We start from the raw sequence: 43,702 nt of genomic DNA, 5'->3' as shown, positions 1-43,702 counted from the left end.
GCCCGTAATTTACGGAAAAACAGCACCGATGCTGAAAGACATCTTTGGTATCATCTTCGAGCGGGTAGACTTGGATTTAAATTCAAGAGACAAGTGCCAATAGGCTCATATATCGTTGACTTTGTCTGCATTGAAAAACGACTGGTTGTCGAACTTGATGGTAGTCAACACATGGACAATAAAATGTACGATACCAAGCGCACGGATTGGCTAATGACAAATGGGTATCAGGTCTTGCGCTTTTGGAATTGTGACGTTTTTCAGCAAACGCCTTCAGTCCTCGAAGTGATCATGTCTGCATTACTTTAATGCTAATAATATACTCAGCATCTTGATGCACTTTTATAATCGACCCATCAAGCATGTGCCATTCGTGATCGCCATCTTTTTTTTAATTCCGACAATATTGCGGTAATATAACCTTTTTTCGACCCGTTGTTATAACGATTATAACCACTTTTCCAGTTGTCGTAGTCCGCTGGCAAGTCACGCCATGCAGCGCCAGTACGAAGCATCCAACATATTGCCTCCATAAATAACCGATCATCTTTACCATGCCGACCTTTAGGTTTTGGGAGTAATTCTTCTAAACGAGACCACATTTCGTCATCAATAACCATCCGTGACATCCCCTCTCCCCAACCCTCTCCCGCGAAAGGCATCATCATACTATCAAAGTTCCTATCGCGGGAGAGGGAGCAGTTCGAAGTGAAATTGAAAAATCTGTGCCCATTTCTAGATTAAGTCTTGTCTAAACAAACTTCAGGGACGTTGCCTAGTAAGTTGAGGTAACTCGTTGACATACACCAAAAATCGTATCATCTCAAACGCCTCAACGAGGTGATATGGAGTGTATCAGCGAGTTGAAAGAGAGTTTAAACGTGGGGAAAAATATTCTCCACTGACTCTTTGCCATCGGCATATTTTGATGAATGGTTACCCGCCTGTGCGGGCAAGACAGATTTTTTATCATGCATAGAGTTCATCAGGTGCACCGTACCGTTTATTACATATGTATTTGCTATAATAAAAAAAGGGATTATTTAAAAATGATCTCGGACGGTGTTCAGAGATGTTCTGTTTTCTGGTTATCTCCGCTCAAACATCTAGTGATGTGGGCTGTCATTTTGTCCGTTATCAGCAGGAGTTGATGCTGTGAACCTCAAACAATTCAACTGCAGATATTTATTAAACGATGATCGCCTTATCCTTCGGATTAACACCGTTGATCAGAGTGAGTATCTATTCTGGATCACACGTAGAATCACTCATTTTATTTTAATGTCGACCAGCCAATACATTCAAAAAGCATACGAACAAAGGGCACCCTCAGTTGAGCACTTGATATTGGAGATAAAGCAAAGCAATAAACAGGTGGGAAATTTTACAAAAGCATTTGTTCCTGGCTTTAATTATCCTCTAGGCGGTACCCCTGTGCTGGTGATGGATGCTAAGTTACAGATGATGAAAATCGGAGATCAAGATGTTTTTGCACTTGATTTTGTTCTACCCGGCGGCGCGAATTTAAATCTCAAACTACCCATGCCAATTATGAAATCGATGATTTTATTATTAGAAGAATTGAATGCCCAAGCCAAGTGGGGAAACCCTGCTAGTAAATGATAAGAGAGGCTCTCTGAACGAAGAACACCTTGACTGAGAATAAAGTAGTTCAAATACCAGGTTTAAAAACACGGAGGTCAGAGATGCTGGATTCTGACCTCCGAGATGACTGTTTAGATTAATTTGTAGACGTCGTCATCCTCTTCACTTAATGTAGGATCGGGATCTGTGCTGGATGCTGCTTGGCCAAAAAAGCTTAAAAAACGAGGTACTTTCGGAAGCTCTGGTAAGGCGCTGGATATCAAGCTTAGTAAAGATTCTTGCTGTGATACCAAGGGTTGTGGCAAATGGTCTACAGAAAGTACTTGTGGATGATTTCTTATGTATTCATTACTGTCTTGAATATAGGGGGATATCAGAGCCTCATAGACACCTTGCCCATTGGGATACTGCATGTAACATAAATCTGCGATGTGAGTATTAACCTGACCTTTGTCGTCTCTGCCGTATTTTGCTGCAAGATACGATTCTCCTTCTGGAGATATTACTGCCCAATGCAGGGCGCTGTATGAGTCTCTTTGACTGCGAAAGTCTTCAGGGCAGGTATCAACAAAGCTCGGCATATAGCGGGCACTTTCAACGTATGCTGCCAAAGTGGCGCTGCCAGGCTCAAGTAGTCCATCACCTATATGATTTACATGAATTTGGTAGGGGGTTACTTGATTATAGCTGTCTTGTGTACGAATATCCCAACCGGTATAGCTTAGTAATGATGGAATAACAGAACTCAAGTGAATGGCCAGGCAATTTTCGTCTAACAGGCCTTGAATTGCTTGCTGAAATGAAGAGAAGGTGTTGTTTAAAATACAGCGGATCTCTACCTGGCATTGTTTTTTGAATTCGTCACTTATCTTTTTGGCAACCGCTGCCCCGAATGAATCTCCCTGAAAAATAATGTCGTCTATAGGGACGCCTTTGCGAAGTAAATCATTCGCTACGGCCATACCAGTATTTATCAAATCATTAACTTCTGAAACTTGTCCACCCAGTCGAGCCATTCCTGGATATTCAAAACCATAATAGCTTGCCCCGGTAGTATGTACCGCTTTTGCAATATCTTTTAAACTATCCTGATATAAAGTACAGATACCCGTAAAATAGATGACATGCTTTCCGTGTCCACTTAGGGTAGGAGATGAGCTAGAGCTACTAGCGCTACTGGAACTGCTAACAGATGAATTGGGACGAAATGCCACAACCTCTATCTCACATTGTGACCGGTTCGCAAGAGTCACACCTACTTGATAACGCTCCAGGTCGATATTTTGGAAGTCATTGTAAAATTTTCCTTCAGGTTGACGCTGAGCTTGTTCAAAATGAGCAAATCGCTCATCTAAAGACATCTCTGCAGTGCCGAAGTTATTTTTGACATACCAATCTGTACGATTAGATGAAAATGTTGCTGAACCTATCTGCTTTTGTATCAAACGTTGAAAATATGAATTAGGCATTTGTCTTCCTTAGTATGGACTTGTTCAAGTATTTTACATTAAGTTTATTCTTGAGTCAATAGTTGGGTTGTTTTACTCGTTTCTCCAGTGTTAGCAAAGACGACAAATGAAATGGGGTTATTTAATGGGGGAGGTTACCAGTGGAGTTTTATTGAATAGTTAGATAATTCCAATGAATCAGGTGTAATTTATCTTGAATTATAGAAATAGTACGGTATCTTACAGTCCATATTTTATGGCAAGTTATGATTAGGGAGAGTTCTAATCTAATCATCCAGCCACCAGATCAGGCTTTAGGAAATAAGCCCTTGGACATTATTCTTATCAAGAAATAATGAACCAACTTCGATTGATATTATGGAATCAACAATGAAAAAATCTGCTTTCCTTATTTATTTATTATTTGCTTTTAATACTTATGCTTATAACGTCCGTTTGTTTTTTACTAATAACACTCCGGACACATTCAGACCTTTAGCGGTAATCAATTATAACCAAAAGGGCATCTCTTACGAACAATACATCGAACCGGAGGTTTCTGTTATTGAGCCTTATGCCCAAAGTGTAAAAATTGATAAAGATCGCCCTGGACTAGACAATTATATTCTGGTCTGGTTTGAACTCAATGATGAACAAAACCATTATAAAGACGCGTGTCTTGCCAGTTACATAGCGCTTACCAGAAGCAGTGATGTCTATTTCACTTTGTCCCGCAATACTGAAGAACCGTATCAATACCTTTGTGATCATAAGATCATCTCGAGAAATTAGGGCTGAACTATTGCATTTTCGCTGAATATCGTTGTTTTTTAACTTTTGGGGTCAAGCTTTACACTCGTCAGGTTAAGGGATAATTTTCCCCCACACTGAGCGTGAAGGGGGGATCTGATTTCCTTTTGTGCGACTTAGGCTCGTCCTTTTATGATTCCGTGCCAATATAATTTAGGAAATACAAATCGCTTTAAGAGCCACATGCTTCTGCGCTGTTGGGTCATATCGAATGGGAATGTTGGCATTAATGTTCCATCGTACCCAAACTCAGCAAGAATTACTTTGCCTTTATCAGTAATTATGGGGCAAGCGGAATAACCGTTATAGTGAGCTTTAAGGGGCTCTCCTTTGGCAACGGCGAGAAGATTTGCTACAACTACAGGGGCTTGTTGGCGAATAGCTGCTGCTGTTTTTGAATTAGGAATACCGGTGACATCGCCAATACCAAAAATATTCTTATAATCAAGATGCTGTAATGTGTGCATGTCCACTTTCAGCCAATCTTTATGAGCGCCTGATTCAACAGCCAGTCCTGATTCCTGAATTAATTTGGGTGCGGCCATTGGGGGAACAACATGTAATAGATCATAAGGCATTGATATTTGATGGGTCTCCGATTGGGTAACTCCATCATGTTCGAATTCACGAGTTTGTTCAAACCAGGCGATGCGTTGGTGCGGATTAATTTGAGTCAAACGATGTGAAAATAATGGGGTAATCCCTTTTTCAGCAACTAATTTTGTCAGGCTGTTGGCAAATGAAGGTACACTAAACATCGTTTTTCCTGCCGTTGCAAAGGTTATTTGCGTGTTTTGGCGTACTTTGTTTTTGCGAAAAATATAGTCTGCTAAATACATGATTTTCTGAGGTGCACCTGCGCATTTAATCGGAACAGGGGGCATGGTGAATAGTGCATTTCCACCTTTAAATTGATGTATCATTTGTGCTGTTTTACTTACTGATTCCTTATGATAAATACTGCAAATTCCATGAGTTCCAATAAACTCGGATCCTGGAATCAGGTCAAAACGTGTTTCCAATCCTGTAGCCAGCACTAAAAAATCATAGTGAATTACCGTTCCATTGGCACAATGTACTTGTTGATTTGACGGATTAATTTTTACTGCTCGATCAACAATCCACTCCACTCCTGAAGGAATTAAATTTTTTTGTTGTTTTTGAGAAGAAGTAAAATGACATATTCCAGCCCCTGCCAAAGTCCAAAGGGGTTGGTAGTAGTGTGTCGTTGACGGTTCAATTAGTGCGATGGTTTGATTTTTTAGTGTTTTGTTTAAACGCGAAGCAATGGCTAAGCCACCGCATCCCCCACCAATAATCAGATAAGTATAGCGTTTGTCCAATTCATTCTCCTGATAATAATCAGTTCCACATTTAAAGTGTACTGATTTGGCAAAATCCATTTTAGCTGGTAATGCTATTTCGCTAACGAGCAAATTTTATATTAATAAACAATTTGATACACTAAAAAATTCTTGATTTTTGTTTTAATGTCGAATCAGGGAGCTTGCAACTAAATCTTCTACACATCTTCGAAAAACCAGTTCAGTTTTATTTTTTTGATTCCGCGGCCACAACCGCGGAAATTCGAAATGCAGCATGTATTCACCTAAGCAAGGTACTAACGGTGAATGAATAACGCTCATCTAGAGTCAAATAAACTTATCCTCTTCGATATTCAGCAGCAGAAGGCTCTATGGTTGATTTTTCACCGCCGGGAGAAACTTGAGCCCATAAACGGTGTCATATCAACCCTATCTATAATGATGCTCGTCGAATTGAAGAACGTTGAACCTCCACTCATGTAAGAAGATCTACCATAAGCCGACATTGGTTTTGGTTGTATGGTGCCATTAATATATACATTGCCATTGTCGGTGTGGAGTTTTGTTGTGGCTTGCGAAGATGCTACTCTGACATCACCGTTATTTGTACTAACTTCTGCTTGCTCTGCCACCCCTTCAGCTCGAATAGTACCATTACTTGTTTTTAAACAGGTGTGTTTGCCGACATCATGGCATGTGATGTTTCCATTGCTAGAAATCAACGATGAACTTTCGCCAACCTTGGTAACTTTAATATTTCCATTTTCAGTTTTGAGATAGCAGCTGCGTCCTATTTCCCCAGCTACAATATAATCGGCGTTGCAAGATGTGATCGTTACGTTTTCACCAACATTACCTAGGACAGATAAAGTTCTTGGTTCACCTCCGCCTGTTATACACCTGATAGAAACATAACCTAATGTCAAACCACCTATTTGAGTACCTGAACGATATGACCGGGGTGTTTCTCTTAGCTCAATATGTGCACCATCATGAATAGAGCCATCAACAATAAGGCTTCCATCAGTAACAATAACCTTAGCACCAGCTCCTATACTTTCGGCCACATGAAGAGTTCCTTTGTGCTCAAAAGATTCAGAGTCTTTAATTAGTTGTATCATCGTTTCTTTACTGGCTGCCATTACAATCTCCTATATATAAATTGGTTGGAATCTAAATCATTGCGCTCAATTTAGCTGAGCGACTGATTGTATCCAAACAATGAGACATCAATTACCGTATTTTCTACGGTGTATTAAGTGATTGTTTGATGCTTTTTATGCGCTGGAATTCGGTTGGGATTTGAGTGGGTGTCAAGCTTCGAATTTCCGCGGCAGTGACCGCGGAATCCATAACTTTGAGCTGGAATGTATTTTGAAGATATGCTGAAGATTCAGCGCTCTTCGGGAGAGCGATACAGGGATTGTATAGACAAATTACTATTAAATAGCGTTGATTTAATGACTCAGGTTAGTTGTCGGTTTAACCGCGTGATCTTCATTAGCTTTTGCCACAAATTCCCTGAAAAAGGTTTGTGCGGACTTGCCTTCTCTATTTTTCAGTAAATACAACTGAGTATTATGGCCATCCGACCTGCTGTAACTGGCTTCCATTTTTCTATCGCTGCCTGCTTTTTTTCTGGCTGTAGTTAATTCATCGATTGCGCCTGGATCATTTTTATCAGCAGCTGAAATCAAACGGTCAATTTTGGCTTTTTCAGCATGTCGTTCACTCGAAAGCCCTTCATGTATCGACGCATAATGAGGTATTACAGGATCATCTATACGATTTTGCCTGATGTCTTTTCGTGATCGGACCACAATATACTCTTTATAATGGTTGGGAATGCTTTTGAAAGCACTGATGGCGTCAATTTCCCAATTCGCTAAAATAAGCGCTAACTTTACGATGGGTTTAATCAACCATCCTAAAACCTTTCCTCCAAAGGTTTCTTTTTGGCCTATTGCTTCCCCGAATACATTTTTTTCCAGACGTGCATGTCCTACCAGAAAATTGGTGAGATTTGAAAAAGAACGGCTATTAAAAATATTGATAGGTTGACCTAGCTGATGAAAATGCTGTGCAACCAAAGATCCAATACCAGCACCCAGAGAATGGGCCTTCAATGTGATGTTTTGTGCAGGTACTCCTTGATCCAGTAATCGTTGTACCTGAGCAATGCCATCGGTTACTAAATCATCTTTTGACAGGGCGCGCTTCGAACTTTGGCCAACGCCTCGAAGATTAAAACCAACAATCTTCGCATCCAGTGCCAGGGCATCCTCACGCATTTCCTCCAGAATATCTTCGTAGCACATGCCGTTTCCAACTAAATTGATGATGTATTTTTGGAATTGAGGCTCAATCTGCTTTTGTGATTCAGGGGTTATTTCCAGGGTATCCAGTACTGCGCCATCATGAGTTATTACTTGATGTTGTTCATATGAAATTTGATCGGTATTTAAGTCAGAAGCATCTTCAATCTCATAACCTGAAAGATCCATATCTTGAGCAGGTAAAACGAGGCTGCCAATTGCTTTTCCTGCTAATTTATTTACACCGATTTTTAATAGATCCCAAAGTAGAACAGGAGGAAAAACAGTACGAAGACCAATAAATTTAAACCATTGCCAATTAGTGTATTGTGGTTTTGGTGCTTGATAGACGGTCATGGGGGTGATCCTGATGAATTCATATTGTTTGTATTATACACATAAAATATTAAGGATCTATTATGCTGATTTTTAGCATGGGCCAGGCGAATATATTGACCTGGTTGATAAAAATAAATTGATATAACAGTAATCACTAATATCATTATAGATTCAAAAAGACTCAAAAAAATACCCGTTGATCTCATAGAGTTCAGTGTGTAAAATACATTCATTTTTTATTGGGAATGTACACATGCCAAGTTTATTGAATCTCAAAATATTTAACCCCGCCTTGATTTATAGTTTTGAACCGGAGTCTTCACCCACTGCGCTTATGTACGGTGAAACGATGAGTGAAGCGCCTTTTAAAATAGGGCAACACGAAGATATGTATCATGCTTATTTATACGCTGAGGACGTTATTTTACCCTGGATTCATACCAATGGCCTGGCTGCATTAACTCCCGAAATTTTCGAAAATTGGATAATCAAGATTCATGAGCACATGGCTAAAAGCTTGCTCTCGAACGGCGAAGACATGAAAAGCGGGGAATATTCCAAAACGTTGATTGTTCGTTGGCATTACGGCAGCAACATGATGAATCAATTGGCCCTGTATATGGCAAATTTATATCAACCAAAGTTATCTGAGGCTCAATTTTTGAAGATGCTTGTTAAAGAAAATGAGGGTCTTCCTATGGAATATGCAAAAAAGTTTTTGCGTATTTTGCAACGACTGGCTCGTGATTCTGACGCTCCTATCCATCCTTCTTTCGAAAAGACAACGAAATTGAAGGGGCCTTTCCTTGGATTCGGTACAGCGATGAACCGAATGGCTACCGCCTGGCATGAAAATCTGTTATCGGAACACGAACGTCCGATTGTGGAGAAAATAGCTCTGTTTGTCGATTATCCAGAACGTTTACCCAATCAAGTTCGTCATTTTGCTGAAGAGATGGTTGCGCGATGGAAACAACTCGACAATCAGGATCTCACTGCTGTGAGCAAATTCTGTGCTGATCTATTTTATCGCTTTACTCATATCCACCCATTTCCCAATGCGAATGGCCGAACTGCAACAGCATTGAATAATATTATTTTAAGAAGTATTGGTTTGCCCGATATTATTATGCGAAAACCTGGTGATCGTAGTTCGACTGAGGGCAGTTATGCGGACGCCATAGCAAATATTGAAAAAGACAGAAGACCTTTAGCGGCACATATATTTCAATGCATCACGGAAGCTCAAACCAAGCCATATGCTGATTCTTCTTTAGAACAACTCACTGAAATACGAATGGCCTTGTGTCGAATTTTAATGGAAATAAAAGCAACCAAACCAAGCTATGATTTGAATCTAATTGACAGTTTGTTTGCGGCCAGAAATCCTATTGTTCAATTTTTAGATGGAAATGATAACAAACACTCTCTGCTGGCGTGCCAGCTCTTGATGGTCACTGCCCAGGATGTTTTAACCGGGTTAAAGAAAGAAGCTGCTATGAGGCAATCAGCAAGCAGTTCTGTATCCTCTCTTTCATTTCTAAAGCCTGCTTATGATCCGCTTGTTTTGAACAAAGGGATGGAGGAATTAACTGGAGTTCAGGGTTGGAAGGTAACCAACAAAAGCTCTTTGAGTATATGGCGTTATTTTGATTCTGAAGCTGAGGCCAATCAAATTGTTGCAGGTCTCAAGCAGTTGAGTTTCTGTGAAGCTAATGTGCGTACAACAAAAGGAGATGGTAAAATAATTGTGTTGTGCACCGCCATTAATACAGAAAAACTGCTGAGCGCACCCCAATCACATGCATCGTGTAGCTATTAAGCGTTCTGATTTTCGAGTACGTTACAATCAGCCAGCAGGTTTTCTGGCTGATTGTATTTTTTTAATAGGTCGAACTTTTGGGAATATTTTCTAACAATGATATTTAAATGCCAAAGTTGCACCCTGTAGAACCAAGTCATTCGTATGAGTGCCTGTGGCGTTATCAAACACCTGAAACTGATTAAACCAATCGGAAATTTCATAACCTATTTTTACCGAGTACTTTTTATAATCCATTTTGATACCAACAAGACCCTGTAATGACAAGGCTCCCAGATCTCGTTTTCCAACAATAACAGAACCAATTTGCGCTGAATCATTTCGAATGAGAGTGTCGTAGATAGACCACTTGCCCCACATGTAGGAAGTGGCAAAATCAGCGATTAGACTGTATCGAAGAGCATTCTTATTATAAAATAACCATTGGCTTTCCAGTCCTATTTTGGGTCCGAATCCGGTGAAATTATTGGTGACCTGTTCCAGAACTGAAACTAAGCCGTAATAGCCAGTATTGATGCGTTGATTGATAGCGCCTCCTTTCAATCCAATGAGAGGGCTAATGTTTAAGGACTCACCGACTTGAATGCTCTTATTGAGATCGAGATCGAATATAGAGTAGTCAATAGTAAACTTGACTGTTGCTGATTGATAAAAGGTCTCGACAAATTTGCTCGGCATAAAGGCCGAGATAACATTATCGTGGGTCGTAGCATGTGCCTGCACGGAGTATCTTGTATAAAAGGCTTTGATATTCCAATCTGCTTTTTGCAGGCCGGCTCCTATTCGAAATCCTGGTGCAAAATCAAAATCAATCGTTTTGTAGGCGATAATTTGATTTGGTAACCTTAAATTATTGGTTAACGCCCAATCTACTGTTTCAGATGCTTGCCAATACAAAGCATCTGCATAAAAATCAATTGCATAGGCAAATGAGGAGCAAAAGAATCCTGCACCAATTATAATTTGATTAAAATACCGCATGTAGCACCTTGTAATGTTAAATCACCATGTATAGGAACTGCCTGAAAAATGGGTATCCTTAATTGGTTACTCCAAAATTGCATTTCATATCCCGCTTTAACGGTCACTTGGGCTTTTGCCTGAAAGGACCACTCCAGTCCCAAAAAGCCTCTGGTCATAAAGGCCCCAAGCATGGAGTTTTTCGTATTGGATGTGACTGTTTTTTCAGGAATAAAGCCCAATAGTGCTTGTGGTTGATGATAAACGTCTTTTATATTCCAATGCCCCCATAAAAAGGCGGTTGCAAAATCACTACGAATATTAATGTTTTTATACAGGCGCCATACACTGTCTATGCCAAAGTTGGGGCCTATTCCCCAAAAATTATTTTTTAAGTATTCGGTAGCAGTGTATAAAGGGGTATTGAATAAGTATTCCTGCCATGAGGAATTTATTGATTGGTTGATTGTTCCCCCTTTAATTCCTATAAATGGGCGGACTGCTAATGTATCAAGCGGTTTAAATTGATGGCCTACTTCAGCATCGACCATATTCAGGATTAATCTCCAGTTTAACTGCGCCGCATTAAATACGTTTTGTACTGTAAATCCATTAAAAAATTCAGGCAGAATAATCTCATTTGCATTGGCTGTTATTGATTCATGTGCTTTGTTCGAAAAATACGTCCAATACAATTTGGTATCAAATAAAGCGGGTTGTTCGTATTGCAGCCCCGCTCGTATTCCTGGACTCCAGCCAAAATACACATTAGGCTCGGTGTATGTGTTTGATGGGCGGGGAGGCGGGGGTTCAGGGATTTGAATGGTTTGAACGTAGGCCCAGGTTGAGGTTGATTCCTGTGACGCATGCCAATAAAGAAGATCTTCAAAAACCGTGAATTCACCTGAAGCCGCGCTGGAAAAGCTTAAGAAGCTCAAGAGAGCGCATGCACTAATGTGTCGTTGTTTCATTATTAATCTTAATCAAAAGTGAATAAAAAATCGAATACACCGCCTTGCAGATAGAGAGAATCATTTGTCTTCCCCATATCAAAAGTGTAATACCTCAACTGATTGAACCAAACTTGGCCTTCATAGCCCAGGCGAATGTTCCATTGTGTTTTATTGATAGCTCCTACCCATTCCATGCCTAGATATCCTTTTGCCATGGGGGCGGCTGTTGACAAGCTGTCATTAATGATGCTAATCGATACCGGGGTATTATCATAATAAACGTCCGCTAATGCCCAGTGCCCCCATAAAAATGCGCCTGAGACAGTACCGACAAGATTCAACTGATGATGCGACGGCTCAAATAAATGCCAGGTAGAATCCAAACCGAATGATGGTCCCAATCCTTTAAAATTATTGGTCATTTGTTCTGTAGCTGATGAAAAGGTTGTGATTCGTGTAGGGGTGGGGTTTGCATTAGTGGTTGGTTTGTATGGTTCTTGCCAGGATGTATTGATGTTCTGATTAATAATGGCTGCTTTAAGTCCCGTAAATGGACGCACATTAAGAAGGGAATTTATTGTAACCGTTCGGCCAACTTCCAAATCAAGGGTATTATATAATACATTCCATTGTATGCCTGCTTGATGATAATAAGGTCCGGAAATACCATCGCCTGCAAGATTGTTCGCATAAAAGTTACCGGCGAAGGCTGAGTGAATTTCACCAGAATTGATGCGTGCCTGATTCGTTCCCTTGGTTTTATATCCTGTAAAATAAAGCTGTATGTTCCAGGGATTCTCAGTTTGGTTGTTATAGCCTATGCCCAGTCTAAATCCGGGATCCCATTTGAAAGGAACATCCAGAAATTGAATGTGTTCATTGACTTCTGCAGGTTGAAGAATCTGAGCCCAATTATCATCACTCACCTCTCGTACTTGCCACATGAGCAGGTCTAAAAATACAAAGGTGGTGTTATTTGTCGGGTTGCTTGTATTGGGAACACCAAGAACCTGACTGGCAGCACAGAGCAATAACAGAAAAAATCCTTTTTTCAAAAACATTCTCCAACAACGGTGTTTTATTCTCATCAATTTGGGCGGGCAATTTACTGGAAATTATTTATAAAGTCCAGATTAGCTTGGGATAAAAAAATGAATTGAACCGAGTTGGGTTTTAGAGCAATGGTCAACAGTCACTGGAAAATTGAACTGAATGTACTGCGAGTATTTTTTTCAGTTTTTAAAAATTCCAGGTAAGGATATAGCAAAATAGGGGGAACGCTGGAGATGAATGTAATTCAATAGTTGTTCTTTGCACTCTGAAGTTAATTCATCCTTTATACGAATTGTTGCAATGCATTGCAGTAATTGTTTGTTTTTATTGATATCCTCGTACGATTTCTTTTCAAAGTAATCAAGATTTTCCGGAGACGTTGCGAATGATTTGGAATCGTTCCAATCAAGAACTGGATTTAAACGTATATAAATGAGTTTGGGTAGTTGATTATCCGGTATGGTGGACAGTTCATGTCTCATAAAAAAACTGAGATATTCGCTTGCTGCCTCACTGTTTGTTTCAGTAGTTGCGGCAATCAAGTTAGGCATCCATTGTGTTAATCCCCAATGGTAACTTTCCTGATTGCTGCTCATTTCAGGATAATTTCCTGTTCCCAGGGAAAGTACAACATAGTGTTGTACATCTGGACAAATTTTTGCAGCCAATCGGACCGTCATATAAGCAGGATTATTGATAATGAGACCAAGGTCAGCGATGTTGTATTTTATTTGATGAGCATGAGTTGAGAACATTACAGGAGCGTATACTCCCATAACTGAAGTTGCTCCAGATACGATATCTGCAATTGAATATTGATTTAAAGAATTATCACATTTTATCCAATTACAGAAGATGAGTATATTTTTGTGCTTAATGTCGTAAGCAAAAAGAGCGACATGATTTGTTAAGTTTTTTAAGGTCGTATTTTTAAAGTTTATTTTAAAAAAATTATTTTTATTGTATGAATTGAATAAAGGCATTATTAACCCATTTAACGAGATTATCCTGTAAATAATGCTTTGGGAAAAAAAATCGGGGGATTCTTTCTTATATAAATCGCTAATCTGTTTTGCAGTGAAATGATAGGTGTCGGGCATATCGGGTTGTACTTTTGAAAGAGCCGCAACAATAATCGCGCCTGTTGATATGCCACCCATTAAATTAAAAATATTTGCTGTACCGTTAGGGTTATATTGTTCTAAATATTTTAAATAGGTTAATGGTATCAATCCACGTGTTCCCCCGCCGTCAATGGTCAAAATGGTGTAATAGTTTTTGGGGCAAATACGTTCCTCACTCGGAGCAGTTTGCGCTGCTGTTTCTACTGGATAAACTGTGTTTTGCTTTAAAATATGAGAAGAGATATTGTGCATTAACAGGCTATAGAGGATTATCAGTGCTAACACTATTGAAGATACTGTATAAATAATCTTCATATTCTGAGCCTCTATCTGTTTGATATCGTGTATCAATAATATAGTTAATCTGATTCACTGGCGCCATAAAACGACCGTATTTTTTTATCATTTGGCATAGGGAGGGTTTTGCATTAACCATAAAGCGGGCAGGCTTAATAGAGCTAATCCGATTAAATAAATTGAGAATGCGTCATCTACAAACACATTACTTAAGTATAAGATCATTAGAGGCGCGGTACCGCCAAATAAAGCATTGCTCAGGTTAAAAAATAAAGTAAAACCGCTCGCACGTTCTTTTTGTGGCAACAGTTCAAGGCTGGCGGTAAATACGCTCCCAATAAAAATAGAGATAATGAACGCTAAAACACTGCAAGCCAAAGTAATCTGTAATAACGATCCTACATTCACCAGGTAATTAATCATTACCCCCCCAATCACAGTCGCTATCAAGCTGAGTGCCAATGGAAATGTTCTTCCCAGCACGTCAGAGATAAAGCCTGAGAACAATAAGCCTATGCTATAACACATCATGGCGATTACAATCACATTCATTGCTACGTTAAAGGTTAATCCATGTTGTTGTAGATATGAAGGCATATAAACAAAGAGGGTATAAAAACTGCCATTGCAGTAAATGGCTAAAAGAAAAATTGCGGTTATTGATTTTTTCTGACGAAACCAGCTATTTTTCAAAGGAGTTTGCTGCTTTTTTGCATTCATTTTTGAAAAATCGGTTAATTCTATGGTTTTATTTCGCAAATAAACCCCCACAAGACCAACCAGTATTCCCATTAAAAAGGGAAAACGCCAAACGTAGACTAGATCCTGTTCAGAAAAAAACAACCAGGTTATTTTGCTTATTATAATGGCCAGCAGCAAGCCGCAAATAGAGCCTAAAGTAACAAAGCTGACAGCAAAGCCTTTATGACGTATTGTCACATTTTCGTAGATGTAAATACTGGCTAATGTCATTTCCCCTGCCACCGAAATTCCTTGGGTTAATCGACACAGCGTAAGCAAAATTGGTGCGACGATGCCAGCGGTTGCGTAAGAAGGCAATAGGCCTATAAAGCTTGAAGAACACGTCATGATGATCAGGGTAATCGTCAACGTATTTTTTCGACCAATCGTGTCGCCCAGGTTACCCAGCCAGTAGGCTGCTACTGGTCGAATCAGAAATCCAGAGGCAAAAATGGCAAATGTCGCCATTAAAGCGATGTGCTTATCGGCATTAGGAAAAAATACTGGTGCTATAAGTGGCGCCATAAATCCATAAATTGCGTAGTCATACATTTCAAGCAGAGTACCTATTGATGACGCAGCAATAATTTTTTTATTCATATGGAAAAATGTCCATTTGTCTTAATTAAGAATAAAGGGTACTGAAACGAGTTTGCAATAGCGATTTTTGCTTAAATAGATATTTAGTTTGTGAATTAGCGATATTATTAATCCCGGTTTGATTTATTTTTAAACAGTGCTATTTTTTAATTATATGCTGCAAATTAAGAATGTATATGTTCAGTAGAATTAAGGTTACCTCAAGGTACTCAAGTAATGAGCCTTATTTGGTTAAACTGGACTTCCTGATTAATAAATACAACGCCAATCAGGCTGAGGGAATAGTCGATCTGATAAGCCTACAGCAAATCAATGGCTTGGCAGAAAAGCTCTATTATATGGTTCGAGGTGAACCCCCCAAGGATTACGGCTCAGATTTTATGAAGTGGTATAATAAAAAAGAGATTAACCGTGAATTAAAGAGTTTATCGGCCAGTTCTCCAGCAAAAAGCTCCAAAAAACAACGAATAGCTGATATCAGTGTGATCGTGCCCTATCACAGAAAAGATTTTAACAGAATTCCTACACCCAAAGAATTGAAAAAACGAGTGAAAAAACTGTTCTTTTTTTCTACCGAACCGAAGTATTTTTCAGACCTCAGAATGTTGCTGCAACAATTTCATGAGCTTGATCCTAATAAACTGGATTTTAATTGGGGTAAGGCTATTGGCCAGCTCGAACTATTACAACAAAAAATAGTGGAAATTTTAATTGATGATATCGACTTGAATGAAACGTCCGACAGGATTTTATTAGAACGATTGCTATTGGTAGTCAATCGTACCATGAATGAATTTTTCAGAATGAATCGTGATTTAAGTGATCAATATTTGCTGCAGACACCTAATCGAGTTTCTACAATTATTGATCCCTATGCAAATGATGAACGACATGATTTACACCGATTGGTATCGGAGTTAATTTCAACACCCAAACATATTGATGTTGATGAATTTTCTCTTGAATTTCTCGGAGGAAATAACAATAAAAATTGGAAAATTACGAATAGAGAAAGCCAAGCGAGGTATACATTACGTATCGAAAGACCTGAATATTATTTCGATTATGATCTTCGGCACAGAGTGAAAACAAATCCCAATCTTCAACGATATTTAGCTCATGAATTTGATTTTTACCCTACTGATGAAATCGCTCATCGTGGTTCGGAGAGTGAGTACAATCTTTCAATAACTGAATTTTGCTCGCAAGGGGATGTATTATCTTATCGTCGCAGCATCAATGAGAGCAGGTCCAAGGAAGAGCAAGTACAAGCTGCGATTGATATGACACGACAGATAGCTGATTTTGCGGTGGAACTGCAGCGTGATCATTTATTTTATATGGATATTAAACCTGAAAATTTTCTCTTGCGCGATAATGGAGAGGTTTTTACCGCCGATTTGAAATCGATAATAAATACTCAAAACACTCAAATAATAACTAATTTAATTGTAACGACACAAGAAAACGCTCCGCCTGAATACCCACTGGCAAGGAGTTATGAATCAGCTCCATTTATGACGTATCAACTGGGTGTTTTATTGTATTTGCTGATGGTTGGTCCGGATGCTGAAACAAAACGAGACATACTTAACCGCCTTACAGAACATCAGCCTTTAGACTTCAATCTTCCTGTGTTCACCGTTCGCGGTGGAGATACAATAGTTGATTTAATTCGAGCCGCAACCCTGCCAAATCCTTTGGAGCGTATTTCATTGTATTCTTTCAGTGAGGCATTAAATCTGGTTCATCATGCTCTTAATCTGGAAGAACACGCCGATGAGCAGTCTATAGCGCCGATTTCTTCAATATGACACTATTTTGAGTTAGTATTTTTTCACTATAAAAATCACATCACCAGGTGTATTGCAATTTTTTGCCCTTTTTCTATCAAACACAATTTTGTTGAAACAATAGAATCTTGAATTATGGCGATCAGCGGTTAACGCACGGCTGTCCCATTAAAAATGTGACGTCTTTCCGAGCGTAGCGAGGAATCTCCTGCAAATTGGCACAATCTGAATTAATGCATTAATTATCATTACCTTTTAAACTCTTTTTTTTTTACAAGGAATTTAATGATGTCATCAGAAGATGTACCTGGATTTTTATATCATTTCGACACGCTAAAGAAATTTAAGGATATGAGCATTAGGCGCCTGCAGAAAAAGGCTGGCTGGGGAGACTCAACTCTTGATATGATTTTAATGGCCGCATTTTAATGGGATCGTGCAACCTTGCAGGAGATTCCTCGCTAAGCTCGGAAAGACGTCACATTTTTAATGGGACAGCCGTGGCGGTTAACGTCAAACCTTTTCAATTGATCAGGATTCCTGTTATAGTTTTTTCCTTTTTTAAACATGAACCGATCTTCTTGAATTTATTAAGGAAAATAAATGAGATTTATGGCTTTAAAATGGACACATTTGCTCGTGGCATCGTCGATATGTATAGCGCAAAATGCTCAAGCATTGGTAATTTATGGATTAGATCGTGCTAAGAGCTTTCAATCAAGAACCCATGGCCCCTTTACTATTCAGGTAGGTTCTTTTAAATCAGTGCAAAATGCCAACCAGCTCAAAAATCAAATAGCTTCCCAAACCAGCTATCCAGTCTCGGTTCAATCAGCAAGCGCATTGCATACAGTGATCATAGGTCCTTTAAAAACCGCTGATGCTGTTCGTAGTGCAGGACATTTGCAGAAAAAAAATAAAGCTCAAAACAAAAAAATCCTCGCATCAACCCAGGTTCAAAATCCTGTTTTAAACAGACCAGCACATACTTTGATCGAGAATAAAGAGAGAGCATCGTCAGCACCTAAGGCAATTACAAATATCGGTCATCAAAACCGAGCCATCTACATTGGAGTTGACCTAGGGCTATCGTCACCTAACTCACCTGATTTTATGACTGTAGATAATGGTTCAAATTACCCCCCACCAGAAAATGTGGACCAATATTCTGTAAAATTAAATAATATGACTCAAATGGGATTGCAAATCGGCTCCCGATGGGAACGAAATGCACAATGGATTCCGGCTTATGCTTTAGCATTGAGATACCAACATCTGTTTCGAAAAAATGTAGAAGGCAGCATTACGCAATATTCATTACCCGATTTCAATAACTATTCTTATCGCTGGGGTATTCGTTCCAATGTGGTGTCCTTGTACTCTAAAATGAATCTAGTGTCCTGGGGGCGGATGATGCCTTATGTTGATGCAGGAATCGGTGTCGCCTTTAACCAGGGATTGAACTACAGCGAAACAGCTTATCCCGACATTACGGCACGCGTTAGCCCAACTTACCGAGCTAATACAACGCGACAGTTTTCTTATAATCTTGGCTTGGGACTGGATGTCGCTTTGACTCAACAACTTCTGATGTATATTGGCTATGATTTTCAATCCTTTGGCAAGATGGTATCAGATAATGGTGTATCTACCTGGAATGGTGAGCACTTAAGTTTAGGAACATTTAAAACCAATACTGGCCTGATTGGATTAACTTATGTATTAGGTGATTCATTTTCCTAATCCTGATTACATGCATGTATTTTGAAAAACGGAGATTTTTATGGATTGTGTAAAAGCCTCTCAGGCTTTCCTTTTATCGTTATTATTGACCAATGCTTACGCTGCAATTGATCCGGTTAGCTGGTCTGTTAGTCCTGCAGGCTTTCCCCCGAGCACGATTATTGGGAATAGTTATTCTGTAACGTATACATTTACAAATAATTTGCCTCGCCCGGTTCCTTTCGATGTGAGTTCAGCATTTGATGGCGGCTCGTTTTCTGTAACCCATGGGTGTAAAACCACCTTAGCTGGAAAAAACCAGCCTAACAGCAGCTGTGTATTGCATTTGCAGTTTCAACCCAGCTCACCAGGACTGAATACTGCCAAATTAGCGATGCTTTATCATAACAATGTGGTTCCACTTCCTACCTTATCTTCAACATCATCAGAAACGGTAGGGGCAATTAAAGGTTATGTGAGTACGCCACTTCCGGGTGTAACTTATACTGGTGTAACTTATCCGGTACAGTTTACCTATGTCAATCATGGTACTGTCCCTGTTACTGCTACAGCGGTTGTTCCCAGTGGATTCAATCCTAACCCGGCAAATGGCTGCACCGGCCCCATTCCTGTGGGCGGACTATGTACCGTAACGGGAACTTTTACTCCGGCCAGCCTGGGTCAAACCGCATTAGGCGTTACTTATTACTATAATGACGGAAGCATCAGTCGTTCGGTTCCTCTTGTAACCCAAACTGTAGTAAAGAATGGAGCGGGTTGTCATCAGATTAATGGCGCAGCCGTTTTACCTCTGCCTGATAAAACCTATATCTACGCAGATAATGTGGTTAAATACGAGTTTACTAACTTTTGCCCTTCAACTGAAACTTTAGGTACCGTAGCTCTCGTATCTGATGGAACTGCCACTTTAACCAAAGGTACGGATACCTGTTCTGGTGCTACATTGACTCAGAACACAAGCTGTTCTGTTTATGTTTCTGTAGTACCAACCGTTACTGCAGCTGATCTTACGGTTAGTGCATCAGTATCCTATCAAGGAGGAACTTTAAGTGCTTCAGCTCATACGAGTGAAGAAGTACAGGCTCTTACCCAAACTGATACCAAGCATACGGTACTCTTTGTTAATCAATGTGATTTTCCAGTATGGTATGAGTTTTCAAATGGTAGCGGAACCAGTGCGGATCCAACCCCTGCAAATGCCCGTACCTTTGCTGATTATCAGATTAATCAGCAAGTTCCTGGCAATTCACCCTTTACAAAAACTCTGATGGTAGATCAATATTTGAACGGTGCCATTTATGTACGAACCGGTTGTGACGCAACGACGGGTGTTTGCCAAACTGCAAATTGCCCCGTTATTCCAGGGACTGCAACGTGTCAGGTTGGAGTACAACCAGTTCCCCCTCAAACCAAGTTTGAATTAAATATGGGAACAGCGGGCACGGATGGAGTTTATGATGTATCGCTGATTAATGGTTTTAATGTTCCTGGGCAAGTTCGTTCTTTGGCTCCTGTTAATTCTGGACCACCGCCGGTCAATAACGCTCCATTTCCATTTAATTGCGGACAATCTACCGGGGCACTGATTCAACCAACCAATACCTCGCTTGGTGCATGTCCATGGACTTTTTCACCACCAACAACCGCGCCTGACACACCGGCTAATTATATTTGGGTTACAGGGGGAAGTGCCGGTGTGAATTGTACTCAAAATTCTGATTGCGCCCTGTCTCCTTTAGGCAAATATTGCGGTATGACTTCAGCTGATCCAATTGATGGTAAAATTTATCGTCGCTGCGGTGGCTTTTTAGGTTATTGGACCCTGAATGATTATATTGGCGTGACATCACCGACTCAATGGGATCCGGCTTACGATCTTTATGCACTTTATGGAATGGGCACTGTGTTGCAGCCTCAAGGTACTCAATCAGATCAGTACGGTAATTTTGGAGGTTCTGCTGCAACGGTTGCCGCTTTGTATGGGTGTCAAACCACAACAACCAATGCTTTAAACACGGGTTATGCACTACAGCCGAATAATAATGATAAAGTGTGCGGTTGCTATAACTGGAATCAAAGCGGAAGTCAGGCTTACACTCCTCAGATAACCGATTGCACGGGTTTTAATACTCAATGGAATAGTACAGTGTTTCCGCGGATATTATGGTTGAAGCAAGCATGTCCTACCGCATATTCCTTTCCATTTGATGATAAGTCGACGCAATATCAATGCAATGTTAGCGGTCAAAAGACCAGCTATCAAATAACCTTTTGTCCAGGCGGAAAAAACGGCATACCTGCAAGTTAAATTTTTTGATTCAAAGAGAGCTGAATTTTCTGCTCTCTTTGAATTAATTCAGTAGCAATCATCTATTTTATTTCGATCGTAGTGTGGTCGTTATCCCCATACGACAGTGCGGGAATAATAAAAAGCTAAGTTAATTAATTTATTGCCAGATCATTTCATATCGGATAGAGTGTTTTATGAAGCTTATCAAAAGGATTCGTTATGCTTTTAAATAAATCGAAATTATCTGTTTTATCCCTAGTCTGTGCTCTTTCCATGATTACAGTATTCCCATGCAGTGCCGCACCGGAACTCGATCCTTGTGACAACATCACTGGAAAATGGGTTGGCGTAACAAACAGCTATAAATGCACCTGGGATGCAACCGCTGAATTCCAAAAATATAAAAGTACGATACGAATGGACTATCATTTGAAACCCAGATCAAAATGTGGCGATGAGATGGATATCATTTACAGTGGAACCTGTAAAAGAGCCTATCTTAAAATCGAAACGAATGTGCTTGGAACCATATTTGGGGATTCAATCTTTTTACGTGATGCAGACGGAACGGAAGTAAATCTTCAAAAGCGATGATTGGCTGTACTAGGGGCTGTTGACATTTCATTATATTCAAGCCTACTTTCCGCGACTTGTTCGCGGAATCGATATATCTTGCGCAAAACAAGAATATATTGCGCCTATAAAGAGTGAATTGGATCCCGCGAACAAGTCGCGGGACGTCGAAACTTGAATTGTCAACAGCCCCTAACTCATAACTGTATTATTTGTTCAGGTCGACATTACGTCATTTCCTTCGAGATGACGAGTCTTCCTATGTGCACTGAAACCCAACCCTGGGTCGTGCATGACGAGCTGCATAGCGGGTCTGTCTTGAAATAATTTGTTTTAATACACGATAGGCAAAGCTCTAATCAATAAGTCGATTTTAGGCGTAAATTAGGCTTGCTGTTACAGTACAGATTTGTTTCACATGATCTGCATGAAATTCCCTAAATCAATGCGTCTCCAGAAAATCAGACTTAGCCTTAAAAATCATTATCAATACAATTCCAGATCCGTGTAGTTGATCAATTACAGCAGCAACTGCCTATTTGGTCTATATTTTAGAATGAGTGTTTTAAATATTATCATTTGGTTTGATAAGACATGCTGGTTGGATTGTTCTAATAGCAGGTATGGGCATGAGACGAAAATTAGATAAGTTTATTAATAAATTCAAGAAAAGCCCCACTAAATCTGAGCCTATCCCCGATTCAGGGCAACATGCCAGTAGTACTCGCAACAAGGCTACAAACATCGCACAAGCCCCCAGGAAAGTTGATGTCAATGCCATGCCAGAACTTAAATCCTTTGATGCAGGAATATTGCCTAAAAAGGACATGAAGCAATTCAGATCGGATGTAAACAAATTAATTGATGAATTTAACAAGAGTACTGATCCGGTTCAAAAAAAACAGATTTTGGCTCACCTGCAAGCGACAATAAAAGCAGTGGATTGTAAATATCCCCCCAGTATGCTTGCTGAATCTGAAGGGTATAGAACGGTACATGCTGTTTTGTTTAAAGAAATTAAAAAGCAAATGAGCCTTCTGGGAATTAATTCATTGCTTTCACCACAATCCAGGAACTCGCCACTGGCTCATGTCGTCGCCAATATGTCTCCAGAGAAGGGAGAAGAATTTCTCGCAATTTTAGCTAAAGGGAAACAAAGTAATCTGACTCAAAAGCTTCTGTCTTTATATGAAAAAAGCGATATGAGCGCTGAAGCAAAGTCATTTCGCGAGTTCCTTGGCAATCATGAAATAAGTTATCTTGGTGGAGGAAACTCAAAGAATTTTAAGGTAGTGAATACAAACGATCAAAGTATCTTAGTCTTAAAAGTAGATTGTCGATTGGATATGCCCAGAAATGCTGAGATACATCTTAGGGAGAATTTGGGAAATGGTTTTGCTCCAAATCACGCAGAACGGCAACTCACCTATGATACTCCTGGCGAAGGACCTCAATCGCGTACCTTGCTGGTTACCGAATACTATAGCGGTAGTGATGTGTACGATTACAGGAAGCAAGCAAAGACTGCACCTGAATTGGCTGGCAGTGCTTGTGATGTCTTTAGCCAAATGTCTGGTGTAATGCTGCAAATTCAAAAACAAGGATGCATGTTTCCCGACGCAAAATTAACAAATTGGCTGGTAGATAAAGACGGAACACTCATTATTGCTGATACCAAAAGCTTTGTATTTACTGATAAGGATGGTACTTATTCAAGCAAAGTACCTGGAAATGAATATGCAGACGGACTTTTATTTACTGATGCATTTGAGCCACCAGAGTTTAAGCGTAATGGCCCATATGCTGGGAAGATTACTGCAGAGAGTACTCATGCCTTTATTCTGGGCAAGAATTTGTATACTTTTGTCACTGGCAAATTTGATGAAAAAAACAGTGGTCATCAATTGGATTTTAGTTCTGAGGCATTTAAAACTGGAACAGGCGTTGAGCTTAAAGCGTTAATTCACGATCTTGTAAAACCGAATCCAGAGGACCGAATATCGGTTGCAGAGGCTCATTCTCGATTATTTGATATCACTAAAAATGAAATTTTTAATGCTTTGGAGTCTTTAAAATTTGGTTCCAAAGACGAAACGATGAGTCAATACATACGTGATAAAAAAGAACAGCTCAAAGCAGTGGAGAACAATCCTGCCGAGCAATCCAGAATTATTAAGGAATTAAAATCAACTGTTAGTGCTTTAAAAGCAGATGAAGCTGCAAATGAAGTAAGAAATATTGTCACTAATTACAGAGATAAAGCCGGACTGTTTACTGTTGGAATGAATGAAAAAGCTGATAAGATAGAATCGGCTATGTCAAAAGTACCTATCGAGGCAAGAAAGAATTTTATTGCATCACCTGAATCAAAAGAAGTGTTGCAAGCCCTTGCTGCTCATCGTTATTTAGGTAAACGCGGGAACGTTTATTTTAAACCCGGGACTGATGAAATTAATACGGAAAAGGCTGCCACTACCTATAAAAATTTTAAGAGCCGGTTTAATGAGCAAATGAAAGAATTGCGATCAGGTAAAGAAGAGCCTGTACAAAAGCTTGAAGAACACCTTGGTCCTAAGATGAGATAGTCTGCCGAATAAATACAGGAACATTAATAATGAACTTAGATACTTTATGCGAACAGTTGGGAGTTAGTTCAACACATTCAGAAGAGCATAATCTGCAATTATTAGAGCGTTGGTGTCTGGATCATGTTTCTACTGATATCCAAATAAATACGGGATCAACTAATGAACGATATACCCAATATTTGGAATTGGTGCAGTATTATCTTGAGCAATTTGCGCCGAATATACCGCCTGATCTGGTTAAACCGGTACCTGAGTTTGATGATAAAACCACTATTGAAGCGGCAGCTTATTTTGGCCTGGATCGCGTGCTTGTTGCTCTCGCTCCTTCACAAGAACTAATTAATACGCCCAATTCATTCGGATTAACTCCTTTGCATGTCGCTGCGATTGAGGGGAATGTTCATACAGTTCAGATTCTTCTGGATTTGGGGGCGGATCCTGCTCAAAAAAATAATCAGCTACAAATGCCAATATTTAATGCCTTGCAACTACCTGTACTTTATGAAAATGAATTGCGAGAAAGCAAGATTAAAATCTACCAATTATTAAAAAAAGCAGATCCTGACACTCTGAATAATCAGGATAGCAGTGGGGATACGGTACTACAAAAGATGGCTGTTCATGATTTTTCTACATTGATAAATGATTTAATAAGCACTCATCCTAATCTTGCCTATACGATGAACAATCATTCACATTATCCAATTCATACGGCACTATTAAACAATTCAATACATTGTGCAGGCATTCTTTTAAGAGACAAAGAAATGGTTCAAGTTGCGGACAGCAAAGGACGAGTTCCGTTGCATTATGCTGCACGCTATAACGGTGTTGACATGATTGCTCTTTGCCTGGCAGCATCTCCTGATAGCGATCCTGTTGATGTTGAAGGCAAAACTCCATTTATGTTAGCTGCCGAGGTGGGGAACCTGGATGCAATGCAAGCACTTCTGGATCGCGGAGCAAATGCTCAATTAACCGATAATCAGGGAAAAACAGCATTACATCTAGCAGCAGAGCAAATGGAGATGAGCGCGGTACGTTGGCTTTTGGCACATACAAAAATTGATGTAAATGCCAGTGATAATCATCAACAAACGGCCCTTTCAATTAGTGAAAGGGCTGGTAATGATAAAATAAGTGAATTGCTTTTGGGTAGGGGCGCACTATCCAGCGTGACACTCAGACACTAAAACTATAGGTGGGAGAGCTGCTAATACTGGGGATAGCGTTCAGAATTTCCTCCTGTTTGCACTATAAGTTAGTCTGTGCTTACAAAGACTTAGGTGAATCGGTATCCATGGAACAATTTGAATCTTTCGACGTATCGGGATCTTCTTGTTCTTGCCTGGGTTGTTTAAATAAACAATTTACATGAGTCATATTGACAAATAATCCGTAAAACTCTTTTGTTTGTTCCTTTCGGCCTCTAATCCAGCTCATAATACTGTTGTTATTTAATCCTGCACGATATGCAACAATACACATTTTATTTAACATGGCTAAATAATCAATTTTCGACTGAGCACAGCCGTGTTGGTGTATATTCAGCATTGAAATCATGTTTTCTGGAATTGATTTTGAAATTTGCTTACCATCGGGCTGGGTCACCTGGATGGATCTTCCGCTATGCCATTCAGTGGTAAGAATTTTATTCACCAGAGTACTTACAATAATTTGAGCCGTGCTTTCTTCAATATTATCGAGTTTGCTATTGAGCATGGCGCGTTGGTTTGATAATTCAGCATATTTTTTCGGTTTTAATGGATGTTCTTTATCGTTTATTTTGTTTTCAATTGCATGAAGCTCCTGTTCCAGAAGTCTTTTTTGTATGGGTTTTTGCCATATAAAAATAGCACCTATATTCATGACGGTATATTCGATGAAGTTGTTGAGCTCTTGTCCTTTAAAGAATGAAAAACACTCTTGAATGGGGGTTTCTCTTAGGAATTTAGTATACTGCGACGTGGGCTCTGGATGTTCGGCTTGATCATCCTTGCTTAGGTCCAGTGGTCTAAAATTCATAATGGCTTGATTCATTAATCGGTAATTGGGAATAGAAAAGCCACCAAGCTCTTTGAGTGATGCGCCACCGGCGACAAGAACCTGTTTGCAAAAATCGAAGCAGTTATGCCATAGTCCGCCCCAAAACCAACGTTCCTGACATAATTTAATCAGTTCATTACTCGCTTTATCAGGATTTTTTAAAGGGACTTTTTGTACCGCTACAACCCGTTTATTCCATTTGTCCAGGTAGAAATCTCTGAACTCTTCATCACTTAAATAGACTGGATAGTTATATAATCCATCAATATGAACATAACCTTTATCCTCTCCAAGGTGTAATAAAGTATGCCCCATGCCCGGCTCGATGCCCCGGCCTCCGGAAACATAAACAATTGAAAAATCTACTGCTTGTAATAATTTGTGCAGAGGCGGAGGACTGTAGTTCCAATTAAAGATACTTACTTCAACATTAGGAGTGATTAGTTCATCCCGGGTGCTTTTATAGAGTCTTTTGTGATAAAAATCGCGATTTTTGCAGAGTTGTGCCAGGTTGAGTAAAACGTGGTTTTGATCATAGGTAAACAGGTCGGACTGGATTAATAAAACCAAACGCTCACTCAATCGGCTTAATTGGGTAGAGAATTGCTCTTTGTCGTGCGTTTCCGAGAGTCGCTTGATTTTCTCACGCAGCTTATCAATCAATGGTCGCTGTTCCTGACTGATATCAGAAAATTCTATTTGCTTTGATAAATAGTTCACCAAGTCATTATCATCAAGGACATCATAAAATGATTTGAGCATTAGATTAAGGCGGTCTTCCAGCGCTTGCTCCAAATTTATTTTGCTTCGGTCATCACAATGAAGTGTTATGCCTTCCTGTTTTAAAAACCGTTCAAGCTGGTTGGCGGTTAAAGAATCTCTTTTCATATATAGTTCTAACAGGGAGCGTAATTGCAGCATGGACAAGAGTCTGTCATGGTTCAGCTCTTTTAGTTTTTTTTCGTTATTATTCAATATTAAAGTTAAACGTTTCAGTTCTTTTGCATAGTTGAATGGGTTCGGCATAAGGCTCACTTAAAACTTTAATCATGTTTAAAGAAAAGAAGTATTAGGGTAATTATAATCTATTATGATTTATAAATAAACACTTTAATGCTTATTTGTTCATTTCTGGATGTAATAGTACTTTTACTTAATAAGATGCTTCAAGAGCTCATGTTTTTGTTCTAGAGATTAAGAGTACTGGAAAGAATACCAATCGATCAGTAGAATGACAGGACAATCGGAACGGATCGCCTCCTTATTTTTTGGTTGCATCTTTACAAAATGATTAGGGGGGTTATAGAGCAATAGTCAACAGTTCATTAGATGGACTTATTTTTTTTCATTGGAGGAAAGTTTTGGTCCAATTTCCCGAATTGAGTGCAATTTTATGGTACATCAAATCAATTTACTTGAGTTAGATAAGCTGAGTAACCGATTATTAGCTCAATTATTTGTAACTTATCCTGAAAAAGTGGATTGGGCTGTAAGAGTTTATTTAATTGACTCTCAAGAAGTTTCTACTAGTCACAGGATAATCAGGCATTCAAATTCTGTTGGTGAACATCACGTTTATGAAGTCCTGGATGATAACCCAATTGGTCAAGGCTGTTTTGGAACCTTATATTTAAGCATACTCACTTTAGTTCCCAATAAGCAGGGTGATGAATTGACAATCAAAACTAAATCGGAGTTACAAAAAAGAGTTATAAAAATTCAGAATCTTAAGTACTTTTCCAAAGAGCGCGCAGAGCGTGAGGTTGATAATTTACGTAAAATAGGTTTTTTTCATTGCAAACCATTAAGTTATACTGCAACTGAAACGTTTATAACCATGCGTCAATTACCTGGACAGCCATTACAAAAAATAATTGAAACCAATCAATTAACTCTTTTAGAGCGATTTCAAATAACCAAAGCATTGGTTGTGGCTCTAAAGAAACAAGTTCATGACCTTGATTTTATTCACAGAGACATCAAGCCTCAGAATATATTGGTTTATGCCCACGATATTATTTATTTTGTTGATTACGCTCTGGCGATAAGTACGCATTATGATGATCGTTACGATAGATTACGTGGATCAATACCCTTTGCTGCTCCAGAGGGATTTTCTCCTTATGATTGCACCACCATTAAGAGTGATGTTTATGCTTTAGGACGAGTGCTCATGATGTTGTGGGGAGATGATTATCACAACAATCCAGATTTTACCCCGATAGATTGTGTATATTCAGCAAAAAATGTTTCTTTTGCCCGATTGTTTAATCGTATGGCTGAAATTCCAGAGTGTCATATGGAACTCCGTCTCCTTCTTTACTCGATGTTACATGAGGAGCCTTGCCATAGACCTTCTTTAGAGCACATCACGGTCGTATTAAATTCCCTAAGTGATCGGATGCAACCTGTTCCCAATCCTACTTGGAATAAACGTTCCGATCTATTAGCCAGCCCAGGCAAACCCTCATCTCGTGACACAGCTCCTGCAGTTCTGATTTTGAATAATATTCATTATTCAATGGATCAGAGCGAGGATTCAGACGAGGGATATAATGAATATTATGGGTTTTGAGTGCAGAAGAGTTTGGTACGATCTTCAATTCGACTCATACGAAGGGCGTCGAGTTCAAATTGTTCAATACTTTAATACTCACTCCACTAAAAAATACGTTGGAATGAGTACTAAAGAAATAAAGTCACTGTTTATTTCGAATAGAACAGATGCAAGATGCGTTTTTGGGCGAGGATAGGAAGTATTTTCTGTTCGTGTTGACTTAATTGTTCCACATCAAGAGTCTGCTGCTGTTTGAGTTGGTTTACTAAATCAATTTCATTTTGATTATTCAATGTTTTATTAAGAAAGCTTCTTTTATAATTTATGGATAATCCCCGTTCCATTTCTGTTATAGAGCAGATGGATCGTGATAAAGAAGCGCGAACTGATTTTAACGAGTCAGGGCTTTTGAGCTGCAACCATTCTCCATTGTAAGAACAGGAAGAACAATTGGCTAACAAGGCATAAGACATGGCTTCTTTGGCTGTGTTGATCCGGTTAGTATCCAATTGAATGTCTACGAATACTAATTGGTATTCTGTGCCTATATCGAAGAGAGAATTCAAATATTGAGATAACTTTTGAGCGAGCTGCTCCTCTGATACGAGCTGTTTTTTTGAATCATGTGTTGGTTGTTTTTTGGAGGTGTAAACAACAATATTGTCTTTAATGAAACAACACTCTTTTTCCTGACTTAAGCTGGCTTCAGCAAAGCGATAAGAAAAAGAAGGGCATTCCGTCAGATCAATGTGACATTTTTTAAACAGATCATTCAGTTTGTTGAGCAGAAATATATTGGCCTTTTCTATAGGTAAGGGATTGATGATCTCGGAAATATGCTCCTGACATAACAGGATGCGTGGTCTCCAGGACAACTCGTATTTATTTTTACAGGCTAACCAATGTAAAGAAGCTTTAACCCAATAATGCAAGGCCAGCTCAGGATTACCTGCTGCTTCAAAAAGACTCCCCAGATTCATATTGTAATAAATGTGATCTGAAGTTGAATATGCACCTTCATTGATTTCTCGATAGGCATGTTGATAATAATTTAATGATTGCTCAAATTGCTTGTTTTTTTTATAAAGACGCGCAATATTTATGAAGTTAACATATTTTAAACCGACAGTTTCAATGCAATGTTCTTCTATGTGTTGTTTAATGCGAAACTCCAAATCAAATGCAACGTCGATTCTGCCTTGCAGCACTTGAAATAATGCGAACAAATTGAGGCGATATAAAGAGTTCTCATCGCTTAAAGGCATGTGTTCATCAATACCAAATCTTTTGAAAAAAAGGTCTGCAGTTGATAGATTTCTGCTTAATGTTGCAGCGTACGCTTTAAAAAATACCAAGGTTTTGATATCAGAGTCATTAAGAGTACTAAAAGATTCAGGGAAATCGGACTCAGTCACCAAACCATACTGATGAGAAAAAAAGCGCATCATCAATAAATGCATGAAGATTTGTTCCTGAGCAGCGAGGTCTAAAGAGGGGGCTTTTTGTGCTTGTTCCAATAAAGAGCAGGAGATGTCGTATGCTCCAGCTTTCAAATTCATCCAGCAATAACCGATTAATTGATTCAGTATGGCTGGATTGGATGCATTGCTTTGTAAATCAGTCTCTTTTAAAGTAAATCCAAAAGAATGAATTATTTGATTGCGTTTGTTCTTCAAGTGGCTCAGACCAGATGAAGATTCCGTTGTTGCAGAATGGCTTAAATGATTGAATTCAAGGACTACATTGCCCATGTTTTTTAATACTGCAACCTGTTCTTCCAGCTCAGAAGGCGATTGATGTGGTGTATAAAAAGTGAGTCTGAGGGAAGGTACGGATTCTGCAAAGTAAATAAGGCTGAATAAATTATCTGAGCCTAGAGTCTGTGCCGATAAATAAATATCCAGAGACAAAACATCAAACTGGGTACGTTGTATTAAACTAACCAGAACATCAACCATTGCTTTTGCCCTGATCGCAGCAGGTATGCCTAAGGATTCCAGATTAATCCAGTCATTTGTTGTTTCGAGTTCACAAATTGGCATGAAGGCCATGTGCTGAAAACGTGGGGGGCAATCTGTGATTTGCTCTGCAACGTCAATTAGAATTTGGTAGGGGCAAATCAAGGTTTCATTTAAATTGGAAATAAACTTCATGTTTGATTCTCAACTTCTGGTTAAAATAAAAAATGAATGGCAATGAATACATCCACTACCCAATAAAAAAAGTCCGCTTTCCATTGCTTTATCATCCCCCTGGTTCGGTTCGACCCAGGGCATATATATATTTTCAGGTAATTGAAAAAGTGAATTGTCAACAGACTCTAATTGATTTTTTCATCCAAAAAAAATCCCGAGTCAGTTGTTTCAATAACTAATTCGGGATGATACATCTATTCTATAACAATCAATTATTCTTCAGTTTCAGATGATGCGGCAGTACAGCAGCAGCAACAACTACTTAGTGAAGGATCAAAATTAACACTGTCATCAAACAAAACATCTACATCCAAATTGAATTCGTTATTTGAATTATCCATTAGTTTACTCTCCTGTTTATAATTTATTAGACTGGGAACCCGTAGTTTATTCCTAGAGACACATTCAAATCACCATTACCAAATTTGCTATTAACAGGAATTTGGTATCCGGCATTTAATTTAATCCCCAGATTATTTGCAAAGCGATACATTCCAAATGCTTCTACTTGAGGATCAATTCTTGAACGGCCTTGTATTGACTCAGAAGACGCTCCGTTAATACTGGAAGTGACGTATACATCACCATCATTTGTATTTTCAATTACCGCTCCGGCGCCTACTCCATAGCTGAACGAATGAAAATCGCCAAAGACTTTATCCACTGTAAAGGCAAGTTTTACAGGAGCGAGACTGATGCTTCCAGTATTTAAGGGATTTACTTTGTCTTTTTTGCCATACATTTCATAACGGGCATTAAACAACCAGTTTGCAGGAACATAATAGGATGCACCAATGTATCCTCCCCAGAAATTATTGGGGTAAAAATCATTTAAATTAATTGCAATTCCATTTGGAAAGAGAGGGGTTATTGTTTCAGGAAAAACAGCGGAGCTGCTATAAAAACCATGGGTAAAAGTAGCTCCTGCTTCTAAAAGGAGATAGCGGTCAGAGGTCATTACTGGGCCCATTGTACCCGCTATAGTTGTAGAGGACACTAATGCAAGAAACAGAGCGCTTAATTTATTGTGATGCATATAAATTCCTTCTCATAAAAAAGTTATCATCCTGAAAAATAAACTACAAAATTTGAAAGTGGAGTAAATCAAATATTGCTATATTTTTCATCGTTCATTGATATTAAAATCGATTTTAACTCTAACATTATCTTGTTGATTTTGTAAATTCTTCTGCATATTATATTTAATGGTCATTCATCAATTGATGTCTCATGCCACAAAATACTGAAATCTGACTGTTTCCCATGACTCCATATTGGTGACCAAGAGTTGGGTGTTCTCAAGCTGGAGTTACCTGAGAACAATACAGTGATTGATTAGGGAAACGGAATTTTTCCCATAAAGGCATTTTGTTGCGTAATATTTAATAGACGAGCATATTTGTTTTGGATATTAAGATTATTATTTAATGACATATGTGTAAAAAAGTCAGGGCTCAGTATTTTGGTAAAATGAAGTCCTAAAGCCTTGTCATGAGCATGATAATAATAAATATCTCGGGATATATCCTGTAGTTCTGCCAATAGCTCCTCAGTAGTGTATCGGCGAACCTGATTTAAATCCTGGATTGAATTGATGGTACAGGGCTTTACCTGATTCATGAAGGGTATGGTTTCACGAATGGTTCGCGTGTTGCATTTTTGAAATTCAAGATGGTATCCGGAGCCGGCTTTGTTTTCCAGACCCACCGAACTTTCCATGTTGTACAAAAATGAATAACATTGGTACAGTTCCTCAAAGGAAGACAGTAATGCTTCTTCCAGGGTTAAACCACTGCTTGAGCCTATCGAGTATTGAACCATATCGGCATCAGAAGATGCAAAATAAAACATAATGACTGTATGACCAGGTAATTTGTTTCCATTGTGAAAAATATAAAGCTCCCCGTTATCTAAAAATAATTCAGCTAATTCTTCATAAGGTGTGACTTCTTTTAGCAGTTGTGGATTGATGCAGTATTGATAACTTTGAGACAGCCAACTGCCTAACAGGGCTTGGCGCTCGATAAACTCCATCAACGAATTATAAAGAGCCTTTTCTTTTTTGGGATGTGATGCGCAAGCACAGCTGTCACTGTAATTAATAAATGGACTGTCTTCTTTATTGCAGGTGAGCGATATCCCGTTATAAAAAAACTCTTGAGGTTGATCGTCGAACAAATTGAAGACTTGGGTAAAAGCGAATACATGGTCCAGACAGCTTTCTTTATCAGCCACTTTTAATTGACATAAAGAACTCAATTGCTCTTGATAGGACAGAGGTTGTATCTGATTTAATTTTTTGTAACTGCTTACCTGAACACCCGTAAATAAATGATTGCGTTCATAATATTCACCATAGGCTTTACAAGGCAGAGTCAGGCCAATTCCGGTGCTTCCCCCATAACTGATAATTCCATCAATAATCATTGATTTGGGAGTGCATAAAAGGCTTTCATTACTTAATTTAATTTTTACTGGATAATGAATAGAGGCGTGTTTAACGGTACATTGTGGCAGATGCGGGTAATCCCTGAAGCGAGCCAGATCCATGTTACTCTCCATAACCAAATAACTGCGTTGTTAAGGGCAAATAAACGCCATGATCAAGTCCCAATTCATAGAGCATTTCTTGTTCACTGAAGGTTGACCAGACATTGGTGCGCAGATCATTTTGTTGTGATATCACAGTAGCATGCTGAAACATCGATCCTGCTTCCATGAGTGCATGCCGATAGCCGCGATAGCGGTATTTAAAGATGGCTTTTCCAAGATGTGCCAAGTAAAGCACAGTGAAATTAGGCCAACATTCCTGATTGTTGCCAACCGAGCCATGAAGAACTTTATTATACAAGGTCTGCAGTTCCATTTTTTTTATAAGCTGCAATTTTTTACTGATTGGGCGAAAATGATAGCACCCTGAAGGCCCCTTAAATCCATCAATTCGCTCCTGAAACAAAAATACTAATGGCTCTACTGGATAAAGTCCTCCCGCTGAGGGATAAGGCCTTTTATTGAATTCATTGGGGGAAAAGCAATTGACTAATAATTGTTGCAAAAGAGCAAAATCAATTTTTTGGTTACTGAATCGGGGGGTTGATGCTTTTCTTTGGAACGAGGTATTTTCTATGGAACTGCAATCAATATCATGGCTATGAAAAGGTGAGATTTCACATTCAGTAAATTGCACCCGATTAATCAGTTTAGGATTGATATTGGTAATGGATAGATTACCGTGTTTTAAAAACGATATGGTTTCTCTGGCAAAGGTTCGGCGTACATCCTGGTACACTTGAGAATCCAGGCTGCCTTCAATGAGTCCATTAATAAATATAGATTTGTTTTCCATTATTTAAGCAGTCTCCCGCACTTTTATCTGATTTAAATTGAGTTTCATGTCTTGTTCTGCAAAAGGAGAATGAAGCGCTGCTTCACTGACTATGGTGAAACTGTTGAGATCTGCCTGCCAAAAGCAATTGACTTGGTCGAAAGGGGTGGGAGCTTGCCAGAGATTGGTAAATTGAGCGATAAATTGATTCAGACAATAAGCAATGTAAGCCTGCTGACAGCTATTAATTTCTGGATCGGGGAATTGCGCCATTGAATTTTTTATCATGTCACGATAAAGCAACAGCCAATTGTTTTTAGTGGCTGGAATAGAGCTGTTTAGATAATTCATTATTTGATGCAAATTAGAATAATGGGTGGGTAATCCACTTCCTGCGACATACAGATTATCAATAATTAATAATTGATGAAGAACTCCTGCTGTAACAAGATAAACATCTTCATCCAGATTTTGGTATAGTGAATTAAAGGATTGATTTGAGTAGTTATTACGAAAGTAGATCACCATTGAATTTTTTTCGTAGGAGAACAGTTCTTCATTCACTAATTGAACATGATGATGTTTACTGAGTGTTTCCTGTAATACAGTTCTGATTAAAGCGACATCGCAATTAATATAGATCAGAGGTATTTTTTGCTGCAACATTGGCTTTAAAACATTTAATTGTTCAACCAGTACTTTTTTTAACGCATTAATGTCGAATCCATAGCGTTGTGAAAGCTGTATTAAAAAATCTTCAGAACACTCCAGATGAGGGCATTCTTTCAATTCAGCTAAAAGTTCTGCGAATTTTGGGTGGGGTATTTTAGCGCCCAGGTTTGCGTTAGTCAGGTAAACATCAGAAGCGACATTAACCAATTGATATTCGTTAATTACATACATGCATCATCCCCATACAAATTAAATAGTTCAAGACCCCGACTTTCATTTTTTCTCTTCGAAGGAATTGTCGAAAAGAAACGCTTTATATGGATAAAAATCAATACAGGGTCTTAAAAAAATGACATTTCAAATAGAATAAGGCTTATTTGTTTTCTATAAAGAAATGCGCTGATTCATTAATTGTACATTTAAAAGTAATTTTGTCGGATAGTGGTGTGTAATCTGTCGCGTTTAAGGGGATTAAACTGATTGAAACGTCACCGTTACTCGCAATAGTGTAGCGAATAAATTCATAGAGTGGCTGGTTGGGATATTGTGGATGATTTACGGTAAAATGCATCATGGAAGCAGCCATATAACCGGCATCATTGTTAATTGCAATTTCATTAGGGGTGTACGCTGAATTATAATTAGCCATTTTATAACCGCTGCTTGGCACTGAGCATTTAGCGTAATCAACAAAAATGCGAACTAACTGCCCCTTTGCAACAGTCTCTTTGATTTTCACATACGAATGTAATTCATTCGCAAAACCATCTAATGCTGTGAATAGCATGGCTAAAGCAACGAGTTTTCTCATATAACATCCTTCTTTTGTTGTAGTTAAATCCTTAAGAAATGAAGCAAGCGTTCATTCAGTGGAGGTTAAGTTACAAGATAAGCGGATGCTTATCAATATTTTTAAGCGGGTCTCATGAAAAACCTGCCTCTGTGTGCTTCAATCAGAAAATCTCAAAATTTGCTCTTAATGAGCCAATTGAAATACATGTAATATTACCTTATACTATGTGGGCAAAAAATAAACACATACTTTATGAGATGTTTATGCCTTCAAAAAAGCAAATTCGCCATTTTAAATGGAATTCAATCGCTGATCGTTTATTGGTTGAATTAGTGGAACAGCCGACTAGGTCAACCTGGCCTGTAATTGCAAAACACCTGGAGTTTGAGCTTCTTATAAAGCTCCCTCCTGGAAGTTGTTCGGTTTTTCCAAATGGAAAGCAGTGTCGTGAACGATGGTATGATCATTTGAATCCCAGTCTTTCTCGCGATCCTTTCACTCTAGAGCAATTGAATTATATTTTTAAACGAAAAGAAGAAGGCGCTGGTTTTGCTTTAATTGGTCGAGAATTAAATCATTCAGCGAATCAGGTTAAAAATTCATATTACTGTATTAAAAGACATAAAAAAGGTACTATTCACACTGTATCCAGTGATTTTGATGTTCAACCTGCCGAGCCCAATATCCAAATGAGCAGTTCGGTAATTTCAGTTTCTGATGATTGCGACCCCCTCAATCTGTCTTCGATCCCGTGTGGAAGCCAGCAGTTACGTTTTTTTTCTGACGTGAGCTCTGCTGCCTCTTCAGTTTCTGACGATTATGCTCCACCCTTGATGATATCGAGCCCATGTGTCAGTCGGAGCATGAGTTTCTTTTCTAAATTATCAGAGTCATCCTGTGATTTATTATTAAATGAATTGTATGATTTGCGTGATTTAGGAGAGCAGGCTGAAGACATGCTCAGTGAGCCATTCTTTTCTATTTAAACACTGATCAGGAATATTTCGGAATCGCCAAAATCGTAATCATCAACTCACCAGAGTAGGTATATTCCTGATTAGTATCTGTTTTGTAAGGAATATATTGCCCCATTTTGTAACCATCAGTGCTCATCTGAAACATGGATGGCTGCATGGTCTATAATAACTGTGTAGTTATTTAACTGATAAACCTGGTTAAGTACTGGACGTAGGGGTAAATAGATAAGATGTTAATAGACCCTAATTGATCATTAATTAATGTGAGTCGTTTTATTTGTATGATCAAACCTTGATTACGTGAACTTATTGCTAGTCAGGATTCCTGTCTGGATCCTGGTTTCTTGTGGTGAACAAAAATGGACAAGTACATCGATCGAAGAGAAGCGGGAATCATTCTGGCTAAGCATCTTAAATCATACGCTCACCAGGCGGATGTGATTATTTTGGCATTACCTCGTGGGGGAGTCCCTGTAGCGTATGAGTTGGCAAGGGAACTGTCTTTGCCCTTTGATGTGTTTATCGTTCGAAAATTAGGAGTTCCTGGGCATGAAGAGCTTGCCATGGGGGCAATTGCATCGGGTGGAACCCTACTGTTTAATGAGCCTTTGATGAAGCAATTAAATCTGGATTCATCATCCGTTAAAGCGATTGTTGAACGAGAGCAGAAAGAATTAGAACGTAGAGAGCTTTTATATCATGGGAATCGCACTTATCCGTCCTTGAATGGAAAAACCATTATTTTAGTAGATGACGGCATTGCAACCGGTTTTACCATGCGAGCAGCCGTTGCTGCAATTCGTAAACAGCAACCCGCATCGCTTGTTGTTGCTGTTCCGGTTGCTGAATATTCAACATGCGAGGAACTGGCTGCAATGGTGGATCAATTAGTCTGTCCACTGAAACCTATTAACTTTTATGCGGTGGGTCTTTGGTATGATAATTTTCCCCAGACATCGGATGAAGAGGTTATTTACTTGCTAAAGCAATCCATATAAAAAATAACGTAAGTTGAATTGTGCGACATGTATTAAATCGTATTATATTGGGATTAATGGCAGTAAACATAAAGGGATACACGATTATGGGAATGGGGCGTATATTAGCCTGTATTGCTGTATTTTTTTGGGGAGCTGCTTATATTTGGGGTAAAACAACCATGACCTGGTTAACCCCTCTGGATACCGCAACAGCACGATTTGGTTTTGGAGCGATTATACTCCTGGCGCTAATCCTTTTTGTAGAAAAACCAAAACTATCCAGCTTAAAAGGTCATTGGTGGCATTATTTTTTACTTGGTTTTATAGGAATAACCTGCTTTCAAGTCGGTTTATTTTTTGCATTAAGTGTTACTTCTCCTATAACTGTTGCTGTAATTATGGCCCTATCACCTGTATTTACTGCGATTGCAGAAGGAATAGTGAGTAAAGAAATTCCAAGCATCCATACCGTCATTGCAATAATTGTTTCAGTAAGTGGTGCAACATTGGCTGTTCTGGGGTCCAGCGATACAGGAATCTCGAATTTAAGTCTCAATTGGGGAGATTCTATCGCGCTCCTTTCCGCTCTTTGCTTTTCGTTTTATACCGTCGCTTCGCGCCGTTGGTTGCCGGCTCATGTGACTCCTTTAATCAACATAACCATCGTAGTGATTATTGGGGCTATACTCTTGCTTGTTTTAGCCTTGGTTTTAAGTCCCATGCCTAAGCTCCCCGTATCGATGGTACCGGTTTGGTCCCTGGTTGGCCTCGTTATTGGTGCCACGGTAATTGCTTATATATGCTGGACACAGGCGATTGAGCGAATAGGTGTCACTGAACCTAATTTAATTTATAACTTTATGCCGCTAGTGACCATGATGTTATCAGTCTTCCGCGGTACTCCACCTACTTTGCTGCAAGTATTAGGTTCAGGAATGGTTATTGGAGGCGTAACCTGGGCTATGGTTCAAAATAAGCCAGAAGTTAGGGGCGAAGATAAACTTATCGTTTAACGAATTATTGCAATCAGCAGAGTGTTTCTTAATAGTTGCTTAAGTTTTATTCTTTACAATACTGCATCATGTCTAATCATTAACTGCAAATGGTGTACCACTATGATTGAATTAGTACAATTGGATGCCTTGTTTCTTCATATTAACTCAAAATTACCCAATATTAATTTAGAGGGGTCTAACAGTTTGAATAAAGATCAGATTGATTTTCTCTTGGGTATTAATAGAGACAATTTAACCCAATCTTTGCTGAAACATGGTGAATACACTGAAGGTTATCAATTGAACAAAGAAGGCAAAAAGCGATTGAGCCAGATTTTGTTGGTACAACAAAAGCTTATAGAAAAACTGGAGGCAGCAAAGTATCTTTTAGTGCAGATTAAAAATGCTTATGAACAAAATGATGATGTTTTGGTGAATGAACTTCATCGCGATTTTTTTAATGAATATTTAACCTGGTTTCAATTGAATTGTTTTGAAGAGAAACAATTGGACGTGTTGAATCTTATTAAATCTAATTTGTTAACGCCTCAGACAAACATCAATCGCATTATTATGAATCATTTACAAAATCAAACAGCAACACCCAAAGATCTTGTTGTCATAGGTGCAGGCCCAACGGGTTTAATGGCTGCATTAAAACTTTATGAATCCGGAGCCAATGTGACTCTTCTTGAGGCACGTCAGGGGGAACAGTTACATACTCGGAAACAGGCCGTTGTATTAGATCCTTCAATTATGGCTGATTTACGTCATTATTTGGGATCAGCAGAATACAATAGATTATTTTATCGCGGGCATATCTATCCTGATGGCCGAGGTCACATCGTGATTAAGGATCTGGAGCGGGCGTTAATGAGCCGGTTAGTTGAGCTATCCAGATTTAATTCATCAAATCTTAAGATTGTAACCGGAGTGAAAGCTCATGAAATCATCCCCCCGGATGATACTCATAAAAAGTTTCGTGTCGGTGTTTTGAATCATAAAACGCGCTTTGAATGCGACTATGTCTATTGCGCTGAAGGGGGGCGAAATGCGTTTTCCAATCCGCTTTATTTGCTGAAATCACCTAATAAAGCTGAAGTTAATCGCAATGAGACACCTAACGCATACATCACGATGATTTATGATATTGTGGAAAATAACCGTCAGAATCCTTTTCAGATTAATGGACAATTAACTCATATCAAAAAAATTCGCGATGAATTTCAGCCATCAAGAATTCAAATTGAAGGATTTATTTCAGGTGTTTTAAATTCATCTTTTGATCATTTTATTGAATTGAAACGTTCTATTAATAATGATGAATTAACTCAACAATTGAGTCAGGCGTTTGATGAATTGATCCATTCGGATACTTTCAAAATCAAAATTGATGAAAAAGAAGATAATTTGAGAACGTTTGAAACTAAGGGACAATTTTATATTGCCACCAAGGTGCCTCCTGAATTGCAAACTTTCATGCAATTGCTCAATCAAATAGCCAATGATTCTGCATCTAAGGATCAAAGTAAACACTTTGCGCGACTTATCCATATCAATATGCAATTGGAATGGTCTAGGCTATTGACCCATAAGTTCCCGTTTCTAAATGATCCGCGAGTCCGATTAGATACTAAAAATTCGCAGAGTTTTATTGTCAATCCTCAGGGTACTGCGATTGCCGCGCGTATCTTAAAGCACCAGGAACAGGAGTTAATGGTTTTGGCTGGTGGGGATTTATTCCGAGCACCCCATTTTTATAGTGGATCAGGTCTATCAAGCGCTCATGCCGAAGTGAATGCCTTCAATCAATACTTTCAATTAGCGCAGGATAATCCCGATAACCAGCGCCAATACCAGGCACATTTTTTAGGTGAAATGCAGCATATTGCTCATTTTGTTGATAAAAAAATGGCTGAATATTGCCGATTGGATCGCGTATTGCATTCACCAGCCGATATTTTAATAGAGGAAGTGGGTACAGAGGCCATTAATATGGAGCGCATGTTACACAATATTCGCTCTCATCGTGATTACTTACGTGAAGGACTGTCTTCATTCAGCATCATAAGAACTCTGTTCCAGGGGCTGAGGCAAGAAAAATTAACTATTCTTGATTTACTGGTTAAAAAGATGGAAGCACAATCTTGTTATCATGATTGTCGAGAAGTACTAAAAGAAGTGTTAACACAAGACAATGTGACTCTCCTGGCGAAACATCGTTACTCTATATGGAGTAGTGGAAAAACACGATCAGCAGATTTTGTAGAAAATCTTAAGGAATCATTGGATGTGATTAATGAGAGTGAGCGATTTTATATTGAAACACCTGAAATGAACATTTAAGGTATCGTAGGACTTATTAACTGCAAGACAAGTGATTTTATTGATGTAAAATGTTATAGCCATGGCTCGGTTTTATGAGCCTATGCTATACTGTTACAATCATAAACCCCTTCCGGGTACGAAAGGATGATTCCCCGACTGACCGCTTCTTCAGCTGTTCCTCCATCAGTTCGTTTATTTTTACAATCCTTGACCGAAGACGTCGGCTTTCATGGTGAGATTGATGAGTCTTTGAGTAGTCGGTTAATTATTTCGACTGATAACAGCGTTTATCAAGTGTTGCCTCAAGCGGTAATTTTTCCTAAAAGTGAACACGACATTGCGGCCATTTTTACTTTGGCACAACGTAAAGAATATCAGCATCTTTCTTTTTCTCCCCGCGGCGGTGGTACTGGCACAAATGGCCAATCTTTGAATACAGGAATCATCATTGATTGCTCACGGTATATGAATTCCATTATTGAGGTAAATCCAGAGGAAGGGTGGGTTATTGTTGAGCCAGGGGTTGTACTGGATCAGTTAAATGATTTTTTGAAAAAATACAATAAATTCTTCGCGCCCACTTTATCTACAAGTAACAGGGCGACATTGGGCGGTATGGTGAGTACGGATGCCAGCGGCAAAGGATCTCGTTTGTACGGTAAAACCAGCCAGCATGTTCTGGCAATAACTGCCGTGTATCCCGATGGTCAGACTCACACCAGTGAAGAAATTGATGTGTCTCGTCTGGATGAGATGAAAAACCTGCCGGGCAGGGTGGGGCAACTGTATCGGCAAGTGGAACAAACAGTACGAGATCATCGCTCTTTGATTTGCAGTCAATTTCCTAAATTAGATCGTTTTATGACTGGTTATAATCTGACTCGAATTTACTCTTCTGATGGCCGGCGCTTTAATCTTAATGCGGTATTAACCGGTTCAGAAGGCACCTTGGCTTATGTGACCGGGATCAAACTTAAACTAACCAACATTCCTAAATTCAAAGTTCTTTTTGTGGTTTTGTATTCCTCTTTTAAAGAAGCGCTTGCACAGGCGAAAGATTTGGTTCTATTCGAGCCAGAAGCAATTGAAACGATTGATGAAACGGTTTTGAATTTAGCTAAAACAGACATTATTTATCACAATATTCGTGCTTTTGTTACCACAAAAGGAGCAATTGATCCAGCGGCGCTGAACCTTGTGGAGTTCGTTGCTGATGATGAGGAGCAATTGAAACAGAAGGTGGATTCCTTAAAAGCACATTTGCAGAATTTTGATTATCATTACGTCGATAAGAAAAAAGACATTGCTAGTCTCTGGGAGCTGCGTAAGCGCAGTGTGGGTTTGTTGGGTAAAACAGAAGGAATAAGAAAGCCGGTTTCAGGAGTTGAAGATACGGTAGTTCCTCCTGAACATCTTCCCGACTATGTGCGTGAATTTCGTGAGATACTGGATTCCTATGGCTTGCAGTATGGCATGTTTGGTCATATTGATGTGGGGTGTTTGCACGTACGTCCTGCATTGAATTTAATGGATGCCCAAGACAGGCAAAAATATTATGAAATTACGGAGCAGGTAGCGCATCTGACCCAAAAATATGGCGGTGTATTGTGGGGGGAACACGGTAAGGGGTTTCGAAGTGAATATGTACCTATGTTTTTCGGAGAAACTTTATATGAAGAGCTTAGAAAAATTAAAACAAGTTGTGATCCCTACAATCAATTAAATCCCGGAAAAATTGCAGTGCCTCTCGGGATTAATATGCCTTTAATGCGTGTAGCATCAGAAGAGACTCGAGCCAGTTCAGATTTACAAATCTCCGAAACTCTAAGAGAGACTTACCAATTGGCTATAAATTGTAATGGTAATGGGGTGTGTTTTGATTACAAAATCGACGACGTCATGTGCCCTTCTTATAAAATCACTCGTGATAGAGTTCATTCACCTAAAGGACGGGCTAGTCTTGTCAGGGAGTGGCTGAGGCAACTTGGGAAATCCAATAACGACACTTCACCCGCAAATCCATTAAGGCGATTGATTAACAGCTACCATAAAAAGAGGGGGCAATACGATTTTTCTCATGAAGTCTATTCGGCCATGGAAGGATGTCTTTCCTGTCAAGCCTGTAAATCACAATGTCCCGTTAATATTAATGTGCCTTCATTCAGATCGCGATTTTTAGAAGCCTATCATTCACGCTATTTTCGGTCACTGAACAATTATTTGATTGCCTACAGTGAACGTATGGGGTATTACCAAAGTAAATTTCCCAGATTGAGCAATTTTTTTCTCTCCAATCGAGTTATTCTCCGTTTTTTGGAAAAAACAGCAGGTTTCGTTAATCCCCCATTATTTAGTAGTCCCCAGCTTTCAGTATTATTGAAAAAAGAACAGATCCCTTTATTGAATCTAAATCAACTCCCTCCACCCGGAACATCAGTTGTGTTGATCCAGGATT

Annotated in this window: 35 protein-coding genes (1 of these 35 running past the window's edge); 17 read left to right on the top strand and 18 right to left on the bottom strand. The window is 39.0% G+C overall.

What is annotated here, in order from left to right; genetic code table 11:
- Positions 1-309 (top strand): endonuclease domain-containing protein (locus tag G543_RS0112915; RefSeq protein WP_028384894.1); only part of this gene is annotated, 309 nt, incomplete at its 5' end.
- Positions 310-356: 47 nt separating this feature from the next.
- Here the strand turns inward: G543_RS0112915 and G543_RS0112910 are convergent.
- Positions 357-629, bottom strand: coding sequence for a transposase (locus tag G543_RS0112910; protein ID WP_162145896.1), 273 nt, complete (start codon positions 627-629; stop codon positions 357-359).
- Positions 630-1,155: 526 nt separating this feature from the next.
- On the opposite strand from G543_RS0112910, the gene G543_RS0112905 reads away from it, so the two are divergent.
- Positions 1,156-1,623, top strand: coding sequence for a hypothetical protein (locus tag G543_RS0112905; RefSeq protein ID WP_028384892.1), 468 nt, complete (start codon positions 1,156-1,158; stop codon positions 1,621-1,623).
- A gap of 113 nt (positions 1,624-1,736) precedes the next feature.
- Here the strand turns inward: G543_RS0112905 and sdbB are convergent, their stop codons facing one another.
- Positions 1,737-3,074, bottom strand: coding sequence for a Dot/Icm T4SS effector alpha/beta hydrolase (gene sdbB, locus G543_RS19135; RefSeq protein ID WP_051190702.1), 1,338 nt, complete (start codon positions 3,072-3,074; stop codon positions 1,737-1,739).
- A gap of 369 nt (positions 3,075-3,443) precedes the next feature.
- Between sdbB and G543_RS0112895 the strand changes: the two genes are divergently transcribed.
- Entirely contained in the window at positions 3,444-3,845 is a 402-nt protein-coding gene (locus G543_RS0112895; protein WP_028384891.1) for a hypothetical protein, read from the top strand.
- A 134-nt stretch (positions 3,846-3,979) separates the two neighbouring features.
- On the opposite strand, the gene G543_RS0112890 is transcribed toward G543_RS0112895, so the two are convergent.
- The 3 genes from G543_RS0112890 to G543_RS0112880 all read right to left on the bottom strand — a co-directional run bounded on the left by G543_RS0112890 (position 3,980) and on the right by G543_RS0112880 (position 7,860).
- Positions 3,980-5,206, bottom strand: coding sequence for an NAD(P)/FAD-dependent oxidoreductase (locus G543_RS0112890; protein ID WP_028384890.1), 1,227 nt, complete (start codon positions 5,204-5,206; stop codon positions 3,980-3,982).
- Positions 5,207-5,571: 365 nt separating this feature from the next.
- On the bottom strand, positions 5,572-6,330 hold the full coding sequence (locus tag G543_RS0112885; protein ID WP_028384889.1) for a DUF4097 family beta strand repeat-containing protein: 759 nt from the start codon (positions 6,328-6,330) through the stop codon (positions 5,572-5,574).
- Positions 6,331-6,645: 315 nt separating this feature from the next.
- Complete coding sequence (locus G543_RS0112880; protein WP_035922247.1) at positions 6,646-7,860, bottom strand: alpha/beta fold hydrolase; 1,215 nt, start codon at positions 7,858-7,860, stop codon at positions 6,646-6,648.
- Positions 7,861-8,095: 235 nt separating this feature from the next.
- On the opposite strand from G543_RS0112880, the gene G543_RS0112870 reads away from it, so the two are divergent.
- The gene (locus G543_RS0112870; RefSeq protein ID WP_028384886.1) at positions 8,096-9,664 is read left to right on the top strand and encodes a Fic family protein; all 1,569 of its coding nucleotides are present in this window, start codon (positions 8,096-8,098) and stop codon (positions 9,662-9,664) included.
- A 90-nt stretch (positions 9,665-9,754) separates the two neighbouring features.
- On the opposite strand, the gene G543_RS0112865 is transcribed toward G543_RS0112870, so the two are convergent.
- The 5 genes from G543_RS0112865 to G543_RS0112845 all read right to left on the bottom strand — a co-directional run bounded on the left by G543_RS0112865 (position 9,755) and on the right by G543_RS0112845 (position 15,392).
- Positions 9,755-10,645 (bottom strand): Lpg1974 family pore-forming outer membrane protein, encoded by an 891-nt coding sequence (locus G543_RS0112865; protein WP_028384885.1) that lies wholly within the window; start codon positions 10,643-10,645, stop codon positions 9,755-9,757.
- Positions 10,621-11,595 carry an Lpg1974 family pore-forming outer membrane protein gene (locus G543_RS0112860; protein WP_028384884.1) on the bottom strand — a complete coding sequence of 325 codons (975 nt, stop codon included), beginning with the start codon at positions 11,593-11,595 and terminating at the stop codon, positions 10,621-10,623. Before G543_RS0112860 ends, G543_RS0112865 begins: the two co-directional genes overlap by 25 nt.
- Positions 11,596-11,603: 8 nt before the next feature.
- Entirely contained in the window at positions 11,604-12,632 is a 1,029-nt protein-coding gene (locus tag G543_RS0112855; RefSeq protein ID WP_133141390.1) for an Lpg1974 family pore-forming outer membrane protein, read from the bottom strand.
- Between the two features lie 177 nt (positions 12,633-12,809).
- The gene (locus G543_RS0112850; RefSeq protein WP_028384882.1) at positions 12,810-14,069 is read right to left on the bottom strand and encodes a patatin-like phospholipase family protein; all 1,260 of its coding nucleotides are present in this window, start codon (positions 14,067-14,069) and stop codon (positions 12,810-12,812) included.
- A gap of 87 nt (positions 14,070-14,156) precedes the next feature.
- Positions 14,157-15,392, bottom strand: a complete 1,236-nt coding sequence (locus G543_RS0112845) for an MFS transporter (RefSeq protein WP_028384881.1) — start codon at positions 15,390-15,392, stop codon at positions 14,157-14,159.
- Positions 15,393-15,568: 176 nt separating this feature from the next.
- On the opposite strand from G543_RS0112845, the gene G543_RS0112840 reads away from it, so the two are divergent.
- The 7 genes from G543_RS0112840 to G543_RS0112810 all read left to right on the top strand — a co-directional run bounded on the left by G543_RS0112840 (position 15,569) and on the right by G543_RS0112810 (position 25,572).
- Complete coding sequence (locus tag G543_RS0112840) at positions 15,569-17,206, top strand: protein kinase family protein (protein WP_162145895.1); 1,638 nt, start codon at positions 15,569-15,571, stop codon at positions 17,204-17,206.
- A 264-nt stretch (positions 17,207-17,470) separates the two neighbouring features.
- Entirely contained in the window at positions 17,471-17,614 is a 144-nt protein-coding gene (locus tag G543_RS19040) for a hypothetical protein (protein ID WP_155824935.1), read from the top strand.
- A 183-nt stretch (positions 17,615-17,797) separates the two neighbouring features.
- A complete protein-coding gene (locus G543_RS0112830) occupies positions 17,798-18,928 on the top strand; it encodes an SPOR domain-containing protein (protein ID WP_028384879.1) in 1,131 nt (376 codons plus the stop codon).
- Positions 18,929-18,968: 40 nt separating this feature from the next.
- On the top strand, positions 18,969-21,236 hold the full coding sequence (locus G543_RS17915; protein ID WP_051190700.1) for a thaumatin family protein: 2,268 nt from the start codon (positions 18,969-18,971) through the stop codon (positions 21,234-21,236).
- A gap of 201 nt (positions 21,237-21,437) precedes the next feature.
- The gene (locus tag G543_RS0112820; protein WP_028384878.1) at positions 21,438-21,812 is read left to right on the top strand and encodes a hypothetical protein; all 375 of its coding nucleotides are present in this window, start codon (positions 21,438-21,440) and stop codon (positions 21,810-21,812) included.
- A gap of 608 nt (positions 21,813-22,420) precedes the next feature.
- Positions 22,421-24,376: a protein kinase family protein gene (locus tag G543_RS0112815; protein WP_028384877.1), complete on the top strand. Its 1,956-nt coding sequence runs from the start codon at positions 22,421-22,423 to the stop codon at positions 24,374-24,376.
- A 29-nt stretch (positions 24,377-24,405) separates the two neighbouring features.
- Positions 24,406-25,572: an ankyrin repeat domain-containing protein gene (locus G543_RS0112810; protein WP_028384876.1), complete on the top strand. Its 1,167-nt coding sequence runs from the start codon at positions 24,406-24,408 to the stop codon at positions 25,570-25,572.
- Positions 25,573-25,651: 79 nt separating this feature from the next.
- Here G543_RS0112810 and G543_RS0112805 read toward each other — a convergent pair whose 3' ends face one another.
- Positions 25,652-27,451, bottom strand: coding sequence for a hypothetical protein (locus tag G543_RS0112805; protein ID WP_028384875.1), 1,800 nt, complete (start codon positions 27,449-27,451; stop codon positions 25,652-25,654).
- Between the two features lie 367 nt (positions 27,452-27,818).
- On the opposite strand from G543_RS0112805, the gene G543_RS0112800 reads away from it, so the two are divergent.
- Positions 27,819-29,000: a protein kinase domain-containing protein gene (locus G543_RS0112800; protein WP_028384874.1), complete on the top strand. Its 1,182-nt coding sequence runs from the start codon at positions 27,819-27,821 to the stop codon at positions 28,998-29,000.
- A gap of 131 nt (positions 29,001-29,131) precedes the next feature.
- Here G543_RS0112800 and G543_RS0112795 read toward each other — a convergent pair whose 3' ends face one another.
- From G543_RS0112795 to G543_RS0112765, 7 genes are all read right to left on the bottom strand, one after another.
- Entirely contained in the window at positions 29,132-31,135 is a 2,004-nt protein-coding gene (locus G543_RS0112795; RefSeq protein WP_028384873.1) for a tetratricopeptide repeat protein, read from the bottom strand.
- Positions 31,136-31,389: 254 nt separating this feature from the next.
- On the bottom strand, positions 31,390-31,518 hold the full coding sequence (locus tag G543_RS19455; RefSeq protein ID WP_255411172.1) for a hypothetical protein: 129 nt from the start codon (positions 31,516-31,518) through the stop codon (positions 31,390-31,392).
- Positions 31,519-31,544: 26 nt separating this feature from the next.
- Entirely contained in the window at positions 31,545-32,213 is a 669-nt protein-coding gene (locus G543_RS0112785) for a hypothetical protein (protein ID WP_028384872.1), read from the bottom strand.
- A 299-nt stretch (positions 32,214-32,512) separates the two neighbouring features.
- The gene (locus tag G543_RS0112780) at positions 32,513-33,727 is read right to left on the bottom strand and encodes a YcaO-like family protein (protein WP_028384871.1); all 1,215 of its coding nucleotides are present in this window, start codon (positions 33,725-33,727) and stop codon (positions 32,513-32,515) included.
- 1 nt (position 33,728) lies between these two features.
- A complete protein-coding gene (locus tag G543_RS18485) occupies positions 33,729-34,523 on the bottom strand; it encodes a nitroreductase family protein (RefSeq protein ID WP_028384870.1) in 795 nt (264 codons plus the stop codon).
- A gap of 3 nt (positions 34,524-34,526) precedes the next feature.
- Positions 34,527-35,405, bottom strand: a complete 879-nt coding sequence (locus G543_RS0112770; protein WP_028384869.1) for a hypothetical protein — start codon at positions 35,403-35,405, stop codon at positions 34,527-34,529.
- Between the two features lie 142 nt (positions 35,406-35,547).
- Positions 35,548-35,985, bottom strand: coding sequence for a VirK family protein (locus G543_RS0112765; RefSeq protein WP_028384868.1), 438 nt, complete (start codon positions 35,983-35,985; stop codon positions 35,548-35,550).
- A 245-nt stretch (positions 35,986-36,230) separates the two neighbouring features.
- On the opposite strand from G543_RS0112765, the gene G543_RS0112760 reads away from it, so the two are divergent.
- From G543_RS0112760 to G543_RS0112735, 5 genes are all read left to right on the top strand, one after another.
- The gene (locus tag G543_RS0112760) at positions 36,231-36,953 is read left to right on the top strand and encodes an SANT/Myb-like DNA-binding domain-containing protein (RefSeq protein WP_162145894.1); all 723 of its coding nucleotides are present in this window, start codon (positions 36,231-36,233) and stop codon (positions 36,951-36,953) included.
- A 350-nt stretch (positions 36,954-37,303) separates the two neighbouring features.
- Positions 37,304-37,942, top strand: a complete 639-nt coding sequence (locus tag G543_RS0112750) for a phosphoribosyltransferase (protein ID WP_028384866.1) — start codon at positions 37,304-37,306, stop codon at positions 37,940-37,942.
- Between the two features lie 56 nt (positions 37,943-37,998).
- Positions 37,999-38,937: a DMT family transporter gene (locus G543_RS0112745; protein WP_081675671.1), complete on the top strand. Its 939-nt coding sequence runs from the start codon at positions 37,999-38,001 to the stop codon at positions 38,935-38,937.
- 102 nt (positions 38,938-39,039) lie between these two features.
- A complete protein-coding gene (locus G543_RS0112740) occupies positions 39,040-41,265 on the top strand; it encodes an FAD-dependent oxidoreductase (protein ID WP_028384864.1) in 2,226 nt (741 codons plus the stop codon).
- Positions 41,266-41,391: 126 nt separating this feature from the next.
- Positions 41,392-43,702, top strand: the 5' portion of a protein-coding gene (locus G543_RS0112735) for an FAD-binding and (Fe-S)-binding domain-containing protein (protein WP_028384863.1). 716 nt of this gene lie beyond the right edge of the window; the window shows 2,311 of its 3,027 coding nt (coding positions 1-2,311); the start codon lies at positions 41,392-41,394; its stop codon lies off the right edge, out of view.

The organism is Legionella moravica DSM 19234, assembly GCF_000423305.1.
Lineage (GTDB): Bacteria > Pseudomonadota > Gammaproteobacteria > Legionellales > Legionellaceae > Legionella > Legionella moravica.
The sequence above is the reverse complement of the archived record's forward strand: the minus strand, read 5'-3'. Positions and strand labels throughout refer to the sequence as shown.

Excerpts from the sequence above, each read along its gene's own strand:
- G543_RS19040 (WP_155824935.1), top strand. The coding sequence starts at position 17,471 with ATGATGTCATCAGAAGATGTACCTGGATTTTTATATCATTTCGACACG.
- G543_RS17915 (WP_051190700.1), top strand. The coding sequence starts at position 18,969 with ATGGATTGTGTAAAAGCCTCTCAGGCTTTCCTTTTATCGTTATTATTG.
- G543_RS0112860 (WP_028384884.1), bottom strand. The coding sequence starts at position 11,595 with ATGAAACAACGACACATTAGTGCATGCGCTCTCTTGAGCTTCTTAAGC.
- G543_RS0112865 (WP_028384885.1), bottom strand. The coding sequence starts at position 10,645 with ATGCGGTATTTTAATCAAATTATAATTGGTGCAGGATTCTTTTGCTCC.
- G543_RS0112910 (WP_162145896.1), bottom strand. The coding sequence starts at position 629 with ATGTCACGGATGGTTATTGATGACGAAATGTGGTCTCGTTTAGAAGAA.
- G543_RS0112805 (WP_028384875.1), bottom strand. The coding sequence starts at position 27,451 with ATGCCGAACCCATTCAACTATGCAAAAGAACTGAAACGTTTAACTTTA.
- G543_RS0112760 (WP_162145894.1), top strand. The coding sequence starts at position 36,231 with ATGCCTTCAAAAAAGCAAATTCGCCATTTTAAATGGAATTCAATCGCT.
- G543_RS0112780 (WP_028384871.1), bottom strand. The coding sequence starts at position 33,727 with ATGGATCTGGCTCGCTTCAGGGATTACCCGCATCTGCCACAATGTACC.
- G543_RS0112840 (WP_162145895.1), top strand. The coding sequence starts at position 15,569 with ATGTTCAGTAGAATTAAGGTTACCTCAAGGTACTCAAGTAATGAGCCT.
- G543_RS18485 (WP_028384870.1), bottom strand. The coding sequence starts at position 34,523 with ATGGAAAACAAATCTATATTTATTAATGGACTCATTGAAGGCAGCCTG.
- sdbB (WP_051190702.1), bottom strand. The coding sequence starts at position 3,074 with ATGCCTAATTCATATTTTCAACGTTTGATACAAAAGCAGATAGGTTCA.
- G543_RS0112810 (WP_028384876.1), top strand. The coding sequence starts at position 24,406 with ATGAACTTAGATACTTTATGCGAACAGTTGGGAGTTAGTTCAACACAT.
- G543_RS19455 (WP_255411172.1), bottom strand. The coding sequence starts at position 31,518 with ATGGATAATTCAAATAACGAATTCAATTTGGATGTAGATGTTTTGTTT.
- G543_RS0112785 (WP_028384872.1), bottom strand. The coding sequence starts at position 32,213 with ATGCATCACAATAAATTAAGCGCTCTGTTTCTTGCATTAGTGTCCTCT.
- G543_RS0112765 (WP_028384868.1), bottom strand. The coding sequence starts at position 35,985 with ATGAGAAAACTCGTTGCTTTAGCCATGCTATTCACAGCATTAGATGGT.
- G543_RS0112895 (WP_028384891.1), top strand. The coding sequence starts at position 3,444 with ATGAAAAAATCTGCTTTCCTTATTTATTTATTATTTGCTTTTAATACT.
- G543_RS0112740 (WP_028384864.1), top strand. The coding sequence starts at position 39,040 with ATGATTGAATTAGTACAATTGGATGCCTTGTTTCTTCATATTAACTCA.
- G543_RS0112800 (WP_028384874.1), top strand. The coding sequence starts at position 27,819 with ATGGTACATCAAATCAATTTACTTGAGTTAGATAAGCTGAGTAACCGA.
- G543_RS0112880 (WP_035922247.1), bottom strand. The coding sequence starts at position 7,860 with ATGACCGTCTATCAAGCACCAAAACCACAATACACTAATTGGCAATGG.
- G543_RS0112770 (WP_028384869.1), bottom strand. The coding sequence starts at position 35,405 with ATGTATGTAATTAACGAATATCAATTGGTTAATGTCGCTTCTGATGTT.
- G543_RS0112745 (WP_081675671.1), top strand. The coding sequence starts at position 37,999 with ATGGCAGTAAACATAAAGGGATACACGATTATGGGAATGGGGCGTATA.
- G543_RS0112795 (WP_028384873.1), bottom strand. The coding sequence starts at position 31,135 with ATGAAGTTTATTTCCAATTTAAATGAAACCTTGATTTGCCCCTACCAA.
- G543_RS0112815 (WP_028384877.1), top strand. The coding sequence starts at position 22,421 with ATGAGACGAAAATTAGATAAGTTTATTAATAAATTCAAGAAAAGCCCC.
- G543_RS0112830 (WP_028384879.1), top strand. The coding sequence starts at position 17,798 with ATGGCTTTAAAATGGACACATTTGCTCGTGGCATCGTCGATATGTATA.
- G543_RS0112885 (WP_028384889.1), bottom strand. The coding sequence starts at position 6,330 with ATGGCAGCCAGTAAAGAAACGATGATACAACTAATTAAAGACTCTGAA.
- G543_RS0112850 (WP_028384882.1), bottom strand. The coding sequence starts at position 14,069 with ATGAAGATTATTTATACAGTATCTTCAATAGTGTTAGCACTGATAATC.
- G543_RS0112870 (WP_028384886.1), top strand. The coding sequence starts at position 8,096 with ATGCCAAGTTTATTGAATCTCAAAATATTTAACCCCGCCTTGATTTAT.
- G543_RS0112750 (WP_028384866.1), top strand. The coding sequence starts at position 37,304 with ATGGACAAGTACATCGATCGAAGAGAAGCGGGAATCATTCTGGCTAAG.
- G543_RS0112820 (WP_028384878.1), top strand. The coding sequence starts at position 21,438 with ATGCTTTTAAATAAATCGAAATTATCTGTTTTATCCCTAGTCTGTGCT.
- G543_RS0112845 (WP_028384881.1), bottom strand. The coding sequence starts at position 15,392 with ATGAATAAAAAAATTATTGCTGCGTCATCAATAGGTACTCTGCTTGAA.